At 45.4% G+C, this 57,671-nt stretch carries 45 protein-coding genes (1 of these 45 only partly in view); 21 read left to right on the forward strand and 24 right to left on the reverse strand.

The genetic code is table 11. The features are described from left to right. The 9 genes from C9I98_RS10115 to C9I98_RS10155 all read right to left on the reverse strand — a co-directional run. Positions 1 to 169 carry the start of an efflux transporter outer membrane subunit gene (locus tag C9I98_RS10115; RefSeq protein ID WP_036816214.1) on the reverse strand. 1,292 nt of this gene lie to the left of the window's left edge, so 169 of the gene's 1,461 nt are visible here — the first part of the coding sequence; its start codon is at positions 167 to 169; its stop codon lies off the left edge, out of view. Beyond that, entirely contained in the window at positions 156 to 3,245 is a 3,090-nt protein-coding gene (locus C9I98_RS10120) for an efflux RND transporter permease subunit (protein ID WP_036816213.1), read from the reverse strand. The genes C9I98_RS10115 and C9I98_RS10120 overlap by 14 nt, the downstream gene beginning before the upstream one ends. Further along, positions 3,242 to 4,360: an efflux RND transporter periplasmic adaptor subunit gene (locus C9I98_RS10125; protein ID WP_081878808.1), complete on the reverse strand. Its 1,119-nt coding sequence runs from the start codon at positions 4,358 to 4,360 to the stop codon at positions 3,242 to 3,244. Before C9I98_RS10125 ends, C9I98_RS10120 begins: the two co-directional genes overlap by 4 nt. Before the next feature lie 172 nt (positions 4,361 to 4,532). Continuing rightward, entirely contained in the window at positions 4,533 to 5,450 is a 918-nt protein-coding gene (locus C9I98_RS10130) for a LysR family transcriptional regulator (protein WP_338049182.1), read from the reverse strand. Between the two features lie 230 nt (positions 5,451 to 5,680). Further along, positions 5,681 to 6,175, reverse strand: a complete 495-nt coding sequence (locus C9I98_RS10135) for a copper chaperone PCu(A)C (protein WP_036816210.1) — start codon at positions 6,173 to 6,175, stop codon at positions 5,681 to 5,683. An 87-nt stretch (positions 6,176 to 6,262) separates the two neighbouring features. Further along, positions 6,263 to 6,709 carry a hypothetical protein gene (locus C9I98_RS10140; RefSeq protein ID WP_051901790.1) on the reverse strand — a complete coding sequence of 149 codons (447 nt, stop codon included), beginning with the start codon at positions 6,707 to 6,709 and terminating at the stop codon, positions 6,263 to 6,265. Between the two features lie 181 nt (positions 6,710 to 6,890). Next, complete coding sequence (locus C9I98_RS10145) at positions 6,891 to 7,676, reverse strand: hypothetical protein (protein ID WP_107271935.1); 786 nt, start codon at positions 7,674 to 7,676, stop codon at positions 6,891 to 6,893. A 188-nt stretch (positions 7,677 to 7,864) separates the two neighbouring features. Continuing rightward, a complete protein-coding gene (locus C9I98_RS10150) occupies positions 7,865 to 8,086 on the reverse strand; it encodes a hypothetical protein (protein WP_036817019.1) in 222 nt (73 codons plus the stop codon). 18 nt (positions 8,087 to 8,104) lie between these two features. Beyond that, on the reverse strand, positions 8,105 to 8,434 hold the full coding sequence (locus C9I98_RS10155) for a DMT family transporter (protein ID WP_036817020.1): 330 nt from the start codon (positions 8,432 to 8,434) through the stop codon (positions 8,105 to 8,107). A gap of 586 nt (positions 8,435 to 9,020) precedes the next feature. Between C9I98_RS10155 and C9I98_RS10160 the strand changes: the two genes are divergently transcribed. Together C9I98_RS10160 and C9I98_RS10165 are read left to right on the forward strand one after the other, a co-directional pair. After that, positions 9,021 to 9,947, forward strand: a complete 927-nt coding sequence (locus tag C9I98_RS10160) for a TAXI family TRAP transporter solute-binding subunit (RefSeq protein ID WP_036817022.1) — start codon at positions 9,021 to 9,023, stop codon at positions 9,945 to 9,947. 94 nt (positions 9,948 to 10,041) lie between these two features. Beyond that, positions 10,042 to 11,931, forward strand: a complete 1,890-nt coding sequence (locus C9I98_RS10165) for a TRAP transporter permease (protein ID WP_036817024.1) — start codon at positions 10,042 to 10,044, stop codon at positions 11,929 to 11,931. Between the two features lie 81 nt (positions 11,932 to 12,012). On the opposite strand, the gene C9I98_RS10170 is transcribed toward C9I98_RS10165, so the two are convergent. Further along, entirely contained in the window at positions 12,013 to 12,732 is a 720-nt protein-coding gene (locus C9I98_RS10170; RefSeq protein ID WP_036817026.1) for a response regulator, read from the reverse strand. After that, entirely contained in the window at positions 12,732 to 14,399 is a 1,668-nt protein-coding gene (locus C9I98_RS10175; protein ID WP_051901855.1) for an ATP-binding protein, read from the reverse strand. The genes C9I98_RS10170 and C9I98_RS10175 overlap by 1 nt, the downstream gene beginning before the upstream one ends. A gap of 286 nt (positions 14,400 to 14,685) precedes the next feature. Between C9I98_RS10175 and C9I98_RS10180 the strand changes: the two genes are divergently transcribed. From C9I98_RS10180 to C9I98_RS10210, 7 genes are all read left to right on the forward strand, one after another. Beyond that, positions 14,686 to 15,618, forward strand: a complete 933-nt coding sequence (locus C9I98_RS10180) for a tripartite tricarboxylate transporter substrate binding protein (RefSeq protein ID WP_420848066.1) — start codon at positions 14,686 to 14,688, stop codon at positions 15,616 to 15,618. A gap of 115 nt (positions 15,619 to 15,733) precedes the next feature. After that, on the forward strand, positions 15,734 to 16,207 hold the full coding sequence (locus tag C9I98_RS10185; RefSeq protein ID WP_036817031.1) for a tripartite tricarboxylate transporter TctB family protein: 474 nt from the start codon (positions 15,734 to 15,736) through the stop codon (positions 16,205 to 16,207). A 3-nt stretch (positions 16,208 to 16,210) separates the two neighbouring features. Then, positions 16,211 to 17,734 (forward strand): tripartite tricarboxylate transporter permease, encoded by a 1,524-nt coding sequence (locus C9I98_RS10190; protein ID WP_036817033.1) that lies wholly within the window; start codon positions 16,211 to 16,213, stop codon positions 17,732 to 17,734. 403 nt (positions 17,735 to 18,137) lie between these two features. Further along, positions 18,138 to 18,623: an ureidoglycolate lyase gene (locus C9I98_RS10195; protein WP_107271936.1), complete on the forward strand. Its 486-nt coding sequence runs from the start codon at positions 18,138 to 18,140 to the stop codon at positions 18,621 to 18,623. Between the two features lie 96 nt (positions 18,624 to 18,719). Then, on the forward strand, positions 18,720 to 20,459 hold the full coding sequence (gcl, locus tag C9I98_RS10200) for a glyoxylate carboligase (protein WP_036825123.1): 1,740 nt from the start codon (positions 18,720 to 18,722) through the stop codon (positions 20,457 to 20,459). Positions 20,460 to 20,506: 47 nt separating this feature from the next. Further along, the gene (gene hyi, locus C9I98_RS10205; protein ID WP_107271937.1) at positions 20,507 to 21,289 is read left to right on the forward strand and encodes a hydroxypyruvate isomerase; all 783 of its coding nucleotides are present in this window, start codon (positions 20,507 to 20,509) and stop codon (positions 21,287 to 21,289) included. A gap of 17 nt (positions 21,290 to 21,306) precedes the next feature. Continuing rightward, positions 21,307 to 22,194, forward strand: a complete 888-nt coding sequence (locus C9I98_RS10210; RefSeq protein ID WP_173424704.1) for a 2-hydroxy-3-oxopropionate reductase — start codon at positions 21,307 to 21,309, stop codon at positions 22,192 to 22,194. Between the two features lie 122 nt (positions 22,195 to 22,316). Here the strand turns inward: C9I98_RS10210 and C9I98_RS10215 are convergent, their stop codons facing one another. The 6 genes from C9I98_RS10215 to allC all read right to left on the reverse strand — a co-directional run bounded on the left by C9I98_RS10215 (position 22,317) and on the right by allC (position 31,779). Beyond that, positions 22,317 to 23,030, reverse strand: a complete 714-nt coding sequence (locus C9I98_RS10215; protein WP_146153875.1) for a hypothetical protein — start codon at positions 23,028 to 23,030, stop codon at positions 22,317 to 22,319. Further along, entirely contained in the window at positions 23,027 to 26,515 is a 3,489-nt protein-coding gene (locus C9I98_RS10220; protein WP_107271939.1) for a PAAR domain-containing protein, read from the reverse strand. Before C9I98_RS10220 ends, C9I98_RS10215 begins: the two co-directional genes overlap by 4 nt. A gap of 213 nt (positions 26,516 to 26,728) precedes the next feature. Next, positions 26,729 to 27,949, reverse strand: a complete 1,221-nt coding sequence (locus C9I98_RS10225; RefSeq protein WP_036825821.1) for a pyridoxal-phosphate-dependent aminotransferase family protein — start codon at positions 27,947 to 27,949, stop codon at positions 26,729 to 26,731. A gap of 468 nt (positions 27,950 to 28,417) precedes the next feature. After that, positions 28,418 to 29,206 carry a (S)-ureidoglycine aminohydrolase gene (gene allE / locus C9I98_RS10230; protein ID WP_036826983.1) on the reverse strand — a complete coding sequence of 263 codons (789 nt, stop codon included), beginning with the start codon at positions 29,204 to 29,206 and terminating at the stop codon, positions 28,418 to 28,420. A gap of 81 nt (positions 29,207 to 29,287) precedes the next feature. Further along, complete coding sequence (locus C9I98_RS10235; protein ID WP_107271940.1) at positions 29,288 to 30,538, reverse strand: MFS transporter; 1,251 nt, start codon at positions 30,536 to 30,538, stop codon at positions 29,288 to 29,290. Positions 30,539 to 30,549: 11 nt separating this feature from the next. Beyond that, positions 30,550 to 31,779 carry an allantoate deiminase gene (gene allC, locus C9I98_RS10240; protein ID WP_107271941.1) on the reverse strand — a complete coding sequence of 410 codons (1,230 nt, stop codon included), beginning with the start codon at positions 31,777 to 31,779 and terminating at the stop codon, positions 30,550 to 30,552. Positions 31,780 to 32,204: 425 nt separating this feature from the next. On the opposite strand from allC, the gene C9I98_RS10245 reads away from it, so the two are divergent. Next, a complete protein-coding gene (locus C9I98_RS10245) occupies positions 32,205 to 33,161 on the forward strand; it encodes a carbamate kinase (protein WP_051902306.1) in 957 nt (318 codons plus the stop codon). A 24-nt stretch (positions 33,162 to 33,185) separates the two neighbouring features. On the opposite strand, the gene allS is transcribed toward C9I98_RS10245, so the two are convergent. Further along, entirely contained in the window at positions 33,186 to 34,112 is a 927-nt protein-coding gene (allS, locus tag C9I98_RS10250) for an HTH-type transcriptional activator AllS (RefSeq protein ID WP_036824640.1), read from the reverse strand. A gap of 474 nt (positions 34,113 to 34,586) precedes the next feature. Between allS and fdrA the strand changes: the two genes are divergently transcribed. The 6 genes from fdrA to allB all read left to right on the forward strand — a co-directional run bounded on the left by fdrA (position 34,587) and on the right by allB (position 42,989). Further along, a complete protein-coding gene (gene fdrA / locus C9I98_RS10255) occupies positions 34,587 to 36,251 on the forward strand; it encodes an acyl-CoA synthetase FdrA (protein ID WP_036818862.1) in 1,665 nt (554 codons plus the stop codon). Positions 36,252 to 36,259: 8 nt separating this feature from the next. Beyond that, a complete protein-coding gene (locus C9I98_RS10260; protein ID WP_036818859.1) occupies positions 36,260 to 37,522 on the forward strand; it encodes a YlbE family protein in 1,263 nt (420 codons plus the stop codon). A 51-nt stretch (positions 37,523 to 37,573) separates the two neighbouring features. Continuing rightward, a complete protein-coding gene (locus C9I98_RS10265) occupies positions 37,574 to 38,428 on the forward strand; it encodes an oxamate carbamoyltransferase subunit AllH family protein (RefSeq protein ID WP_051902001.1) in 855 nt (284 codons plus the stop codon). A 237-nt stretch (positions 38,429 to 38,665) separates the two neighbouring features. Then, positions 38,666 to 39,715 (forward strand): ureidoglycolate dehydrogenase, encoded by a 1,050-nt coding sequence (gene allD, locus C9I98_RS10270; RefSeq protein WP_107271942.1) that lies wholly within the window; start codon positions 38,666 to 38,668, stop codon positions 39,713 to 39,715. Between the two features lie 366 nt (positions 39,716 to 40,081). Continuing rightward, positions 40,082 to 41,545 carry an allantoin transporter gene (locus C9I98_RS10275; protein ID WP_036826319.1) on the forward strand — a complete coding sequence of 488 codons (1,464 nt, stop codon included), beginning with the start codon at positions 40,082 to 40,084 and terminating at the stop codon, positions 41,543 to 41,545. A gap of 82 nt (positions 41,546 to 41,627) precedes the next feature. Continuing rightward, positions 41,628 to 42,989 (forward strand): allantoinase AllB, encoded by a 1,362-nt coding sequence (gene allB / locus C9I98_RS10280; protein WP_036832732.1) that lies wholly within the window; start codon positions 41,628 to 41,630, stop codon positions 42,987 to 42,989. Positions 42,990 to 43,062: 73 nt separating this feature from the next. Here the strand turns inward: allB and C9I98_RS10285 are convergent, their stop codons facing one another. Next, positions 43,063 to 43,740, reverse strand: a complete 678-nt coding sequence (locus C9I98_RS10285) for a DUF3047 domain-containing protein (RefSeq protein WP_036832730.1) — start codon at positions 43,738 to 43,740, stop codon at positions 43,063 to 43,065. 151 nt (positions 43,741 to 43,891) lie between these two features. Here C9I98_RS10285 and C9I98_RS10290 point away from each other — a divergent pair, with 151 nt between their 5' ends. Next, complete coding sequence (locus C9I98_RS10290; protein WP_036832728.1) at positions 43,892 to 44,830, forward strand: LysR family transcriptional regulator; 939 nt, start codon at positions 43,892 to 43,894, stop codon at positions 44,828 to 44,830. A gap of 307 nt (positions 44,831 to 45,137) precedes the next feature. Continuing rightward, on the forward strand, positions 45,138 to 46,343 hold the full coding sequence (locus C9I98_RS10295) for a NupC/NupG family nucleoside CNT transporter (protein WP_036832725.1): 1,206 nt from the start codon (positions 45,138 to 45,140) through the stop codon (positions 46,341 to 46,343). 73 nt (positions 46,344 to 46,416) lie between these two features. On the opposite strand, the gene C9I98_RS10300 is transcribed toward C9I98_RS10295, so the two are convergent. The 4 genes from C9I98_RS10300 to C9I98_RS10315 all read right to left on the reverse strand — a co-directional run bounded on the left by C9I98_RS10300 (position 46,417) and on the right by C9I98_RS10315 (position 51,829). Then, on the reverse strand, positions 46,417 to 47,748 hold the full coding sequence (locus tag C9I98_RS10300; RefSeq protein ID WP_036832722.1) for an FAD-dependent oxidoreductase: 1,332 nt from the start codon (positions 47,746 to 47,748) through the stop codon (positions 46,417 to 46,419). A 67-nt stretch (positions 47,749 to 47,815) separates the two neighbouring features. Then, positions 47,816 to 48,538 (reverse strand): siderophore ferric iron reductase, encoded by a 723-nt coding sequence (locus tag C9I98_RS10305; protein ID WP_051902757.1) that lies wholly within the window; start codon positions 48,536 to 48,538, stop codon positions 47,816 to 47,818. A gap of 59 nt (positions 48,539 to 48,597) precedes the next feature. Next, entirely contained in the window at positions 48,598 to 50,739 is a 2,142-nt protein-coding gene (locus tag C9I98_RS10310) for a TonB-dependent siderophore receptor (RefSeq protein ID WP_036832716.1), read from the reverse strand. Positions 50,740 to 50,908: 169 nt separating this feature from the next. Next, complete coding sequence (locus tag C9I98_RS10315) at positions 50,909 to 51,829, reverse strand: helix-turn-helix domain-containing protein (RefSeq protein WP_051902755.1); 921 nt, start codon at positions 51,827 to 51,829, stop codon at positions 50,909 to 50,911. Between the two features lie 156 nt (positions 51,830 to 51,985). On the opposite strand from C9I98_RS10315, the gene C9I98_RS10320 reads away from it, so the two are divergent. From C9I98_RS10320 to C9I98_RS10330, 3 genes are all read left to right on the forward strand, one after another. Continuing rightward, positions 51,986 to 52,513 (forward strand): NADPH-dependent FMN reductase, encoded by a 528-nt coding sequence (locus C9I98_RS10320; RefSeq protein ID WP_036832713.1) that lies wholly within the window; start codon positions 51,986 to 51,988, stop codon positions 52,511 to 52,513. Between the two features lie 416 nt (positions 52,514 to 52,929). Next, positions 52,930 to 53,151 carry a hypothetical protein gene (locus C9I98_RS10325; protein WP_036830784.1) on the forward strand — a complete coding sequence of 74 codons (222 nt, stop codon included), beginning with the start codon at positions 52,930 to 52,932 and terminating at the stop codon, positions 53,149 to 53,151. 20 nt (positions 53,152 to 53,171) lie between these two features. Further along, a complete protein-coding gene (locus C9I98_RS10330) occupies positions 53,172 to 54,602 on the forward strand; it encodes a hypothetical protein (RefSeq protein WP_036830782.1) in 1,431 nt (476 codons plus the stop codon). 156 nt (positions 54,603 to 54,758) lie between these two features. On the opposite strand, the gene C9I98_RS10335 is transcribed toward C9I98_RS10330, so the two are convergent. Continuing rightward, complete coding sequence (locus tag C9I98_RS10335) at positions 54,759 to 57,323, reverse strand: glycosyl hydrolase family 18 protein (protein WP_051902621.1); 2,565 nt, start codon at positions 57,321 to 57,323, stop codon at positions 54,759 to 54,761. Positions 57,324 to 57,671: the final 348 nt, after the last annotated feature.

Consider the following 57,671-nt stretch of genomic DNA (forward strand, 5'->3'; position numbering starts at 1 on the left):
CAGTCAGCATACCTGGCTGAATTGGGGGTGTTGATACTGAAGTCCCTGCCGCATCTTGGTTGAGGTAGTGGCTAACGAATACATCCTCTGGGGCTACATAGTCCGGGGCAGTAGCGCAACCGGTAAGTACGAGTACGAGGGCAATAGGACATAATTTAGCGAGTTTCATGTGTTAGCTCCTCAGTACGTTGTGGTGTTGCGATTTGGTTGCTATCTGGCTGACGACTGACATCAGCACGGTAGAACAGGCGGTACAGTGCTGGCATGACAAACAGAGATAGGAATGTTGCCGCAGCCAAGCCCCCAATAATGGTTGCGGCCATTTGATCAAATAGCTGGTCTGAGAGCAGCGGGATCATACCCAGTGCGGTCGTCAGCGCACCCATGGAGATTGCCATGGTGCGGTTAAAGGTGGCTTCTTGGATAGCGTCCTCCAGGGTGCGACCTTTTTCGCGCTCTAGTTCAATTTGATCCATCAGAACAATGCCATTTTTGATGATCATGCCAGACAGGGCGATGGCACCGATCAACGCCATAAAACCAAATGGTTTATCCATCAGTAGAAGGAACCAGCTCGCCCCCGTGGCGGCAAGCGGTACGGTCGTTAAGATAATCACAGGTTGCTTGAACCCATTGAACAGGCCAACCAGGATAACCACCATCACCAATAGCGCTTTTGGCATTTGCTTCAAGGTATCCACAATAGAGCGGTTTTCATCATAGTATTCGCCGCCCCACTCGAAGTGGTAGCCGTAGGGGAGTTCGATAGCTTCAATCTCTGTCGCGAATTGTTTGCGTACATCAGAAGCCGTCATGCCCGATACATCCGCTTGCACGGTGATGGCTGACAGGCGGTTTCGACGCCAGATCATGCTTTCTTCACCCTGTAATTCAAACTTCTCGACCACTTGACCAAGTGGCACCGAATGCATGCCCAGCATGGAGCGTACGGGGAGGGTGTCGAGAGAATTAATATCCGCCTCGGCACTGCGGATCTTGATTGGTATTAGCTCATCACCTTGGTGGAGTTGGCTTAACGTCACCCCATCTGTTGCTCGCTTCATGGCAAGGGCAACATCCGTTCGGTTGATGCCCGCTCTGCGTGCTTGTTCTTGGTTGAGCACGGGCACAATGACTTTGCTCTGTTGGCGCCAATCATCACGAATGTATTTGGTGTATGGGTTTTTGGCCATAATCGCCTGTGCTTGAGCAGACAGCTGGTGTAGTACCTCAGGATCCGGGCCGATAAATCTTGCTTCGATACTGAATTTATCTTTAGTGGCGAGTTTTAAAGCACGGAAACGGGGCTCTGCGTGAGGGAACTGTTCTTTAAGCCACTGATCACCACGTTTTACGAGCGTTTCAATTGCGTCGAAATCGCGCATGTTAATCAGTATCTGACCATAGCTTGGGTCAAGCGGCTCCGGCTCGACTGTGACAGAGAAGCGCGGGGCGCTGGCACCAACGAAGGTGGAGATATTGTCGACTTCGGGCTGTTCAAGTAACCATCGCTCGATTTGTGCCATGTCATCAGATGTTTGCTCGATTTGGGCACCGTTGGGTAACCAGTAATCAAGAAACAACATGGGGCGATCTGAGCTTGGCATGAAGTTAATCGCAATTTGCGGAATAACAAAAGCGGTGACAGCCAAGAGTGGTACCAACAGACTAAGGGTTTTGAGTGGGTGAGAAACAGTAAAAACGACGGCTTTCTTGTAGTTTGATGGCTTTGATTCAATGGCGTCGTCGACCAGCTTTGGTTTGATGAATAGCCAACACAGCATCGGCGTGACTGTCATCGCGACTAACCAAGAGAACAACAATGACGAGCACATCACCCAAAACAAAGATAAGGCGAACTCGGCAGAGTCAGTCTGGGAGAAAAGCACCGGACTTGCTCCCATAATCGCAATGATGGTTGCAGCTAATAACGGCTTGGCGGTTTCATCAATGGTTTCTTTGGCAGCCTTAAACTTATCCATGCCTTTGTTGAATTTGGTGATAAGCATATCGGTTACCACAATGGCATTATCAACCAACATACCCAAAGCCAGTATGAACGCCCCTAACGAGACTCGCTGCAAGTCAATAGACTGGGCTTGCATGAAGATTAGCGTGAGCAGAATAGTGAAGATCAAACTGCCACCAACAATTAACGCACTTTTCAATCCCATGAATAGGCAGAGGATCACCACAACAATCGCCACACTTTCTACCAAGTTGATGATGAAGTTGTTTATCGACTTTTGGACTTCTTCTGGCTGAAAAGCAACGGTGTTAATTTCAACGCCAAGCGGGAGCGATTGCTGATATTCAGCAATAACGTGATTTAGGCTATCGCCTAATGAAACCACATTTATCCCGCTATTAGGGCTAACAGCCAGAGTAATGGCATCCATACCGTTGAAGCGGCTTTGGGTGAGAGCAGGAGTCTGGTAGCCCATCGAAATATTTGCAATATCACCCAAGCGAATAAGCCCGGTGCTAAGCTCACCGATGCCACTTTTGATAGTAAGGTTACGGATGTCGTCCAAGCTATTCAGTTCGCTGCCTTGGTCGACACGAATACGCTCAATACCCGCTTTGAATTGCCCCGCATCGTATGTCATGTTTTGGCTGGCGAGTTGATTGATCACTTGGGCCGATGACAAGCCATATTCAGCCAGTCGTTCATCGGGCAGATCAACGTTAACCACTTGGTTTCTGACACCGTGTAGTTCGATTTTCTTGATGCCATCGACCGCTTTCAATCGGCGTTGAAGCTCTTTGGCGTACAAGCGCAACTCATGGGGTTCAATGCCGTCACCCGTGATGGCGAACAGCATGCCGTACACTTCAGAGAATTCATCTTGAATGATACTAATTTGCGCACTCGCAGGTAGTGTTAGCTTGACGTCGTTAACTTTGCGGCGCAGTAAATCCCACTCCTGAGGAAGCTGTTTAGAGTTTATCGATTCTTTTAGATCGACAAAGATCATCGAGCTTCCCGGGCGAGACAAGGAACGAAGCTTCCACAATGACTCCATTTCCTGAAGTCTGGTTTCTATTTTATCCGTGACTTGTTGTTCGACTTCTTGTGCTGATGCGCCGGGATAGAGGGTGACAATCACGGCGCTTTTTACGGTAAACGTCGGGTCTTCAAGCTTGCCAAGCTTGAAGTATGAAGTAAGGCCGGCGACGACGCACAATGCGCAAAAGAAAATCACAAAGGTGCGCTGTCGTATGGCAAATTCTGCAAGGTTCATAGCATGGTGCCTATTGTGTGTTTTTCTGCGAGTATGTCGACATTATCCAATTTGGTGTTTGGGGTGAGGTAATGGATACCTGCGCTAATAACCAAATCACCTGCCTTGAGGTTGCCTGCTACACAGACATCTTGCCCCTGAATGGCGGAAATAATCACGGGGTTAGGTATCGCCTTATCGTGATCAATCGTGAATACCGTTGGGGTACCACCTTGATTTAGCGAAATGGCGGAGTAGGGAATGCAGTAGAGCCCCGCTGGTTGCTTGAAGGTGACATTCACTTTGACGGCTTTCCCCGGCAGAACGAGTTGTTGACTTGCAGACAGTGCTTGCTCGTCAATACGATAGGAAAGGGTATAAGTTTGCTTAATGGGGTCGGGCTGGGTGCTGGTCTCCTTGAGTGTGGCAGGCACGTTTTGCTGCAAGCCATACCATGTTACCGATGCGACAGCATCAGTATCGAATTTTGCCATTAAGCTTTCTGGCACATCGATATCAGCTTGTAATAGCGCGGGCTGGTGGACAGTAAAGACTGGAATGCCAGGTACAGCTTGTTCGAAAGTTTCACTAAAGCGTTTTGCCACGATACCGTCAAATGGGGCGATTAAGGTGGTGTATTGCAGTGCATCTTTGGCTTTTTGTAGGTTTTGCTCAACAACCTTGACCATGGCTGCGCTTCGTTTGTAGCCTGTGCGGGCACGATCCAGATTCACACTGGCAATGGCGTTATCCTGTGTTGCTTGTTTGACGCGTTTTAGTTCGATGGCGGCAAGCGCATGGGCGGCTTTGGCTTCTTCAAGCCGGGCTTGTAATTCCAACACCGTCACTTGGTAATCATGTGGGTCTAACCGGGCAATGGGTTGGCCTTTCGTTACGGTATCGCCAGTTTTTACCAGAATTTCTTCAATGGTGCCGGGTACTTTAAACGCAAGGTTTGCGGTATTTTCTGCCGTTAATACGCCAGCAAACTGCTTAAACGTATATTGGTTTTGTTCATCCAGCTTGATCGCCCGAATCGGTCTTGATTGTTGGTTATCGAGTATTGGTGCTTGATCATCACAGCCAGCTAAAAGTAGCGCCGCAATGGGCATTAGCATAAATGGATTGGTTTTCATCATCGACTCCTACTGTCTTTGTAGGTGCCATTTTAGGGGGTGCTATTAGAAGGATAATCTAGCTTTTATGTGAAATGCTGTCATGAAAATCGAGACAATTAACAACTAAAGTGCTAATTGCCTGCAATTTGACCTGTTTTTGATGGCAATATTGAAATGTAAAACGCGACAATTAGAAGGCCTTCGGTAGTTTGTCCAAGATGTGTTCAATAAGTAGCCGGGTAGCTCTGCTCACACCTAACCTATTTGGGTAGACAAGCCAAACATCCTCGCTTTTTGATTGGTATTCGGGCAGCACGCGCACCAGCAGCCCTGAGTCCATGGCATTGATTGCCAGCATCAGAGGGAGGAAGCTAATGCCTTGGCCTGTAATCATAGACTGGCGGATATAGCCGGTACTGTTACTGCTTAGCTTTGGCTTAACTGATACTTGGGAATCGGTGAAGTACCAGGTGTTCTCAATACTACCGTCTGACCAGCGGTAGCAGATGCAGCGATGTTTGGTGAGCTCTTCGATAGCACTGGGTTCACCGTATCTGGCAAGGTAATCCGGGCTTGCCAGCAAAAAACGATGTACCTTGGCGACATGGCGTGCAATCAAACTAGAGTCTTGCAAAGCACCAATGTGAAAGGCGAGATCGAAGCCTTGATCATACAGCTCATGGTGGCCTTTACTGCTGAAACGGACATCCAACTCGATATCAGGATAGGTATCTTGAAAGCCCGCTAAAATAGGCTGAATTACTTCATCACTGTCAGGTAGGATACCGATCCTAACTTTGCCGACTGGTTTATCGTCCAACTGAGAAATGGCTTCGTTGGCTTTTTCGATCCCTTCAATGACTTTGAGTAATTCTTGATAGTAGATATCACCATGTTGGGTGAGGCGAAGTTTGCGGGTGGTACGAAAAAATAGCTGGGCATTAAGGTGTTTTTCCAGCTCGCCTATACGCCGACTGACATTGGCTCGTGGTAGGTCCAGGGCATTGGCAGCGGCTGTGAAACTGCCTAATTGCACAACGGTGGTAAAAAGTTTGAGATCGTTAAGGCGCATAGTGTGGTGTTGGTTCGTGGATATCTGTGTACCCAAAGATAGCGCCAACGAATGTTAGAAAACAATAGGAAAAGAAGATTCTATTGATTTCGCTACATCAGATAATGGCCAGGTAATGCCTATCTGGTTAAGCTCATTGAGCTAAGTATTACGCAGGAAAATGCTTGAGACGATAGCGATGTATTAAAAAAGCCAGCAGGTGGTCTGCTGGCTTTCGTTGGCTTTATTTAAATTCAGCTCAAATCAGTTTATTGAACTGAATTAAATTAATGATGCGAGTGATCCATTTCTTTATCTGAATGACCACCTTCCGGCATATAGGTCGCTTCTTCTACTTTAACGTCTACCTCAACCATACCAGCTTGTTTGAAGTTCAAAGTGACTGGGAAGCTGTCGCCTAGCTTAGGTACTTCGTTAAGGCCAAAGAACATGATGTGATAGCCCCCAGGTTTCAACATTTGCGTGCCATGGGCTGGGATCTCGATTTGCTCAACTTCCCGCATCTTCATCATGCCATTTTCATGAATATGGGCATGTAACTCTGTTTTTTCGGCAATAGGTGATGAGGCGCCAAGTAACACATCATCATTATCACCATGGTTCATCACACTAAAGAAAGCGGCGGCAACAGAAGAGGTGGGCGGCACCTGTTTTGACCATGGGTGATCAATATGAAGAGAATCTGTTTTGTATTCGTGGGCTGACGCAAATCCACTGATAGCCATGGCCGCAGTTAGAATGATGGTTTGAATTGTTTTCATTACTTTCTCCGTGACAGCATGATGCTGACTTTTTAATTTTTGTTTATTGATTTTATGGGTTTATGGATTAATAAGTTAATGGATAAATCAAACCATTGGCGGAGAATGTTTAGGGGCAAATAGATAATAGATTTGCTGTTGCACAGGAATAAAATCATGCCCTGTATTGCTAATGTGGTGGGTTAGATGAAAATCAGCGCCAACACTCGCAGTGGCCTCAAACGGCGTAACTTGCGTTAGCTTGAAGACAGGGCAATGGAAATTGTATTGATCAGAATGTTGCTTGTGATCTGTTTCTGCAGGCTTGCTTGATTGGCCATTGAGGTTGGTGACATCTACCCACTGTAGCCCAGCAGAAGTACAGATAAGGACTTTATCGCCAGTCAGCCAATGACTGTTTTGAGCTGTGTCTTGGTGTGGGTTAAGAACAACAATCGAAGCAATCAGGTTGGTCATTAGCAACGATACAATAATGGCGAAGCAAACCATTTGTGTGCGCTGCTGATGCAACCTATTGATCGGAGTGATTGTCATTCTAATTGTTATTCCTTTAATCAAGTGCTGGGCATACTAGCAATAAAGCTCCTTGTTGTAACAATAGTTGTTAATGTTTTGTTTGAAAACTGAGACTTAGATGCAGCAAAAAGAAAAAACGCCGCACCCCTATGAGCCTGAGAGGGTGCGGCGTTTTGTTAATTGGCTTTAGCTAAGCGGCTTAGCTCTTGGTGAAACGGTAGGTCTGAAGCTTCTCTTCTTGGCCGTTAACTTGGCCATAAGCATCAATCATAACGATATTTGTGCCAGCAAAGCCGAGCTCAAGGCGAACAGTTGATGAATCAATGTTCTTGAAGATCCCCGCTTGGGCATTGGTCGGGTAGAAGTTGTATCGGTTCATGCCTTGCTGGAACTCACCTGCGAATTCAACAGGGATATTGTTTGCATTGTTATTCAGTGACAGGGTGTAGCCCGCTTCAGGTGTGTAGGCAAAGTTTGCTGTTAGCTCAAGAGATTGTGATGCGCCTTCAACCTGCAGGTTGTTAATTTTCAAAGAAGCTTCTGTGGTTTTAGCCAAAGAACCTGTTGCATTGGCAGTACCTGTAACTGCTTCGCTTGTTACGCCACTCCAAATGCTAACATTCCAGTTGCCCGTAAAGTTATCTAGCTTATCCCAAGATTGCGGCTTGCTACTATCAGCGCTGCCGCTGTTATTACCGATTTGGGCCAGCGAGTCATTACGGCTGTCATGGCGAATATTGTTACGGTTATTTTCTATATCTACAGAGGCACCTGCCACACCACCCGCGACACCACCAGCAATGGCGCCTTGAGCTGCTAGCTCTGCATCACCCGTAAGAGCGCCTAAGGTTAAGCCTAGAAGGGCACCACCAACAGCACCTTGCTTGGTTGCTGCGTTTGCATCATCTTCACCTGGGTTTACGCAGCCGGTGAGTAAAGTGAGACCGATAACTGAAACGATTGAAGCCTTGCCGAATGAGTTCATATTGATTGCCTACTGCCTGTTAAATGAAAGCTAATAAAACGCTGTTGCTTATTATGGGTGCAATCTTAGTATTCAGTTCCTGAATCCATGCTGCACCAAATGAACGGTGTTTTATTTGTATCAAAACGTAACATTGTGCTTGTATTCACAATGTTACGTAGAGTGATGCATGGAATGGAATAGGAAGGTTAGCTATTGAGTTGGCGTGTTTGATTCAGTGTTCTTGAGCCGCTTGCGCCATAGCTATTGATATCAAAGCGGTTTTGATTCCGGGGTCTTTTTCTGTCTAACCGCGTTAGGTCAATGTGATGTTGCTGTTGAAGTAATTTAAGCACCGCGTTGATGTCTTTTTGCGGTGCGTTGTTATTAACGAGATAGTAGTAAAGATTAATCGCCCTTTGCTCTGTCATTGTTTACCTCCTACGAGATCAATGAGTATGTGAAGCGCCTGATAGGTTAATGATGGCGATACCAATGGCGACGATGATCATACCTAGCCAGACTTTGGCATCTAAATGTTGTTTATAAATGAGCGTCGACATTGCGGTGACAACCACAATGGCTAACCCCGTCCAGATTGTGTGGACCACGCCGACTGGTAGCGACTTCATCGCTTGGCCAAGAAAGAGAAAGGCAACCAAGTGGCCGAGAATAACAATGGTACTTGGCAGCCAATTGCTGAACCCGTTGGTTGCACGAAGGGCAACGTGTGATGTCGCTTCAGCCATTACACCGAGTAGTAAGAAAAGCCAGCCCATTAAATCCTCTCTTGGTTTGTTGTTCAGTCTGTCTGTTTTTAATGGCGGCAAGTATAACTATTTCTCATTTGTTGATAATCTGACTTGTATGCAAATTACTTTTGCTTGTTGGTAACAATCAAGGTGAAGAAGGGGCCTTGCGGCTAAGATTGCGGCTTATTATTGATAGTATTAACACTGCTGATATCTCATTTTCACAACTTTCACAAATTTAACATTTAAAAGCATTTTCTTTTGATGCAACATCAATATACCCAAGCTACTTCATGATGCAGGTTCAGCGAGAATTTATAAGCTTGTAGGCAAGGCGCTGTTTTGAAGATCTAGTGGTTCTAAATCGAAAAACAATAACGCAGTATACAAGCTTAGAAAACTCGCCCTTCGGGAGGGTGTCAGCCCATCCACTCCAGCGTTGAAGCTTTTTGAAAGGGAATCTTCCTGCAAACCTTCGCCTTGGATTGAATGGGCTGACATCCCTCTGAATCCTGCACCATGAAGTAACTTGGGTATATACCGACATGCCTAGATACCTATATGTCGAGTTAAATAATCATAACTAAGCATTATGAATGAGAAGGAGTACTCAATGCGTTCAATGATAAAAAAAGGGATAATTTCTCTGGCTTTAGCAGTATCGTTACCTGTTGCAGCAAATAACTACACCATCGGCACAGGAAGTCAGAGTGGTACGTATTATCCTTTGGGCGGCTTGCTAGCAAAAATTTGGAGTGAAAATATTGATGACTTCAATATGCGTGCAGAGGTGACAGCTGCATCGGTTGAGAATGTTATCAAGGTATCCACTAAGCAGCAGTTAGCGGGTATTGCAATGGGGAACGTGGTTCAACAAGCCTACCAAGGCACAGAGCCTTTCCCACGTAAAATGGATGTGTCTGTTCTGTTTGCCCTATACCCGAACGTTGTTCAGTTCATGGTGCCAGCGAACTCTGACATCAAATCGGTTGCTGATCTGAAAGGTAAGCGCGTTGCACTAGGTGCACCGGGCTCGGGTACTCGAGTGAGTGCGCTAAATATCCTGAAAACGCTGGGTATTGAAGAAGGTGACATGCGTGGTCAAGCGCTGAACTACACGGCAACCACTGAAGCTCTGGCAAATGGCCAGATCGACGCGGGTGTGATCGTGGGAAGCTTGGGTGTTGGTGCCATTACAGAATTGGCATTAACCCGTGATATTCGCATCCTATCTTTCTCTGAAGATGAGCTAGCGAAGATCAATGAAGCCAATGCGTCATACAGTGGCCTTGATGTTGAAGCAGATAGCTACCGTAATGTTCCTGCTTTCCAAGCGCCAGCTGTATGGAATGTGTTGGTTGTTAAAGGTGACCTAGATAAAGAGCTAGCGTACGAAATGACGAAAGTCGCCTTTGATAATATCGATCAAATCCGCCAGTCAATTGGTGTGACTAAATTTACTACCGTAGAAAACATGAACAAGCTAGCGGGTATTCCTCTACACCCGGGTTCACAGCAGTTCATGGATGAGAAGAAATAAAATCCGAAGTATTGCCTACCTTGATGGGTGGGTGAGCTAATACCCCCGAAGTGATTCGGGGGTATATCACATTGCAATTTACAAGGAGTACGCAATGACCAATTCTTCGGCGTTAAATCACAGGGTAACTGAACGTTTAATGCAATTCGCTGCGGTGGCAGCCTTCGCTTTATCAGTCTTTCAAATTTGGCAAGGTTTGACTGCCAACCTCTCCGCACCTGTATTTCGCCCCATACACCTTAGCTGGATCCTCGCACTGGTATTTTTGGTTAAGCCGCTCGTCAAGCTGGATAACCCGCTATATTTACCCGCACGTTTAGTTGACCTAACCATGATGTTGGCCACTTTGTGGGCGGCGCAGCATATCGTTAGATTTGATTACGATGATATTGGCTTTTTGCTTGATGGGTTAGGGCAAGCTGATGTGCTTGCTGGCTCCATATTAATAGTGACCTTACTTGAAGCAACTCGAAGAACCGTAGGCATGGTGATGGTTGCGATTGCTGGTTTGTTTTTGGCATACGCGATGTTTGGCGACATGCTACCTGCCAGCGTGGCAAGTAAGGGGTTCGCACTCAACGAAATTATTCGATTCCATGTTTATTCCACTAATGGTGTGTTTGGTGCGCCATTAGCAATTGCGGCGGGCGTGGTATTTATCTTTGTGCTGTTCGGTGCCTTCTTGCAGGTTACCGGGGCAGGGCAATTCTTTATTGATGCGGCGTTTGCGGTTGCGGGCAAATACCGAGGCGGTCCTGCGAAAGCCAGTGTGGTGGCTTCGGCGGCGCTAGGCTCCATTTCTGGTTCAGCGATTGCCAATACGGTTACAACCGGGGCGCTGACCATCCCTATGATGAAAAAGCTCGGCTATAAGCCGGAGCAAGCAGCGGGCATCGAGGCTGCGGCGTCTACCGGTGGGCAAATTATGCCACCAGTCATGGGGGCGGGGGCATTTGTTATGGCCCAGTTTACTGGTATTGCATATAGCGAGATCTTATTGGTCTCTATTGCGCCTGCGATTTTGTATTTCGGGTGTACGCTGCTGTATGTCCACTTGATGGCGTGTAAGCTTGGCCTGAAAGGCATGGATAAGGTGACCCAGCTTAAAGTGGTAATGCAGCAAGGTTGGCACTTTATTGTCCCGCTAGTATTAATCACCACTTTGTTATTAATGAGCTATTCGCCAGTGCTGGTCGGTATAGCCGGGTGCAGTGCCGTATTGGTTGCAGCCATGTGCCGTAAGCACAGCCGTATTAGCCTGCGCCTGTTTCTTGAAGGTATGAAGGAAGGGGCACTGCTGGCGCTGCCAATCTCTGTTGCCTGTGCCACTGCGGGTATTGTGGTTGGTGTTGTAGGTCAAACCGGTATTGGTTTGCAGTTCACCCAGTTCCTGATGGCATTGTCAGGAGGTTACTTGTGGTCTGTTATGGCGTTGATTGCTGTTGCGGCGGTGATCCTTGGCATGGGGCTGCCGGTGACGGCGGCATACATCGTGTTGTCTATTATGGCGGTACCAGCCTTGACTGAGCTTGGCCTCAGTATCCTTGCTGCTCACATGATTGTATTCTGGTTATCGCAAACCTCTAATGTGACTCCGCCTATCGCACTTGCCGCCTTTGCCGGGGCCGGTGTTGCCGGTGCGTCACCAATGCAATCAGCGGTTCAGGCATTCAAGTTGGCTCAGGGTTTCTTCTTGATCCCGTTGATGATGGCTTTTTCTCCGCTGATCTACGACGGTGAGAACCTGATGGGCTTTATGTTTGCCATTGTGACGACCATCGCGCTGATTGTTGCGTTTGCTGGTGCCATTGAAGGCAGGCTCATTAAACCGCTATCAATCCCAGAGCGTTTGATCTTGCTACTTGTTCCGTTTGCGCTGATTTTCAGTGGGTTTGTTATCCAGTTGGTTGCGATGGCGGTGGTAATTGCGATTACCTCTCTAAACGCTTTCAAGCAGAAAGAACAAAGTGTGAATCCAGCCTAACTATTTAATTCTAAAATGAAGGGGAGGCCATGCGGTCTCCCCTTTACTTTATGTCTTACTTTGCGCCGCCGATTTTATCGGTTATCGAGATAGCTGATAACGCCGCTCTGGCCGACCCACCGTGCCGTAGGAAACTTCAGCGATGAGCTCGTCGGTGCTGACCATAAACTCCAAATAACGGCGGGCTGTTGTTCGGCTTGCCCCGATTTCTTGTCCTACCTGTTCTGCGTTAAGGGAATTGTTGCTCTGTTTGCTCGATTGCTGGCTGAACACCGCCCTTATTTTGTCTAACGTGATACCGTCTATCCCTTTCGGTAGCCTGTTTGTTGAGCTTTGTGTCGGTTGCGACTGCCCACTGGCTGAGGGTGATTGGAACAGTTTGTCGACGTCACTTTGCAGCAATGAATCCATATCAGATAATTTGTTGAGGTGGTGGCGGTATTTCTCCAGTGAGGCTTGTAGTCGCTCGAACACGAGGGGTTTTAAAATGTAGTCGAAAATACCGCTGTGCATGGCTGTACGTAAGGTATCCACTTCCTTGGCCGCAGTGATTAAAATCACATCACTCGGGCAATTATCGGCACGCAGCTCGCGCAGTAAATCGAGCCCAGTCCCCGTCGGGAATTGGTTGTCGAGCAGGATCAGCTGTGGTTTGAGCACTTCGATCAGATCACGTGCTTCATCTAGCCCATGGGCAATCCCTACCACTTCGAACCCTTCGATACGCTCAACAAAACGGCGCTGGATCTCTGCAATTTGCTGATCATCTTCAGCAATGATAAGGGAGATAGAGTCTGACATTAGGCTTCCTCTGCTTGTGTCGTGATGCCTTGAGCGCTGTTAGCGGCAAGGCTATTTTTATTCTTCGGCAAATACAGTGTGAAGCGACTGCCGTATGGGCTGAGCGGGTCAACGGTGATCATGCCGCCAAGGTGTTCGGTGAGGTTCTTTACCAAGTCGAGGCCAATGCCTCGTCCTTCCTTCGCCTTGGTGCTGTAGCCTCGGGTGAATATGCGCTCGGCCTCATCATCACTGAGCCCACGTCCCTGATCTTCAATTTCAAAGATCAACTCTTTGCCATAGTCGGAAAGACTCAGACTAACCGTGCCTTCACGGCCATGATGGGACAGCGTGGCTTCCAATGCATTATCCAGTAAATTGCCAATGATGCTGACCAGCTGCTCACGCGGCAGTGAGTCGGGCAGGTCGTTCATCTGGCTGGCATCGTCGATTTGTAATTTGAGCCCTAATTCTTTAGCGCGGTTGTATTTACCCAGTAAACAGCCAGCCAGCACGCTGTCGTTTGTTACTTCCATTAGCTGTTGGATAAAGGCTTGATGGCTAGAAGTCTCTTGCCCTATGACGGCCAGTGCTTCGTCAATTGCATTTATCTGGATTAAGCCAGCAATGGTATGCAGCTTGTTATTGTATTCGTGGGACTGACTTCGCAGGCTTTCTGCATATTGCTTAATTCGCGTTAGCTTGCGACTGACAAGATCAACTTCGTTTTTGAGCCTAAAGCTCGATACAACGCCACTGACTTTGCCACCATGAATGAGCGGGATACGGTTAACAATCAATAGTTGGTTGTGGATCCACACTTCTTGGTCGTACTCTGGGTCACCCTTTCGCAGCACCGATAACAAGCCGCTATCTGGCAGCACATCTTGAATATGCTGGCCGATATAGTTGTCTGATTCTGGCAGTTGCAGCGTCTTGATCGCGGCATGGTTGAAGGTGGTGATCATCCCTTCGTCATTAATGGCAACGATGCCTTCGCGCACGGTTTCCAGGGTGGCATTTCGTTCTTGGAACATACGGCCAATTTCTTCGGGCTCAAGATTAAAAATGGCCTTTTTGAAATGGTGGGCAAACCAGATTGCGGTGAACACGCTAAAAGCAAAGGCGGCAGCAATGGCAATCAGCATCGAAGTTCGGTGGTTGCTGACCAGAATGTCGACGGTATCAAGCAGGTAGCCAACTGACACAATGCCAATAATATCGCCCTGCTGGTTGAAGATAGGGGCTTTACCGCGCACAGAGCGGCCAATGCTACCGTGCGCTTTAGAGATATACGGCTTCCCTTCAACCAGAGCAGGCTCGTTCATATCGTTATCGTCGTCGTGCATCGGCTTACCAAGCCGGGCTTTGCTGGGGTGGGCTAAACGGATCCCATCTTCGTCACCGAATACGACAAATTTCGCCTTGGCAGACTTTGCATATTTGTAACTCAGCGGTTGCAATATTGGGGTATCTTTAGCTTCGATGGCCCTGACAACATCGGGTGAAACGGAGATAGCCAGTGCTACGCGCATCGCTTGTTGGCCGATTTGCTCATCGAGCACATTATCCAGATAGCGAATAGCAAAATGGCCGAGAATGCCGGTTTGCAGAATGGCAATAAGCCCTAAAATCAACACCATGCGGGTGTTTAGGCGCAAAAAGCGTAATGACAAAAACGACGTCATATTGTGGCGATTCCTTTCACCGATTCCTTTATTACAAATACTTTACCTTTTTATGATGCCAGATGTCGTGAACATTATGAACAAAATCACCAATAAGGCGCTTATTCACAATAAATTTACAAACTTCATTTGTCGTTAGGGTTGGCATAAGTTTTAAGGCGTAGGAGCAACATAGCCGAGCAGCTTGAACATCATGAGCAAGTGGCTGGGCATAATAATTAAATAAGGACACATTATGCTGACTCGATTTTTATCTTGTAAACGTGTAACAGTACTGGCGACAGTGATGGCGGCTTCCATGAGTATGGGGACTGCACAGGCTAAAATGGACGAAGTTCACTTCTTGGTACCAGGTGGTGCTGGTGGTGGCTGGGATAGCACGGCTCGCGGTACTGGTGAGGCGCTGGCAAAGTCTGATCTTGTCGACAAGGTATCGTATGAAAATATGTCGGGTGGTGGCGGTGGTAAAGCAATTGCCTATCTCATTAAAACGGCTAAGCAGTCTGATGACACCCTAATGGTCAATTCCACACCGATTGTGATCCGCTCTCTTTCAAAAGTTTTCCCGCAATCATTTCGTGATTTAACCCCAGTTGCAGCCACAATTGGTGACTACGCCGCGTTTGTTGTTGCCAAAGACTCTAAATACCAGAGCTTTACCGAAGTGGTTGAGGACTATAAGAAGAATCCACGCTCAGTGTCTATTGCTGGCGGCTCGGCACGAGGCAGCATGGACCACCTAGTTGCGGCAATGGTATTTAAGGCCGCTGGTGGCGAACCTCGTAAACTAAAATACCTTGCCTATGATGCTGGTGGTAAAGCCATGGCTGGTCTGCTGTCGGGTGAAACCCAAGTGCTATCAACTGGTTTGAGTGAGGCATTGAGCCTAGCCGAAGCCGGTGAGGTAAGAATTCTGGCGATGACAGGTGAAGAGCGCTCTCAAGCGGCACCTAATGTGCCGACAGTGAAAGAGCTGGGCTATGACACAACGTTTGTTAACTGGCGCGGTTTCTTTGGTGCACCAGGCCTGAGTGATGAGAAAGTAGCCGAATTTACTGACGTACTGAAGCAAATGTATGAAACCGATGAGTGGGCTACCGTTCGTGATCGTTACGGTTGGACAGAAATCTACAAGCCAGCTGATGAGTTCGTTGCTTTCCTTGAAGAGCAAGAACAAGAAATGGGTAGCTTGATGAAAGAGTTAGGTTTCTTGAACTAATTGGCAAGTGAAAGCGTGGTCTGTTTGCAAAACCTGCACAGGCTGCGCTTTTTTTATTCCGCCGACTTCGCTCGGCAAGATAGTGCGCAAAAACGTTGTATGTGAAGGAGCACCCATGACGATAACCAAAGATCATATCGGTGGTTTGGTATTTCTCTGCTTTTCTGTGGCTTATGGCTATTACGCCAGCCAAATCCAGCTATTCCCAGGTGATGAATATGAACCGTTCCATGCCAAGTCGATGCCGCTAGCATTAGCCGCGCTTGGGGTGGTGTTCTCATTGCTGCAATTGATCACAGCAAGCAAAAAGGACGAAGATAAGTTGAGCCTGAAAGGGTATGACTTTGGTTTGATGGGAAAATTGCTTGTATTGATGGTGCTGTTTGCAATTTCGTTAGACTGGATGGGCTTTTTGGTTTCCACCGTGTTTTTCTTGGCTGGCGGATATTGGCTGCTGGGTGAACGTAGGCCAAAAATGTTGTTCTTGGCGTCGGTGCCGTTTGCTGTGGGCTTCTGGTACGTCCTCACTCAGTTATTAGATATTTACCTTGCACCAGGACAGGTGTGGGCGAACGTATTAGGGAGCTAAACCATGTTCGAAGGAATGATGTCTGGGCTATCAACCGCTGTGATGCCCTTTAACCTGTTGATGGTTATTGTCGGCTGTTTTGCCGGTACTTTCATTGGTATGTTACCGGGGCTTGGCCCAATTTCTGCCATCGCCCTGATGATCCCCATTACCTATGGGCTTGATCCATCATCGGGGATTATCTTGATGGCGGGCGTATACTACGGTGCCATTTTCGGTGGCTCTACTTCATCCATCTTGATTAATGCGCCGGGTTGCGCCAGTACGGTTGTGACTGCCTTTGATGGTTACCCTCTGGCACAGAAGAAGCAAGCGGGTAAAGCGTTGGCGCTGGCGGCATACTCGTCGTTCACTGGCGGTACAATTGGTGCCATTATCCTGCTGTTTGCCGCGCCGGCATTGGCAAAAGTGTCCTTAAGTTTCCAGTCGAGTGATTACTTTGCCTTAATGGTGCTGGGCTTGACCGCTGTAGCAGCGTTTTCGGGCAAAGGGCAGGTGCTTAAAGCGCTCATGATGACCGTATTCGGTTTGATGATTGCCATGGTCGGTAATGATGTCATGTCGGGGATCCCTCGCTTCACCTTCAACAATGTGAACTTGATTGATGGCATTAGTTTCTTGCTTCTGGCGATGGCAACGTTTGCACTTACCGAAGTGGTGATGACGGTGTTGCGTGGCGAGCACAAAGAAAAAGAGCCAGAAATGGACATGGACTCGCTGGGGAGCATGAAGCTTAACAAAGAAGAAGTTAAGCATGTTGCGCCAACGGTTGGCCGTTCATCGGTATTTGGTTTCTTGGTGGGTGTGTTGCCTGGGGCAGGGGCGACGATCGCTTCTTTCCTAAGCTATGGCATGGAACGTAACCTCGCTTCGAAAGAAGAGAAAGCGAAGTTTGGTAAAGGGGCGTTACGTGGATTGGCGGCACCTGAATCGGCTAACAATGCGGCATCGACTGGTTCGTTTGTTCCTTTGCTAACGCTAGGTATTCCAGGGTCGGGCACTACCGCGATTATGCTTGGTGCCTTGATCGCTTACGGTATTCAGCCTGGTCCACGTTTGTTTGTTGATAACCCGGATGTATTCTGGTCGGTGATTATTTCGATGTACTTTGGAAACTTGGTATTGTTGATCCTTAACCTACCGCTGATCCCGTATATCTCACGTTTGTTGGTTATCCCGCGTCCGATTTTGATCCCGTTGATCCTGTTCTTCTCGATCACTGGTGTGTACTTGGTTAGCTTCAATAGCTTTGATATTCAGATGATGGTGATCATTACCATTATTGCCACCTTCCTAAAGCTGCTGAGCTTCCCGATGGCACCCATGCTGCTTGGCTTTATCTTGGGTGATATTTTGGAGAAAAACCTTAGCCGCTCGTTAACCCTGTCGGACGGTAGTTATTCATTCCTATGGGAGCGCCCACTGACACTATCAATCATGATTTGTGCAGTACTCGCATTGATGCTGCCATTAGTAAGTGCGATACGCGATAAGCGCCAGGCGGCAAAAGCAGTGAGTTCGGCTTAACGGCTTTTTAGACGTAACCTAAACGAAGGTTACACCCAATAGCGATAGCGGCTTAGGTCTTACGACTTAAGCCGCTTTTTTGTGTTTGCTGAACGGGTGTTGAACATGAAAGGGGTGATTGTAATGATTCAATAAGAAATTTATCTAAAACCAAATTCATTATATGAAAAAAATCGCTTTAAAATAAAGTGTGCTATTCGTCATGTTTTACTAGCCATTATTTTGTGTATTATCCATTTCAACAGAGACGTGAACTAAATATGCAAATAACTAAAATATAAAAAAACGCATACTATTTTAAAAATAACTTTTATATTCCCATGTCTCACATAAATTAACCGAATTCAATTGGTAGATATCATCTGCTAAAAAATTATCTATAAATTAAATTAAGGTTTGTCACATGGAGACATTAAAAATAGAAGCGCTCACCAAGGAGGCATTCAAGCCCTTTGGTGATGTGATAGAGACGGAAAATTCTGACTTTTTCTTTATCAACGACAAAACAGGCAAACGCTTCCATCAGTTGACTGATGTTGCCGTTACTGATGAAACTAGCCCTTTTGTCAGTATCATTCGCGCCGAAGGCTTCAAGGAAAAGCTAACGTTTTCATTGTTGGAAAAGCACCCGTTAGGTAGCCAAGCATTCTACCCGCTTAAAGGTGAACAGTTTATTGTCATTGTTGCCGAAGGCGAGGATGAAATTGATGAGTCGACCCTAAGAGTGTTTGTGACCAATGGCAAGCAGGGTGTGAATTACCATAAAAACGTTTGGCATTATTTATTATTTGCATGGAATGAAGATACTGATTTTATAACAGTTGATAGAGCAGGTGATGACAATTGTATTGTTAATCATTTATCCAAAGAATATACCGTATTGTTGTGATTTAAATAATTGAATTAAATAAGCAAGAGTAGTGACGATGATCTCAGATTATTGTTACGGGTTGCTGACGAATTTAAAAAGTATTGGAGATGTAAGATGGCAAAGATCAGAGCGATTGAAGCTGCAATTCAAATTCTAAAAAAAGAAGGTATCGATACTGCGTTTGGTGTTCCTGGTGCTGCGATTAACCCAATGTACGCGGCGATGAAAAAGCTGGGTGGTATTGACCATGTGCTAGCGCGTCACGTTGAAGGCGCATCACATATGGCCGAAGGTTACACTCGCACAGCACCAGATAATATCGGTTTGTGTATTGGTACATCTGGCCCTGCTGGTACAGACATGATCACAGGCCTTTATTCGGCATCGGCTGATTCTATTCCAATTTTATGTATTACCGGTCAAGCACCGGTTGCCAAGCTGCATAAAGAAGACTTTCAGGCGGTGGATATCGAGGCGATTGCTAAGCCTGTGACCAAGATGGCGGTGACCATTCGTGAAGCAGGGCAACTTCCGGGCACCTTCCAGAAGGCATTCTTCGAAATGCGCTCTGGCCGTCCAGGCCCGGTACTGCTTGATTTGCCTTTCGATGTTCAGATGGCAGAAATTGAGTTTGACATTGACCTGTACGAGCCGTTAACCCCCCATAAGCCGCAAGCCACTATGGCACAGGCGAAACGGGCCATCGAAATGCTGAACAGTGCAGAGAAACCTTTGCTGGTTGCTGGTGGCGGTATCATCAATGCCGACGCGGCTGCGCTATTCAAAGAGTTTGCTGAGCTGGTGAACGTACCTGTTATTCAAACATTACGTGGTTGGGGGGCGATTTCTGATGAGCACCCACTGATGAGTGGCCGTATGGGCTGTCAGGCGAACCACCGTTGTGGCAACGCAACTTACCTTGAGTCTGATTTTGTTTTCGGTATTGGTAACCGCTGGGCAAACCGCCATACCGGCGCATTAGAAACTTACACCAAAGGCCGCAAGTTCATTCATGTCGATATCGAGCCGACCCAAATTGGCCGTGTGTTCGCACCGGATCTCGGCATTGTTTCTGACGCAGCTGCCGCACTAGAAGTGTTCATTGCGGCTGCAAAAGAAATGAAAGCCAACGGTGACCTGAAAGATCGCACCGAGTGGGTAGCGGAATGTGCCGAGCGTAAGCTCACCATGCTACGTCGTGATGATTTCGATTGCACGCCAATCAAACCGCAACGTATTTACCATGAAATGAACAAGGCATTCGGCCCTGAAACGCGATACGTCACCACTATCGGCCTAGCGCAGATTGCGGCTAACCAGTTCCTGCATGTGCATAAGCCTCGTCATTGGATTAATGCTTGTCAGGCGGGTCCACTAGGGTGGACGATGCCAGCAGCCCTAGGTGTAGTAAAAGCCGACCCTGTTAAGCCTGTTGTTGCTATCTCGGGTGACTACGACTTCCAGTTCATGATTGAAGAGCTGGCGGTAGGCGCACAGTTCAATCTGCCGTATATCCATGTACTGATTAACAATGCCTACCTAGGTTTGATTCGCCAAGCTCAGCGTGCTTTTGATATTGACCACTGTGTCCAGTTGTCGTTCGAAAACATCAATGCACCAGAAGTGAAAGAGTACGGTGTTGACCATAAGAGCGTGGTGGAAGGTTTGGGCTGTAAAGCGATTCGCGTATTTGACCCTGCACAAATTGGTCCGGCACTGCAGCAAGCGAAGAACTTGATGGAGCAGCACAAAGTTCCAGTGGTGGTTGAAGTCATGACTGAGCGAGTGACCAACATCGCGATGGGGCCAGACATCGATAAAGTGGCCGAATTCGAAGAGATTGTAGACCTTTAATTTTGTAGTTAGGGCGGTGAGAAGCCGCCCTATAGAAGGAGTTTATTATGCCTAAGTTAGCGGCAAACCTTTCAATGCTATTCACAGAATATGACTTTATGGACCGTTTCGGTGCTGCAGCGAAAGCTGGGTTTAAAGGCGTTGAATATCTGTTTCCTTATGATTTTCCAGCTGTAGATATTGCAGCAGAGCTTAAAAAGCACGGCCTGACCCAAGTGTTATTTAACCTACCTGCGGGTGATTGGGCAGCTGGCGAGCGCGGTATTGCTTGTTTACCGGATCGAATCGAAGAGTTCCGTTCTGGTGTTGATAAGGCCATTGAATATGCCGGTGCGCTTGGTTGTACCCAAGTGAATTGCTTAGCCGGTATTAAACCTGAGCAAGTAACAGAAGCCGATGCATACCAAGTGTTGGTTGATAACCTGAAATATGCGGTCGAGAAGCTAGAAGGTGCGGGTATTAAGTTGGTTGTTGAGGCCATTAACACGCGTGATATTCCAGGGTTCTTTGTGTCGTCAACCGCCATGGTCCAAGGGCTGATTGCCGATGTTGGTAGCGAAAACCTAGCTTACCAATACGACATTTACCATATGCAGATCATGGAAGGTGATCTGGCCGTCACAGTAACGAACAACCTGCCAATTATTGGACACGTGCAACTTGCTGATAACCCAGGCCGCCATGAACCGGGTACGGGTGAAATCAACTATGGCTTCATGTTTAAGCACCTTGATGAGGTGGGCTATGAAGGATGGATTGGTTGCGAATATGTACCAGCAAACGGTACGGAAGCAGGATTGGTTTGGTTAAAAGAATACAACGTCATTTAATGGTTGAGGACAAAATTATGTTGAATATCGGATTTATCGGCACTGGCATCATGGGTAAGCCAATGGCCAAGAACCTACAAAATGCAGGCTACACGGTTTACTTCTCTGAGCACTTTGAGCCTGTACCCGCTGATCTGTTGGGTGAGAAAGGCTTTGCGTGTCCTAATCCAGCTGCTGTTGCAGAAGCTGCAGATATCATCATCACAATGGTGCCAGACACACCGCATGTTGCTGATGTACTCTTCTCTGAGCAAGGCATTTTGAAAGGGCTAACAGCTGACAAAGTTGTGGTTGATATGAGTTCAATCTCACCAATCGAGACCAAAGTCTTTGCCGAAAAAGTTGAGGCCGTAGGGGCATGGTATGTTGATGCACCTGTTTCAGGTGGTGAAGTCGGCGCAGTGGCTGGCACACTGTCTATCATGGCTGGTGGACGAGATGAGATTTTTGAGCGAGTTAAGCCACTATTTGAAGTGATGGGGCAAAACATTACATTGGTTGGTGGAAATGGTGACGGCCAAACTTGTAAAGTGGCTAACCAGATTATTGTGGCGTTGAACATTGAAGCTGTTGGCGAAGCCTTACTGTTTGCTTCAAAAGCAGGGGCTGATCCTGCGAAGATCCGCCAGGCACTGATGGGTGGCTTTGCCTCATCGAAGATCCTTGAAGTACACGGAGAGCGTATGGTGAAAGGGACCTTCGATCCGGGCTTCCGCATTTCGCTACACCAAAAAGATTTGAACCTAGCACTAACCGGCGCGCGTGAACTACAGCTAAACCTGCCAAATACCGCCACAGCGCAGGAGCTATTTAATACTTGTGCGGCACTTGACGGAAGCAACTGGGATCACTCAGCAATGGTTAAAGCACTTGAGCATATGAGTAATCACAGCATTCGAGGTTAATCAGTAACAGTGACAAATTAAAGATACCTCCTTGGGAAATGTCACGGGAAGTTTGGCGGACACTATGTGTCCGCTTTTTTTATGGTGAAGGAATGGAAACAACCTAGTTTCAGATTTAATCATTACACATCTCGCAGTCGCTCAAATTCAATAACATTCACCTTGATGCCAAGTGCTCTGATTTGAGCGATGATTTCATCGATATCTTGTGGATTACTCCATGTTCGACGTCCATAGTATGAGAAGCAATTCAGCTCTAAACCTTCAGGGTTTCGAGGCCATATATTAACAGTGCCACTTTTGCGATGAATGCGAATATCGTAGGTGTGGTGCCAAAAGAAACTTTCATGAGCAATGGCCTTTTCAAAGCCTGTCATTTTGAAAGCCATTAAGGCGAAAGCACCACCACCGATAAAGATAAGCGGACCAGCAATTAGCCCTGCAACCAAACAGAGTACGATACCAAAGTAGGCGGATACCCGAACTGCCTTGTACATGAATTCGGGGATGTTTTCTTCCTCGGTGTAGCGTACCCCGAAAGCGGTGAGTTGGTATTTGTAGGTTTTGGGTTCGTAAACGGTGTGTCGAAAATATAGAGCTAAAGCAACTCCGAACAAAGAGAAAAAAGTAAAGGCAAGCATGCTATCTTTTTTATCATATATAATGAATAAACTACCAAATGTTATGAACAATAATACTGAAAATAAACAGATATACTCTTCAGCCCGCCTGCGTTTGGGCGTACACCCCCATTGGTATATAGCCATAGCATCACAAAGCTGTTGCTTTTTTTGTCTGACGAGTTGTGCATGTGTTGTATTTAATGTCACGCTCATAATGAGGCCTGTAATTCAATTAGATTCTGCTGGTTAGCTGGTACCGTTGAGGCAATGATGAACCCTCCTTGTTTACTAGCTGATAATGTATAGTTAAAAAAAGGAATATCGGTATATTGTAGTGAGATAGTGATGTTGGCGTAGGCACTGGTATAGCTGATATCTACTTCAAAATAGCGTTGCTCTTGGTGGGTAACCCAACGTCCATTTAGTATGGTATTGGTTGTTTGTCCGCTGATAGTGAGGGCAAAGTTCATGCTGCTATCAGGTAGTTGGATCTGAATCGTTTTGTGAATGGAGTAGAGGCCTGGGCTGTTATAAACTGGTTGGCGAATGCACTGACGATTACTTTTAATAATTTTAGCTTGAGGTTGATAGATGATTTTCTGATATTCGGAAAGTTCTTTCTCTATCGACCAGTTTCGGTTTTCATTACCCCATAAACATCTAACTAACCACTTCTCGATTGGTGACTTTTTAATTATTGATAGCAATAAGGATGCAATTAAAACTACTAAACCACCCCAAAATAAGGCTGTTACCATCCATGGTGCTATTATTGCTGCAATAGAATATTGGCTTGAAGTATTAAATATTGTTATACCAAAGACGAGTATGTTGGCTCCTAAACCGCTTCCTTTTATTAGAAGTAAGGAACGTTCACTTAGACTATCGGTGTTTTTCCAATGCTCGAAAATATTAACAACTTCCCAGCCAGCAGCAATGAATCCAGTTATCGCCATTGTGTACATACCCGCTCTAAACGAAGTAAGTAGCTGCTTTTGAATTTGAGTTGTAGTTTCCAGCTTAATTGCTTCTCTAATGCTGTATTTTAGTAATGATGAATGTTCACTTTGCAGCTTCTTAAATGTTTGGCTCCTAACCACATCTCCAATCGAAGATAGCGCCCACATAAAGCCAATGGCGGCTTGCTCCATTGCTTGGCGTTGTACTTTGCTGTCGCTGGGTAATTTTTCAATTTCACTCATTAGGCCAAGGAAGTTAATGCTGTTAAGTATTGCGACCATTGCCCCTGTACCGCCCAAGTTGCCGTAGTGGGTGGCTAGTGTTGTTTTGCCATGTATGGCTTGGGCGGCGAGAGCTTGGGTATTTGTTTTGATAGCGGCACGAGTTTGCTTACTCACCTCATTGTTTTTGACGGCCATGAAAGATGGGTAATCAGCGATAACATTGATTAAGCTTTGCTTTGCTCGTCTGGATTGATGGGCGTGACTGTATATCACTGTTGGGGAGGTTGGTGATGTATGAACAGTACTAGTGACATCAAAAATGGCTTGGCGAAGTTTGGTATTAAAATTTTGCTGGCTGTTGCGGTAGTTTTTATCAAATTCAATGTGCTGGTCGTGTAAGCGACTTTCGAGAAAGAGGGTGCGAATGTCACTCAATAGCCCGGGTACCAGCCCGTTTGGTCGTTGTAACGGAGTTATAGAAACGACAATGTTGTGCCAACTTTCACTGACGTTTTGACGTACTGCCTGGCGAAGGGCCAGTAGGGTATTCTGTACTGGTTCCGTAAGTGCTTTGAACCAACGGCTATCAGTAATTTCTTTATGTTCGAATAAGACTTCAAAATCGCTGATGCGATTAACCAAACTTGCCCAATCGCTAACGCCAGTAAAAATGCTGTTATCGACAGTGTCTTTATCGAGGGCTGATTTAAGGTGTTGGCTGCCTCCGAATGGGGCGAGGGCAAGCAGATTATCGTCTCGTTGAAGCAGGCGACTAAGCTTTGTTCGCTCATTTTCACTGTGCATAGCTTGAAGGAGGGAGGAGCAAATTTCACTCATCAAGTTAAGGTATAGGCTGATACCCATAGGTGTTTCGATATCTAGCCATAAGCGCATCGGATCGCCACCAAATTGGCTGACGGCTTGGGTTAATACATCGGCCCAAAGCTGAATTTTGGCCTCAGATTTTGCCATCTGGCTTTCGATTTTTGCACTGAACTGATTCAGTTCATCCCAACGGATTTCATCATTAAAACGCCTTTTTTGGCTCCATTGTGCTTCATGGGCCGATGAGGGGGTGAAATCCCATTTTTCTTTCAGTAAGGCTTTACTCTCAAGTAGCTTTTGCTTTTTTAAGTAATCCAAAGAAACACTGAAATGGCCGCTACCTTGTTGTAACAGGGCATTTTCATGTTCTTGCCATGCGATGAGGTAGTTATGGAGGTCTTGTTCGAACTCAATGTAGTTCTCTTCATCAATTTTAAATGACCATTCACTTTCAGGTACTTGTACTCGGGCGATATTTCTTACAAGGTGCGCTATTTGCCATTGGTGGGCAGATGTTTCGTCAGCAGTAATGGCATGCTGTTCCAGTTGGGGAGCCATTAGGCCTAGAGTTAGATCTTGTAGATCTGCTAGTGGATCATCCAGTGCAACCACTAAAGCGATATCACTTTCTATATCACGCTTCCAATCATCAGGGCTAGTTGCAGGCTTTGCTCGGATTAAATCTGACTCGGTATTATCAACAGTATTGGTGGATGTGTTTTCTGTGAGTGGTGTTGAGCTATTACTGAAATCATGGACAGGGTTACCTTGCATATCAGCAACAGTGGTTGCCAGAGTATCAAGATCGCCGCAATGCGTACTATTGTTGCCATCGCAACGGACATTACGCATCCACCGGGCGCGAAGGGAGCGATTAGTCGTGATGGATTGCTTGATACGGTCTGTCCATTGCTGAAAAGAATAGGCCAGTTTTATGTTGTTGCCCTTGGGGTAACTGAGGCAGCTTTTACCTCCAATATTGCTACCTTCAACTTGGTACTCCTCAATTCGTTTGGTTGTGCTGTTATAGATATATAGCCAGCCATCTCTAAGTTGCCTTAGTGTGTAGGGGATTTGAGTGTTGAAGGGCCCCTTGGAAAAATTCCCCGTAGTGCGAGGCGCGAGTAGTTCAGTATCGTAGGCATATCGAACCGGAATGATAGAAACAAGCTCATTTTCGGATGGGAGAGGATTGTCTTGCTGAGTGGGTTTAGAGCGAATCGGCTTTTTACTTGGCTGCGATGATTCAGACGACGTGCCTGTATCAGATGGTGACAAGCTATTCGATGAGTGGGTGCTGTTTTCACTGCTAGTAACTTTAGAGGGAGTATCCTTTTTTGAATGCTTGTCTTTTCCATTGGCTGCTAGAGCGTCAACCCCGCCAGAAGCACTTTGTCCTTTGTTGCCAATGAAGACATTACCGCTACCTGCCACAATTTTACCTTTGTGTGAAGAACCGTCGCCCATACGGGCAGCTGGCTTGCCGTTAATGAACACAGACGATGAGCCTTCAGTAATTGTGTCCATGGGGCCGACGCAAACTAGGTTGTCTCCCTTCTTGGCTGCAGGTAAGCCGTTGATGAAGACATTGGATGATCCGGAGATGGCAGGCCCACCTACATGGGGGACTTTTGAGGTTTTTCTTGGGCAAACATGATTATCACCAAGCCGTGCCGCAGGCTTTGCCATGACTCTGATCTCCTATTAGTGACTCGTCGCCATTCTAATCAGGGGATGTTTGGTTACAAAATGCACATTATTGAAAGGGTACGACAACTGCGAGTGATGTCGGATGTTCTTGCAACTTATTTGTATAGATTACTTTTTATCTTGGGCAAGCTAAAAAGCCTGCCACAATATATGACAGGCTTTGTTTATAGCAGACGGGTAACGGGGAACGGCTTAGCTGTAGTATTCCATGGCAGCAATGACAGCTTGCCCAGGCTGGATCGCAGCTTTATGGCGAAGCAGAACCGCTTCTAAAGCGGCGAGGGTGTGAAGGACCGCTTCTTGTCGCGCGTTATAGCCCATGGTGCCAATACGCCAGATTTTACCTTGTAGAGGCCCAAACGAAGTGCCAATTTCAATACCGAAGCGAAGTAGCAGCTCGCGGCGGATCTCTTCACCGTCAACGTTGTCAGGAATATAAACACCCACAACATTGTTCATTTTGTAAGCTTGGTTACCAAACAGTTGAAGCCCCATTGCTTTTAGGCCCGTTGCCAAAGCATCGCCAGCTTGTTTGTGGCGGGCGATAACATTCACGGCGCCTTCTTCAAGGTATAAACGGGCACATTCGCGTGCAGCGTACAGCATGGAGGTGGCTTCAGTGTGGTGATTAAGTCGCTCTTCTCCCCAATAATCCAAAATCATGGGTAGGTCGAAGTAGTTAGATTGGATCATTGGCTCGACACCGTCTTCATGGTGGTCGGCTCGAATGCCTTTTTCAACATGTTTACGTTTATTGATCTGCTTAACGAATTCGTCGCTTAAAGAAATGGGTGCACTTCCTGATGGGCCACCTAGGCATTTTTGTAGGCCAACAGAAACAGCATCAAGTTGCCATTCATCAATTTTTAGTTCATTACCCGCAACCGATGCTGTTGCATCACAGTAGAAGAGTACGCCGTGTCGCTTACAGATTTCGCCAATCTCTGCTAACGGTTGATTCATGGTGGTTGACGTGTCGCCTTGAACGGTGGCGAGAAGCTTAGGCTGAATGCGCTTAATTTCTTGCTCGATTAACGCTGGATCGCATACTTCACCCCACTCGACGTCGATGGTGTAGATCTCTGCGCCTGTACGATGGGCAATTTCGCAAAGTAAATGACCAAAACGGCCCATGACTGGTACAAGTACCTTATCACCCGGTTTGATGATAGAAACCAAAACGGCTTCGATGCCTGCACGGGCAGTACCATCAATGAGCAGTGTCGCTTCGTTATTGGTTTCAAATACTTGCTGATATAAACGTTGTGTTTGCTTCATATAACCCGTCATAACCGGGTCATATTGGCCGATAAGTTGGTTAGAGATCGCCTGAAGAACGCGAGGATAGGCGTTGATAGGGCCTGGTCCCATCAGCAGTCGCTGAGGTGGATTTAGAACTTCAAATAATTCCATGCTTGTTTGTCTCCTTGACGATGCAAATTGATCACAATGGTAAAGGTTCTGGCTGAACGGCAGTTGTCTTTATCATTGAAAATTTAATGAGGCTATATGCAATGTATGCTCTATAGGCGCTAAAATAGGTTGGCATTGCTATCGAGTGTAATTGAGAGAAAAAGAGAAATAAATAGATATATATGCAATTATTGACGGTGAACAATTTATAAAAATAGTTTTAATAAAGTCGGGGAGATCATTAAATTTGATGTGTTATTAAATAAATGGTTAGGCTATAACTGTCATTATTAGCATCGATTATTTATAGCCTTGCGTATTCGACAAAATATAAGCATTTATTGTCAATGATAAGTTAGGTGTGTTTATATGATGTTTGTTGATTATATTGAGGTGGTAAATAAAAAGCCAAACCATCGGTGGAGCGCGACGGCTTGGCTTTAGGGTATTTAGATTAACGTCTGAGGTTTAGATTTCGACGTCGCGGTTACAGTCTTTTGAATAGATATAGCTGAATGATTCATCACGGCCGACAGCGTAACAAGCTTGCGGTGAATAGGCTGCCATGAATAAGTAATCACCTTTCTTAACTGGGATCCAATTGTTATCAAAATTGTAGACCCCTTCGCCACTGAGTACATAGGCACCGTGCTCTTGAACATGAGTTTCGATGTAACCATGACACGCACCCGGCTTGAAGGTCAGGATGTGGAAGTTCATATCAAAGCCAAGGGTTTTTGGTAGCAAATCTTCTACGATAACGTCGGTCATTCCTTCATAATGTACCTTCTCAAGGTTGTCGATATGATTAACGACGACGTGTGCCTGATGGCCCGCCACAGGTTGGTATTTACGTTTATAAAGAAATGCTTGGCTGTCATTACCTTGGTTGTCATTTTCAAAGTAAAGCGTCACACCACTAGGGCAGTAGATATAGCCACCTGCCGTCAGGGTGTGTTTTTTCCCCTCGGCTTCGACAACAACTTGCCCTTTGGTAATGTACATAAAGCATTCAATTTCACCACCGCCAAAGCCAACGTTATTATTACCACCATTGTGTAGCGTCACTAGGTAGTCAACAAAACTTGCACCGAGTTTTGGCGATGCAAGAATAGTAACATCACACTGTTCAAAGCCAGGAATGACATTATTTACTAAGCCATCGTGAGGAATAATTGCAAAGTTATCTTTCTTAATCACAGCACGGGTTGAAAGCAGGTCATTCACGTAGCCTGTATTTTGGTTTAAGTACCCCATGTGGAGCTCCTATAAATTTGGTGTGAAGGCCCGTTAGATAGCGAGCCAAATAAAGAGAATATTAGAGTTAACTGACCTTAGTTAGGCTGTTTTAAGCTCAGGTGTTTTTTTTCTATTAATGGCAAAGAATACGCATGTACCAACAATGATGAAAAATGCTGATAGATAAAAGCTCATTACTTTTGAACCTGTCATATCGGAAATAAAACCCGTTAGATAAGGTGTAATGACCGCAGAGCTCATGCCAAAGAAATTAAAGAGACTAAATGTTGTTCCGTAACCACTTTTTGAAACGTTATCAGCTACAAACGAGATAATGATGGGCTCTACAGCAAGCTTACCGAGCAAGCCGTAAAGCATTAGGCTCACCATTAAGATAGTCGTGTTTGGTGCCAGTACGGTTAGGACCAAGGTCACGGCAGCTGCTAGCTCAAGCGAGATAATAAATTTCACTTTTTTGTCGCGATATTTATCGGACATGCGGCTGAAGTAGAGCGCACCGGGTATGGCGGCAATCGCCACAAGTGCAGAGGCAAAGCCAATTGCGAACCCTTCAAAGCCACGTTCTAGCTGTAAGTATGAAGGCAACCAGGTCACAATCATGTAGTAGCCATAGTTTGTAGCAAAGTACATGATGTAAGCCGATATCATTACCGGGCTAAACAGTACCGATCTTTGGTTCGTAGGTGTTTTAGCTTGTTGCGGTTCTTGCTTGGGTACAGGTTCTTTATTTTTTAGGATAAGTGCATACAAGCCAATAATGACAGCGAGCAATGCCACTATAAAGAACAACAGGTAATGCCATTCAACACCAACATTTTTGACTAGATAGCTTGAACCAATAAGACCAAATGCCATACCAAAGGCTGCGCCACTATTAATAATGGCGGTGGCAATGCCACGGTATTGCAAGGGCACGTGCTCTGACGAAAGTGAGTAGGCAGAGCTGAAAAACGACCCACACCCTAAGCCTGCAAACAGGGATCCGATGTAAATCATTGTTAGGCCATCAGCGTTACCCACCAGGAAGGCACCAACTAGAAAGCAACTAAACCCTGGTATCAATACCTTTCTTTGTCCAACCCTGTCGACCATGATGCCCGCTGGGATTTGGGCACAGGTATAGGCAAGGAAGTAAAGACTCGCAATTAAGCCGATTTCAGCATCAGACGCACCACCGAGTGAAGCCTGAATTTCAGGATAGATCGGCGTTAAAACGGTTCGATAAATCCAGATTGCTATCCAGCCAAGGGAAAGTACAACAACAATCTTTTTCCAGTATGGAATCGCCTCGGCTAAGGTGTCTGATTGGGGCGGTAAATCTTTTGACATACTGATGCCTCCTATTCGACGTATGCAAGACGATAAAGAACGTCAGCGAGTGCTTTCACACCAACAGTCAGATCTTCTGTTTTGGTCTTTTCTGCCGGGTTATGGCTAATGCCGTTGATACTTGGCGTAAAAATCATTGCTGTTGGTACATGAGGCGCAAACAATTGGGCGTCATGGCCCGCACCACTGTGCATTTTCTTAAAGTGCAGGTTACGTTCATCAAGCGTGGTACAAATCATATCTACCAACTCAGCATCCATTGGGATTGGGTCTTCGTCCATCCACAGGTCAATATTGGCTTCAATACCCATTTCTTGGCAGATACGATTTATGTCTTGTTCCAGTTCCTCGGTGAAATCGACTAGCTGTTTTCTATCGGTGTGGCGGCAGTCAATGGTAAATTCTGTCTCGCCAGGTACCACATTGACCGTGTTTGGTTTTGGTGTGACCTTACCGTAAGTTAGAACCAATGGATCGCCCACTTTTTGTGCTTTTTCAATCGACTCATGGCAGATCTTACTGAAGGCATACATGGTGTCTTTGCGGTAGCCCATCGGTGTAGTTCCTGCGTGATTGGCTTCGCCTTTAAGGGTTACCGTGTAACGACGCTGTCCAACAATACTACTCACCACGCCCAGCGGGTATTTTTCAATTTCTAACACCGCGCCTTGCTCTATATGAAGCTCAACGAATGCTTTGATGTCATTACGTCCTTGCTGCTTTGCTTTGAAATCAAAGTTGCACTGGCGCATGGCATCGACAAACTTGATGCCATCTTTATCAACAATGTCTGAAACAGCGTCGTTATCGGCAAGGCCAAGAATATTCTTGCTGCCCCAGAACACAGTAGGGAAGCGGCTGCCTTCTTCTTCAGCCAATGAAACAACTTCTAACGTGCGCAGTGGCTGACCGTAAGTATCCTGTAGGTATTTAATGGCTAGATAAGCAGCGACAATACCAAATTGGCCGTCAAGGTTGCCGCCGTTAACAACGCTATCAACGTGAGAGCCAGACATAATGACTTCATCAGGATAAAAACTCCCTTTCACTTGACCGAATACATTGCCGATTTCATCGGTGTAAGCACGCATTTGAGCTAGCTTAAATTTTTCTAGTAGTGCGTGTTGAGCTTCCAACCATTCATTAGAGTAAAGTAAACGGGTGATCCCACCTTCACAATCTGCACCAAACTTTGATAACCACTCGGAGGTGCTTTCGATTTCTTGATAAATTGTATCCACGATAAACTCCAAATTACTAATGGATAAAAATGATTGTGATATTTAACGGCGGGTGAAAGCCATTATTACTGCACTATTGGTATGCGAATAAATTATCACAATTAATTTGATGGCTTCATAGTAATCCAAATAAAATTCAGTTTTGTGATCTCACAAGTTAAAAAAATATTGTGTGAACTTATTTTATGTCTGCAAATCCATTGAATGAAATTTTTGAATAAATCATTAATAGCGACTTTAGATAAGAAATTATCGAAGAAATTAGCTAATTTAATAACCGTCAAGTGATTCAAGTCAATTTATTTAAGTAAATTAAATAATAACAATCCAATTTTAAAAATTCACATAATGGTCAAATGTTCCGCATTGATGCTGGAGTTTTAATTGTTTTGATATTGTTGCCATTAAGATAACAAGAGGTTTCAATGAAAAAGCGTATCGTATTAGCGTTAGGCGGTAATGCCTTATTAAAACGTGGTGAAGTCCTTTCTGTCGAGAATCAATATAAAAGCATTCACCTATTTGCTGAGCTTATTAATGATTTAGCAAAAGAATATAGTATTACCATTGTTCACGGTAATGGTCCCCAGGTGGGTTTGCTAGCCTTGCAGAATCTTGCATATAAAGAAGTACCTGCCTATCCATTGGATGTATTGGTGGCGGAAAGCCAAGGTATGATTGGCTATATGATTGCTCAGGCGCTAGAGCAGCAAGCAGGTATGAGCCCAGTAACGTGCCTAATGACACGTGTTTGTGTGGATGCGAACGACAGTGCCTTTGAGCAACCGAGTAAGTTTATCGGTCCAGTGTACCAAGTGGAGCAGATGAGCGAGCTGAAGGAGCAATATGGTTGGAATATGAAGGTGGATGGCGATTATATTCGTCGGGTTGTACCATCACCAAAACCTCAGCAAATTGTGGAGGCAAAAATCATTGATAGCTTGTTAACGAGTGACAGCGTGGTGATCTGCGCTGGTGGTGGTGGCGTGCCTGTGACCAGAAAAGAACATGGCTATCAGGGGGTTGAAGCTGTTATTGATAAGGATTCGGTATCTGCTTTGCTTGCCGAACAAATCGAAGCTGATCACTTATTGATCCTGACCGATGCAGATGCAGTGTATATCGACTGGGGAACAGAAAACCAACGTGCACTACGAGATGTAACCAGTGAAGAGTTGCAGCCATTTGCCCAACCTGATGGGGCAATGGGGCCAAAAGCAGAGGCTGTCATCAACTTTGTAGAAAGAACAAAAAATACGGCGTATATCGGGGCATTACAGGATGTAAAGGCAATATTGAAAGGGGAAAAAGGCACTTGTATTCGCCCTGTTGAAACCGCAGTGCCAGATAGCAAAACACTAAAAGAAAGCCTGGTTTATTAACCAGGCTTACTGAAACCCACTTGGCTAGTGAGTCATGTAGTCAAGGTGTTTACTGAAGCGTTGGATCGTCGGGTGGTTCTCTTCGAACAAGTCGATGATCCATTGCGTGACGTGCCCTTTAGAGTCGGTACGCCAGCCCAGTGAAAGCGGTGAGGGTGTTCGATTCCACTGCACTTGCCGTTCAACCAAAGCCCCTTGCTCTATATAGTCATGGCAGAGCTTTGTCGGTAAAAAACCAATACCGCTTCCGTTCATATGGCAAGCCACTTTCGTCATTAAATCAGGTACTTTTATCTCTTTTTGATCCCGCAATAACCAGCCTGTACGTTTATTGATTTTCTGCGAGGTATCTTCAATATTGATCGCAGGGTATTGGCGTAGCTGACTTTCTGATAACGTCCCTTCTTTTGAGGTAAGCGGGTGATCCGGCGAGGTGACAAACGACCAATTAATACTGCCAAGGTAATTCATAATCACTTGGTTATCGATGGTGTCTCTACCCGGTACGCCAATAGCAAAGTGATAGTCCTGATTTAGCAGCGCATCCCAGACTCCCATATAAACAGCCTGAGTAATGTTGATTTGGGTAAATGGGAATTTCTCATTAAGCAGCAAAATTAGCCCTGACACGGCTTCTTGGTCATAGACTAAGTTATTGATAACGATATTTACCTGACGCTCAATGCCGCTCTCGATCTGCTTGAGCTCTTTGGGCATGGTTTCAATCCAATCAAGCCACTTTTGGCATTGTTCCAGCAAATGCTCGCCAGCTGGGGTTAGGTGGACACTCCGTGTTGTACGGGTAAATAGGGGGGTGCCCATATCATCTTCTAACACTTTAATACGGTAGCTGATAGCCGCTGGCGTTTTGTGCAGCACTTCAGCAGCTTTAGAAAAGTTGCTGTACTTAGCCACTTTCATAAAAGAACGTATTGTTTCCCTGTCTAACATGTTTACCACCGTATTCGGTTTATTTTGTAAGTTTTTATTGGCAGCAATACAGTATATTGTAATGAATAAAAAAAAATTGATCTCAGATAATTTCTAAGGGTGTATGAAAATGTGGACTGTGAGCAATGTCTTAAAATAGATATATTCATTGTGATAGAGGAGTTTGGTTTTCCAACGTTCATGTTGGTTTTTTGCTGTATAAATAAATGTGATCATATTCACGTTTACCTCTATCAAATTTTATTTAAGAATTCCTATTTGATAGATGAAATGTCTGTGACAATAAATCCGGTGTGATTTGCTTCAACATTCTAATCGTCATAGTCATTAATATATATTCCAAAGTTATTTACCGCATATAACTCTTAAGTTCATAGCGATAAATATTTCGTATGGGAATGCTTATTTTATATTGATGTATTTTAGCGACTGGGCTGAGCGGAAGTATATTAGAGCTAATAAAGGTGGCAATTAATGATACAAGCATTTATTAAAAAAGGGAGCTTTCAAGACTCAGTCAGCTTAATGCTTATTTCACGGCAGTTAAGTGGCAGCGAGGGTGTTGATGAAGTTTCTGTGATGATGGGGACGCCAGCGAATAAGTCTATGCTAGATGCGACAGGGTTGTGGCATGACATGTTTGAACAAGCAACGCCAAATGATATCTGTGTTGCTATCCGCTGTAATGAGGATAACGACGCCATTTCAGCGCTGATTGCTGAGCAGCTGGATGAAGCATTGAATTCAATTGCGATGAACAAGTCGGGTGGTGAACGCTTGGTAACGGTTCGTCGCTGGCATACTGCACAGCAGAAACAACCCGATGCCAATCTCGCGCTGGTTTCTGTTGCCGGTGAATACGCGGCAGAGGTGGCTGAGCAAGCTTTAGACAGTGATGTTAACGTGATGATGTTTTCAGACAACGTTAGTGTTGAGCAAGAAGTGGCATTAAAGCAAAAAGCCCTGCAAAAAGGCTTAATCGTCATGGGCCCGGATTGCGGTACCGCCATGGTAAATGGTTCACCGTTGGCTTTCGCAAATAACTTACCTATAGGCAACATCGGTATTGTTGGGGCGTCAGGCACAGGTATTCAGGAGCTGGTGTCACAAATTGGATTGTTAGGCCAAGGTGTTAGCCATGCGCTGGGCTTAGGGGGACGTGACTTGTCAGAGGCAGTCGGTGGCGTGAGTGCGATTACTGCTCTGGAAATGCTTGCCAAAGACCCTGCCAGCGAAGTGATTGGTTTTGTTTCTAAGCCGCCAGCACCACAAGTTGCTGAAAAAGTCATTGCAACAATGAAGGCGCTAGGTAAGCCAGTTGTAGCACTGTTTTTGGGGCAGAAGCATGCCGAGCAGCGCGATGGCAATGTGTACTTTGCCAACAGCTTGGCAGAAGCTGGCCGTTTATCAGCTATGTTGGCAAAAGTACAACAGGCAGCAAAGGCGAGCAGTGTAGTACCGGGGCAGAAAATCCTTGGCTTGTATACCGGTGGTACCTTGGCTGCAGAAGCCGCGATGATCACGGCTGAACAGCTCGGGCTTGAGGTCGATGATGCTCACCACCAAGGCGTTATGCTTCACGCTGATGGTCACCAGATCATTGACTTGGGTGATGACCATTACACGCTTGGCCGACCACACCCAATGATTGATCCAACAACACGTACCATTGAAATTGAAAGCCGAGCAGCAGATTTGAACGTCGGTGTACTGCTGGTTGATGTGGTACTTGGATACGGCGCCACACAAGACCCAGCAGGGGCAGTGGTTGAAGCCGTTGACAAAGTGCGAAACCAACGTGGTGATTGCCCGTTGAATGTGATTGCGACAGTGACAGGAACTGAAACAGACCCGCAAGCACGTTCTGAGCAAATCGATGCGTTATTGGCGGCTAATATCCGAGTGATGGATAACCTTGAAGAAGCCGTATTACTTGCGGAGCAGCTCATTTCAGCTTCTGCGGAATCACAAGTTCAGCAAATGCCCGCTTTGTTAGAGGGACTAAAAGTTATCAATATTGGCTTACGTAGCTTTGCCGAAGATCTTCAATCAACCGACACTCCAGTTGTTCATTACCAATGGTCGCCTATTGCGGGTGGCAATAAGAAGCTGGCTAGCCTATTAAAACAAATGCAGTAGGGATTATTATGTATTCATCAATTAACGAAGCAAACAACGCCGTAATCGAAAAAATCAAACAAGCACGCCCACACTGGATCGATGTGACTTCAGCTGGTGATGTGATCCCTTGGCTAACCGAAGGGAAACACCTTATCCACGCTGGCCCTAAAATTGATTGGCAAGACATGACTGGCCCAATGAAAGGGGCGTGTATTAGTGCGTGCTTATATGAAGGTTGGGCTAAAACAGATGTTGAAGCATTGAACCTGCTTGAAACTGGTCAAGTGAAGTTCGATCCATGCCACCATCATAATGCTGTTGGACCAATGGGGGGAATCACCTCAGCAACGACACCTGTTATTGTGGTTGAAAATACCGTTGATGGTAACCGCGCTTACTGCAATATGAATGAAGGCATTGGTAAAGTGATGCGTTTTGGCGCTTACGGTGAGGATGTTCAAGCGCGTTTACGCTGGATGCGCGATGAGCTAACACCGACGCTAAAAGGTGCGCTAGCGGCAACAGATGGTGGCATCGATTTAATCACCATTATGGCGCAGGGCGTGACAATGGGCGATGAATTCCACCAGCGCAATATTGCTTCGTCGGCGCTGTTGTTGCGAACACTTGCACCTAAGATTGCAGTACTCGATATTGATAAAGAAGTGATGCAACGTGTTTATCATTTCTTGAGCATTACCGACCAGTTCTTCCTTAACCTTGCGATGGCATTTTGTAAGTGTGCAATGGATGCAGGGGCAACAATCAAAGCCGGTACCATTGTTACTGCGATGACGCGCAACGGAAAAGATTTTGGCATTCGCGTTAGTGGTATGGGTGATCAGTGGTTCACTGCACCTGTGAATACGCCGGAAGGACTTTACTTTACGGGTTATAACCAAGACCAAGCGAACGCAGACATTGGTGATAGTGCCATTACTGAAACCTACGGCATCGGTGGTGCGGCAATGATAGCTGCGCCAGGCGTAACTCGATTTGTCGGTGTGGGTGGTGTTGATGTAGCTGAAGAAATTTCAGAAGAAATGGCAGAAATTTACGCCGAGAAAAACACGGTTCTGCAAATTCCATCTTGGAATTTCCAAGGCGCATGCATTGGGTTAGACGTAAGAAGCGTGGTTGAAACGGGTATTACGCCAATTATTAATACGGGTATCGCCCATAAAGAGCCGGGTATTGGTCAAATCGGGGCGGGTACGGTACGTGCACCACTCGCATGTTTTGAACTTGCATTGGAAAAGCTTGCCGAATCTATGGATATTAAAGCGTAACTCAATAGCGACAGTCTTCATTCTCATTTACCTGTTTGAAAATGTTGGGCAATGATGACTGTCGCTGCTTTTATGCGAGGCCATATGAATATCAAACCAGTCATGATCAGCCAATCAGCCCCCGAACCGTTTGGAGAGTTGTCGGTTTTTGGTGCGTCTGAAAAAGCCATTAATCTGGTTAACACTGAAGGCAAACTGATCACCTTGCATTGTTATGGCCATGGTATCGGTCCTGCTGGTTGGTTATTGCGTGAAGATGAGTTTTACTACATTAAGTATTTTTTAGAGCAGGGGCACCCTGCGTATTTTAAACATGACGGCATTCATAATAGGCATTTTAATATTATCAATGACTGCCGTAGAGTGAACCTACAACTTAACGATACAGTCCACATCTCTCACACTCAACTCACAACAATCCTGTCTACGATGCAAGTTGAAACCGGCCTGTATGGTACGCTTGCTGACGTTACTTCCAATGACCTATCCGATGATCTTCAATATTTTATCGACCAGCTTCATACATGGGCTGAGGGTGGTGAAGCGGATTGGCGTTGCGCAATAGGTAAGGGACCGGGATTGACCCCCAGCCAGGATGATATGCTAATTGGTATCCTGTTTAGTGCGTTCAGCGATCCTCATTATGCCGAGAACGCGCAACAGTTATTGCGCAGTGATATTTACCTTGGTGAACTGACCACAGCGGTGAGTGCCAGCTATCTCGAACAAGCGAGAGCGGGTAATTTTTCAATGATTCTTAAAGAACTTAGTGTGGTAGGGAGCTGCCCTATTGATCTGGCGCTTGTGATGGAGAAGCTGTTACAGCACGGACATTACTCTGGTGCAGACACTTTGCTAGGAATTTGGCTGTTTAGTTGCTTTAAGAATGAGAGCTATTGTCATTAATTCTGTTGTTTAAATCAGTTTAATAATTATTGTTTAATATCTGCAAAATACTTTTGAATCTAAATAGCCTATTTTAGGTCACAGTAGTAATTATAAATTTAAATATAATGGTTATATTGATTGAGAATGAACAATCAACTTAATTAAATCGCATTAAATAGTATAAATACATACATTTAGAAAGATTAAGTAAATAGCGTTTTTGTAATTTTCCTTTTATGGAGTTTCATAAAAATTATGAAAGTAACCAAATCCGATTTACATCGACTAATTAAAAACAAAATAATGTTAGCCGGCTTGTCTGAAGAGCATGCTGACCAAACGGCTGATGTATTGGCATTTGCCGATGCAAGAGGTGTCCATTCTCATGGTGCGGTGCGGGTTGAATATTATGCAGAACGTATTTTAAAAGGCGGCACCAATGCCGACCCAGATTTCCGCTATGAGCAGACCGGACCATGTTCTGCCATTTTAGATGCCGATAATGGTTCAGGCCACGTTGCTGCCACTTATGGGATGGATAAGGCCATAGAAATTGCCAAAGAAAATGGTGTTGCTGTCGTCGGGGTTAAGCGGATGGGGCACAGTGGTGCACTGTCGTATTTTACCAAACGGGCTGCCCTTGAAGGTATGGTTGCACTGTCCGTATGCCAGTCTGACCCAATGGTGGTGCCATTTGGTGGTGCAGTGGTTTACTATGGCACTAACCCTATTGCGTTCTCTGCCCCGGGGGGAGAGGGGGAGCATATTACCTTTGATATGGCGACTACCGTGCAGGCGTGGGGGAAAATTCTCGATGCGCGTTCTCGAAATCAGCCTATCCCTGAGGATTGGGCAGTAGACAGTGAGGGGCACCCAACTTCTGATCCACATGCAGTTCAGGCGCTGTTGCCAATTGCAGGCCCTAAAGGGTATGGATTGATGATGATGGTTGATGTGCTGTCAGGTATTCTGCTTGGCTTGCCTTTTGGTAAAAATGTCAGCTCGATGTACGACGATCTGTCCAAAGGGCGGGAGCTCGGCCAATTACATATTGTGATTAATCCTACGTTCTTTACAACTTCAAGTTATTTTGAGCGAGCAATAAAAGAAACTATGGCTGAATTAAATAGCATGCAGCCAGCACCAGGTTTCGATAAAGTTTATTATCCTGGCCAGCCAAGTGATGAGATAGAAAAAGAGTCAGAAATAAGCGGTATTGAAATTGTTGATGAAATTTATGACTATTTAATTTCAGATGCTATATATACCAATTCTTATGACCATAAAAACCCATTTAATGGTTAACAATAAAATGTGCCTTAGCTTTAAGGCACATAATTAACTTCGCATCGAAACACTTAGTTACAAAGTAAATATTCAAAGCCGGTTATATCTATTCGCTTTGAGCGGTTGCGCACACTTTAAATAAAGTAGACCGTGGGGATTGTAAGAAAAAATTATCTAATAATGGTTTTAACGTACAAATAAATCATCCATTTATGTAATGTGCTCTTGGTCAAAGTAAGTTTTTACTCAATTTGTTTTTATATACAAAAGAGAAAAGCAAATATAAATAAAAACGCTCAGCTTATAAAAGGATGTAAGTAAATCATTATTAGTCAATTCAATTTTTAATAATGTGAAATTACTGCTACATAATAAGGATTAGAGATGAGTGATATATCTGATGCAAAATTGGAAGAGTATCGAAGCAGGGGTTATAGCGACGACCTATTACCAAAACAAGAGTCTGATAGAACTTGGGGGCAACTAAACTATTTTACCCTGTGGCAGGGTTCAGTACATAACGTACCAAACTATGTTGCGGTAGGTGGTTTCTTTGTACTGGGCTTAAGCACTGTAAGCATCATGGCAGCCATCATTATCAGTGGTTTGATAATCGCCGGTGCAATGGTGCTAAACGGCGCAGCTGGTTCGAAGTATGGTGTACCATTCTCAATGCTTTTGCGTGCTTCATACGGTGTTCGTGGTGCATTGTTACCCGGCGTGCTAAGGGGTGGGGTTGCTGCAATCATGTGGTTCGGCCTTCAGAATTACGCAGGCTCAATCGCATTGCTAATCATCATCGGTAAAATTTGGCCAGGGTTCCTTGCCATTGGTGGTGATACCGAGTTTTTGGGTATCAGCATGCCTGGCCTGATAGCCTTTATGATGTTTTGGGCCATCAATATGGTGATTGGTTTAGGTGGCGGTAAAATACTGAACAAATTCACTGCAGTTCTAAACCCATGTATTTACCTAGTTTTCGGTGGTATGGCTATTTGGGCAGTGTCACTGGCAGGATTCGAAAATATTATTAACTACGTTCCTGCTAAGATCCAAGATGGTGGCGGTAGCTTATTCCAGTTCTTTGTGGTGATTAACGCGATTGTTGCAGTATGGGCCGCACCAGCGGTGAGTGCATCAGACTTTACCCAGAATGCGAAAAGCTTTGGTGCCCAAGCAAGAGGTCAAACGTCTGGTCTGATCCTGGCTTACCTATTGTTTGCTATCTCTAGTGTGTGTGTGCTTGCAGGTGCAAGTATCCACTACGGTACAGACACTTGGAACGTGCTTGATATCATCAATAAATGGGATGGCATGTTCGTATCGATGTTCGCTGGCTTGGTTATCCTGATGACCACAATATCGACTAACGCGACAGGTAATATTATTCCTGCCGGTTATCAAGTAGCGGCTGTATTCCCGAAACTTAACTACCGCCAGGGTGTCATGATTGCAGGTTTTATCAGTGTCATTATTTGCCCATGGAAATTAATGGAAAACCAAGAAAGTATTTTCATGTTCCTTAATATCATTGGCGGCATCTTAGGTCCGGTTATCGGTGTAATGCTTGCTCACTACTTTGTCGCAATGCGCGGTAAAATTGACCTAGACACGCTTTATACGAAACCAGGTGATTATAAGTACTACAAGAACGGATTTAATATGTTGGCATTTGTTGTGACTATTATTTCGGTTATTGTTTCTATCGGTGGTGAGTTTATTCCTTTCCTATCGGTACTATCACAAGTTTCATGGTTTACTGGTGTAGCTCTGTCATTTACTTTGTACTCATTGGCTGTAACTTGGGACAAAGAAAGACACCCAGAGTTATATACTCATACGCAGTAAAATATAATCAAAATATAAACAGAAAAAATAGTTTTAAAGCCTAAGTAATAAATTTAAAATTCGATAAAATTGGAGCAAAAAAATGTCCTACGATCTAATAATTAAAAACGGTACTGTAATTCTAGAAAACGAAGCCCTAATTACAGATGTAGCAGTAAAAGATGGCGTGATTGCAGCAGTTGGCCAAGGCTTATCTGGTGCTGAAAAAGAAATTGATGCCAAAGGGATGATTGTTTCTCCGGGTATGGTTGATGCACACGTTCACCTAACTGATCCAGGCGGCCATCGTGCAGATTGGGAAGGTTACGAAACAGGTACGCGTGCAGCTGCGAAAGGTGGTACAACAACTTGTATTGAAATGCCGCTTAACCAAATGCCTGCAACTATCGACCGCGATACTCTTCATGTTAAATATGAAGCAGGCAAGGGCAAGCTAAGTGTTGACGTTGCTTCTTTGGGTGGCTTGGTTCCTCACAACATCGATCGCCTGCACGAGCTGGCTGAAGAAGGTGTGGTTGGTTACAAGTGTTTCCTATCAACATGTGGTTCGCCTGACCCAGATTCTGGCGACTTCTGTAACGTAAATGATTACCAGCTTTACATGGGCATGAAAGAGTTAGCGCGCTTAGGTAAGATCCTATGTATCCACGCTGAAAACGCCCTGATTTGTGATGAACTAGGTAACGACGCTGTACGTGCTGGTAAAGACTCTGCGAAAGACTACGTGGCAACACGCCCAGTATTCACCGAGGTTGAAGCGGTACGTCGTGCACTATTCTTGGCGAAAGAAACAGGTTGTAAACTTCACCTATGTCACCTAAGTAGCCCTGAAGCGGTTGAAGAAGTGACTAAAGCGCGTAAAGCAGGCCAAGATGTAACGTGTGAATCTTGTGGTCACTACTTCGCAATTGATGAGGATGAGTTTGAAGTCATTGGTGCTAAAGCGAAATGCTCACCACCAATTCGTGATAAAGACAACCAAAACCGCCTATGGGAAAAACTCATGGCTGGCGAAATTGACTGCATGACTTCAGATCACTCTCCATGTACGCCTGATCTGAAAGAAGGTGGTATCTTCAAAGCGTGGGGTGGTATCTCTGCACTACAGAGCAGCGTTGACATTATGTTTGACGAAGCAGTTCAGAAGCGCGGCATGCCATTGGTAGACTTCGCTAAGATGATGTCTTCTAACCCAGCTGATCGCTTTGGCCTAGAAACCAAAGGTCGTATCGCAGTAGGTAAAGATGCTGACTTCGTTATCATCAAGCCTGACTCAAACTACGTACTAACTTCAGAAGATCTTGAGTACCGCAACAAGTTCAGTGCTTACGAAGGTCGTGATATCGGCGCGCAAGTTGAGACGACTATCCTACGCGGCCAGGTCATCTACAAATTGGGTGAAGGCGTCTTCAACCCACACAAAGGTGAGTTCCTAACGGTTTAACTCTTCACTGACTTTGTGATTAACAAGCGGGCGTTAAGCCCGCTTTTGGGTTTTTAATTACTGTCATGTTTTTTTACTTCGCCGTAAAGAAAATATCCCCGTAATAGGCCGTGGCCGACTGTTGGCTATTGTCGGTATCGGTCATGATTGCCACAACGTCTATATATCGATACGCAGCTTCATTGCTTTTGCTGCTGCCCTTATCTCCAAACAATTGAATTAAGTCCTGATATACATTTCGCTTTTCTTGTTGCCAGGTTTTGATGGGGGATCCTTTACCTTGTACTGCCAGCATCTGTGCTCTTTTGCCGACATAAGCATTATTCCAGTTTGCGCCCATCGCTTGGTTGCTAGACCATACATAGTTAATCACCTTGGTGCTTGGTGAGGTCAAGTTCCTGCCCAGTACGAGATAAACCCTTGCCGCATAGTCATCCCCTTGCTTTGTTCGCTCGTTGAGGCCCAAAAGAGTGTTTTCTACCTTCCACGACCAGTTGATATAGGGGGTTTTGAGTAAGTCGATTCGATAAGGTTTGGCAATAATGGATGCAGTGCCATTGCTTTGGGCTTTTAGGACGCTTGAGTCATCTAATGAGACAATGGTGTACTGGGTGTTGCCTACAAAAGAGCGCTGTTGCCAGCGAGAGAGGTTTTCGCTGTTGAAAGTGGCGACAGGCGTTGTCGACCAAGCAAATGGGGCAAAGCCCGATAGGCTGATCAGTAACGCAGGAAGAAAAGTTGTCTTGCTCATATAGTCTTTGATTCATTTGTGTTTATTTTAATCATAGAAGCAGATCTAGCCTATGAGTAATCGGCAAAGAGGATTGTTTTACGTGACAATCTATATTTGATCCTTAGACTAGCTCGCCCTAAATGCTTCAGTGTTATAAAGGTTGAATACAGTGATACATGATCGTGCCAGTCAGATGGTGATTTTCTATACCTTAGCGAAGGCAGGTAGCTTTACTGCTGCGGCAAAGCAACTGGGTGTATCTACCTCTCATGTCAGTAAACAGCTCGGAATGCTTGAGGCAGAACTAAAGGTAAAGTTAGTGCAGCGTACAACCCGTTCATTAACCATAACCGAAGCAGGACAGCGTTTTGCAAGCTACTGCGAGCAGGTGTGTAATGCCGTAAATGAAGCGAATGCGAGCATGGATACTGAGCGTGATGAAGTGGCTGGCTTGTTGCGTTTGGGCCTATCCCAATCGTTCGGTACCATGCACATCATTCCCGCAATCGAGAGGTTACGAGAGGCATACCCTGAGCTACAAGTTGAAGTGAGCTTGTTCGATCATAAAGCCGATATGTTGGAAGATGGGTTGGATCTTTGGATCACAAATTATGAGGATCTACCAGAAGGGTATGTGGCGCAGCGTTTGGCCGACTCCCATTTTATTTTGGCGGCCTCGCCAAATTACCTCATCGACAAGCCAGTTCCGTATCACCCCAATGACTTGGTTGAACATAACTGTTTGACTTACCAGAGTCGCCAGCGCAATTACAGCCTATGGGCCTTCAATAAAGGCGATGAGTCACTCAACGTTAAAGTCGCTGGCAATTACCGAGTCGATTTGGCTGAAGCGGTAAGAGACGCGACCATTTCGGGGTGGGGGATTGCTTATTTGGCCAGTTACTTGCTCACCACGGAGTTTCAAGAGGGCAAGTTGATCCAGTTACTACCGGAATGGAAAGCAAGCCAAAAAATGCCGATTTACGCAGTATATCCAAGCCGGAAGCACTTGCCGATCAAGATCAAGGCGGCGGTGGACTTCTTCCGTGCCCACATTGGCGAAACCCCAAATTGGGATAAGGCGTTGGCAAAAAGCGTGGTTCTGTAACACTGCCTGTATACTGAAGTCGCTTGGGTATACTTGATTATCAACAATGAGCACAAAATTAACGCATGATTCTGTTGGTTATTTCATCATCGGGCGAGCAGAATTGTCCTTGCTGACATAAATATCTTTTCCATATGGCAATAATAGAAAAGCGATAGTTATTAACCCGCTAATTTTCAAGGGGTTAGTTTGTTATCGTTGCTTTGGGGAATTCTTGTGTTACAGCCTGTTAGCAACCTGATGTTGCACGCAAACCTTTGCTCTCTACAATGCACCGCATTATTCACGAGAGTTAAGGTTTTATCTCATGACATCCGTTATTGGCATCGTTGCCATTCTGCTTTTCGCTTATTTCTTATCGACAGATAAGCGAAACATTCCCCTAAGAACCGTATCGCTTGCCTTTGCGCTTCAAATTATTTTTGCGCTATTGGTGCTATACGTACCAGCGGGTAAAGATGCGTTAAATGCCGTGACTGGTGCGGTATCAGGCATTATTGATTACGGTCAGGAAGGCATTGCATTCCTGTTTGGGGGATTTGCAACGGGCAGTGTGGGCTTTGTGTTTGCCATTAATGTACTTGGCATAATTATCTTCTTCTCTGCATTAATATCTGCCCTTTATCACATTGGTTTAATGCCCAAAGTGATCAACGTGATTGGTGGTAGCTTGCAACGTTTACTTGGTACTGGTCGTGCCGAGTCTTTGTCGGCCACGGCGAATATCTTTGTGGGTATGGTTGAAGCGCCGTTGGTGGTTAAGCCTTACCTGAAAAACATGAGTGACTCGCAGTTCTTTGCCGTGATGACTTGTGGTTTGGCATCGGTTGCGGGTGGGACCTTGGTTGGCTATGCATCATTGGGCGTTGAGCTGCATTTTTTGATTGCAGCGGCATTCATGTCTGCACCAGCTGGCTTACTGATGGCCAAGATTATGGTGCCACCGAGTAACGATACAGTTGATAACGACGAGATCACCTCGGTCGAATTACCACGAGCAACCAATGTGGTGGAGGCTTTGGCTGATGGCGCAATGTCGGGGGTGCGTATTGCTGTCGCTGTTGGTGCAACCTTGCTGGCCTTTGTGAGTGTGATTGCCTTGTTGAATGGCCTATTAGGACAGGTTGGCGAAGTCGTAGGGATGGAGCTGAGTTTCGAATTGATTCTAGGCTACCTATTTGCGCCTGTGGCATTTGTACTTGGGATCCCTTGGAATGAAGCTGTATTGGCTGGCTCTCTAATTGGTAGCAAAATTGTGGTCAATGAGTTTGTTGCTTTCATTCAGTTGATGGAGATCCAAGATCAACTTAGCCCTGACTCTGCCGCTATCGTGACGTTTGCGCTGTGTGGCTTTGCCAATATTACCACTATGGCAATCTTGATTGGTGGGTTGGGCAGTTTAGTTCCTGAGCGTCGTAGTTATATCTCTCGCATGGGCTTTCGCGCCATTGCCGCAGGTGTACTAGCCAACTTAATGAGTGCTGCGATTGTTGGCGTGATTTTATCGCTGTAACAGTATTGCTCAACATCAGCGAAAGAAATAGAAAAGGGGCTGTCTAGCCCCTTTGTTATATCTATCGTTGTACCTATGTCTCAGCGGTAGCTTCTACCTTTACCTTGGCTGTGAGCAGGTGTTTGGATAAGCGTTTTGCCAAGCACAGAAGGGTGAATGTAGGCGGTAACCCCCAAGCTTCTGGGATCACGGAAGCATCACAGACATAAAGCCCTTTGATTTTTGTCTCAAGCTGGCTGTCGACAATATCACCGATCGCAGCGCTACCGCCCTGGTGGGCTGCAAAATGGTGGGTACGGTAGATATGTTTAGCCCCTGCTGCAGCCAAAATAGATTCGGCGATGTCAGCGCCTTGATTTAAGCGTTGTTTATCTTCGTTACTCAAGCTTTTGCTTGCCCAGTTGGGTGAGATTTTACCGGATAAACTGTCTTTCACTTTTACCATAATGGTCAGGGTATTATCGGCTGACATCATGCGATTAAAGCGTCCAACCTGTGCAGTGAACAAATGAAAGAAAGGCTTTGGCAAAGCAAGATCTGAAAGTACGATACCTTCCTCGGGCAGGTGCAAACCAGCTGCCATTGGCACTTCGCCGCCCTTAAACTTTTCATCGACAGCTCCCATTACCGCGACAACAGGATCGATAAAAAATTGTTGTCCGGCATTTTCGATACCGCTTTGCTGGAGTATTTGCGGTGAGCCAATGCCACCAGCGGCTAGGATGACTTGCTCAGCAAATGCTAAATGGACCCCATCATCATGTTGGTACTCAACCCCGACAGCTTGCTGGTGCGGTGGTTCTTTCTCAGATAATACCTTGGTGACTTTGGCTTTGGTGATGAGCTTCGCGCCGGCATCAATGGCCTCTTGTAAAAAATCGCGTGCTGTCCACTTGGCATTGTGTGGGCAACCGTAGCCACACAGGTGACACCCAGATTGGCAGCGCTCGGAGTCAATCAGTTTGTCGAGTTTATGCCACTTAACCCCGGCTTTGTCTGCGCCTTGCCAAATGCGTTTCGCTCGTGGGCCGATTAAATCATCAGGAAGAGGGGCGTATGGAATGGTTTGCTGTATTTCTTTAGCTTCATCGCGTAGGTCGATGCCATAACGATCAAACATTTCGAAGGGGGGCAACATGGCTGTCGCGTAATTGATGGCCGAACTGCCACCGGCTGTGATGCCACGGATCAGTAACGAAAGATCATTACCAACAAATGCTCCTTTACTTGGAATGGCGGCAATCCCCGCCATTTGCCAGAAAGAGCCCGTGAGAGGTTTATCTGAACCCCATTCAAGAATAAGGACATGTTTGCCTTGCTCAGATAAAGATTTGGCTAAGGTAGCCCCAGCAGGGCCGCTGCCGACAATGATGGCGTCATATCGAGCATTTTCTTGAATAGTCATAGTGCCAGCCTGAACGATTAAGGTTGGCTAACTATATGACATAAAAGGGTATATTCCTATAGTAAAATTAGCTTCGAGGGCAGTTATCACATAAACTACCGTCATCTCGGCGATAGTGCATACAGCAGCTAAGGCGTTTAAATTGCCATTCACCGGTTTCCGTGCTTTGCGATAGACCTTCAAGGTGGCGCATCGGTAAATCAAGGTGCGATAGCCATAGCTTGGCTTGGTAAACAAGATCATAGCTGGTGGATGCATCGGCTTGATTACCTGAAGGCATATTCAGCAATGCTTGGCGGTGGACGAGTGCTTGTAGAATTGCATCTGCGATTAAAGGCTTTGTTAACCCAGGGCGTAAGCGATTGTATTGGTTAAATTGACTTTGAAGCTGGTCAAGTAGCATCGCCAATTGGGTGCATGCGTATTTGATCATTTCTTCTTCAGTACCAGAGAACCAGTTTTCACCACTTAAATGGTAACCGGCAACTAACCCTTCTTTGTAGTCTTGGGCGATGTCATAAATCGGGGGGATACTGCGTATCGCATACACCCCAATAAAAGCAATATAGACGGGTTGCCATGCTAACATGGTCCAGCTGCGGGTAAGCCAGTATGGGTTGCCTGCTTCTGGGTGAGCCTCTTTCCAGTATTGATACAACGCATTGAGCAGCTCAGGGTTACCGTGAGCTGCTGAGATGTGTTGGTGGTCTGCAATGCCAATTCTGCCCTTTAAAGAAGGGGAGATCTGCTCGGCATATTGGAAAAGCTGTTTGTATTTTGCGATTGCCATACTCAACCTAGAACTGAAAGGCAGCAGGAAAGCCTGCTGCCTAATGTTGTCGCTAAACCTTAGAAGTTGAAGTTAACTTTTGCTTCAACGGTTTGCTCTGCGCCTACCCAACAGTTCATAGAATCCCAGCAGGAGTAGTACTCTTTATCAAACAGGTTAGTCGCTGTTAGGCTTGCACTAACACCTGCCATGCTTGGTGATACTTCACCCAGATCATATTTAACGGCTAGGTCAACTAGGGTGTAATCTGGCACCATGTCGGTGTTGGCGGCATCGACATGAGTTTCACCGATGTAGCGAACACCGGTACCAAACGTCATACCAGACAGCATGCCGTTGTAAACATGATAGTTAGCCCATGCAGACGCAGAGTGCTTAGGCGTACGAATTGGTGTTTTTCCTTCTAGACCGTCATTATTTTCGGTAATTTCCATATCTAGGAAAGTGTAGTTCACAGATAGATCTAGGCTATCTGTTGCAAACCACTGACCTTCAAACTCAATACCTTGTGAAGTAATTTCGCCTGCCTGAGTTAGATGCTCGATACTTTCAGGATCAGCTGTCAGTGCATTTTCTTTCACAAGGTGGAACGCAGAGATAGTTGCTGTTTTACTCATGTCCGCAGACATGTATTTCACACCAGCCTCAATCTGCTTAGCTTCAGAAGGTTTAAATGCATTCCCGTGGCGGTCAGACCCCGCTATTGGCTCAAAGCTTGTTGCATAGCTGAAGAATGGTGATAGCCCATTGTCAAACTCATATAAACCACCAAAACGGTATGAGAAGTTTGTTTGATCAATCTTATTGGCACCATCAACTACATCTACATGCTCTGATTTGTAAGAGTCAAAGCGGCCGCCACCAATTAGTACAAGTTGACCTAGACGCACTTGATCTTGGAAATAGATACCAGCTTGTTCTACTTTGATATCTTCATCATCACGAGATGGCTTATCCTCAACTAAATCTGATGGGTTGATTTGGTTGTTATCAGGATTGTTTACATTGATTGGATCAACGTTAAAGTAGTACTTAGCAAGAGAGCTTCCTGTTAGCCTTTGGTAATCAACACCAAATAGAACATTGTGTTCAACATTTGCAACATTAATGACACCTGATAGCTGGTTATCAATGATAAACCCTTGTGACTCTTCTTCTGTGCTATAGGCGTAGCGATGCAATAGTTCTGGATCATTCTCATCATATGCGGTGTGGACTACATTTTTCTGAGATAGGCTAGCGTTCATGTAGCGAGCATTTTGTAGGAATGTCCAGCTATCGTTGATGTTGTGGTTAATCTTGTATCCAGCTAAGAAAAACTCACGATCCATCTCATTCCAATTGTGATCCCCTAAGAATGTATTTGGTGAGAAGTTAACGCCTGTCGGGTTGTTGTACATAGTCCCAACGCCTGGAACTGCTGCATTCGAGCCTGCTTCTGGATCGCGCTGGTAATACAGGTTGAAGTTAACCAGTGTATCTTCTGATGCATACCAATCTAGTGATGGTGCAATTAGGTAGCGGGTTTCTTTAATGCCGCCTACTTGGCTGTCGCGCTCGCTAGCTTTTGCGATAATACGGTAAGCGAAATCGCTGTCACCCACTTGGCCTGTGGTATCAATGCTGGCTTCTTTAAGGTTATGAGAACCAGTTGATACTGCTACGTCTGTGCTGCGCTCTTTTTGAGGTGCTTTGGCAATGATGTTAACCATACCGCCTGGTGACATTGCACCATAAAGCACCGATGTTGGGCCTTTGAAAACCTCGATTTGCTCGATGGCAATTGGATCGATTTGAGGCTGTACGTTCCAGCCAGTTAAGCCTTGAAGTGCTAAACCATCATAGTAGCTTTTTTCTACGTCAAAGCCACGAATGTTGAAAGTATCGTAAAGTTTTACGGCCCCACCACGAAGCTCAGTGTTTACCCCCGGTACGTAGCGTAGTGCTTCGTTCACTGAGTTAACACCACGCATTTCTAGTGTTTCATTATCAATGGTGGTGATTGACTGCGGCGTCTCTTCTGGCATCAGTGCCGTTTTTGTTGCGGTATTACGGTAGGCTTGACCCAGAACCGTAATGGTATCCATGGTTGATACGTCGTCGGATTGTGCTGCTTCGGTGTTAGCCATCGCAGTCGCAGGTACTGCAAGGGCAGCGGCGATAGAAAGTGCAATGACAGAGCGTGAATGTAGCTGCTGCATGGATACCTCGAAAATAGTTAAAAACTTGTTACTAAATAGGAATTATTCTCAGTCGCATTCTAATGGAGTGTGAGAAGGCAAAATTAACAATTTGGGGCATCATGGCGCTTAATAAGAAAAAAACGCATTTACACAGAGGTGAAATGCGCTTGATTTAGCAGGAATTTGATTATTTTCCGGCAGGCTGTATAGGAATCCAGTATTCCATTGTGGCTTCCTCGCTATTGATATCAAACGTTGGTTGATAGATTTCAAGCTCGAAACCTTCAATACCTCGGTAGTTTGATTGTGGTAGCCATGCGGAGAGGAACCATTCTAAGGTGCGATCAAGGTTTGTAATGGCCCCTGTGTAGGGTATGACTGCATACTCTTGAGCAGGAACGTGCAAGATATGCGCTGGGTTTAGATTCGCCGCTGCTTGCTCTGTCACTTCAAAGCCTGCCCAGTAGGGCGCTGGCTTGCCTTCGTCTATGTCATGGGTATCAATAACACCATAAGCTGGCACGTCGAATGGGGCTTTTTTACCTGTGAGTTGGTTTAATTGCTGCCAGATGCTTGGCACAACATCGGTATAGTTTGGCTCGTTAGCATACAAACCTTGGATCTCACCACTTGCGCCATGCAGGTAAAAGTCACTCCGACGTTCAACGCGTATCTGTAAAAGGCGTTTTTTGATTTCATGGGCTTCATGCACAGGCATGGTTGCCTGCAGGGGCGTTTTAAGGCCAATACGCTGACCGCGCTTGCGATAAGCACTTGGTGAGCAGGTAAAGAGTTGCTTAAAGGCACGGGTAAAGCTGACTTCCGAGTTGAAGCCACAATTTAGTGCAATATCCACAATGCGCTCTTTACTGGTAAGAAGCTGTTCTGCTGCCAAACTCAGCTTTAATTCACGTACATAATGAGCAACTGTTTGATTGGTTTCGCTCAGAAACACACGTTGCAACTGCCAGCGTGACCAGCAACTTTTTTCTGCCAACAACTCTACTGATAGCGGTTGATCGATATGGGTGTGGATATAGTCCAACACTCGCTCGATCCGAGTCAGCTGGTGGTTGTCAGTATCATGTTGGTGGTGGCTATTGCTCATTGTTTTCACTGTCTTTTTAGGCACTGGTCTAAATAAGACCATTGACTTTGGTTGATATGGATAGGATAGCATTGAATAACTGCAAATTATTGTTCTATTTTTATAGGGTAATAATGCACCGCGCATTGTTAGGACTGATAATGTAAGGAAACAGATATGAAAGTGATTGCCTTTGCCGCAAGTAGCAGTAGTACCTCAATCAACAAACAACTTGTCACTTACGCCGGATCCTTGGTAAAAGGGGCGGATCTGGAAGTGCTTGATCTTAACGATTATGAGTTGCCACTCTTTAGCCAAGATAAAGAGAATGAAATTGGTCAGCCTGAAATGGCAAAAGCCTTTTTGGCAAAGTTAAATAGTGCAGAGGCCATTGTTATTTCATTTGCCGAGCATAACGGCTCATACACTGCCGCCTATAAGAACCTTTTTGATTGGTGTTCACGCATTCAACAGAAGGTGTACCAAGATAAGAAACTGGTGCTGCTCTCGACATCCCCTGGGCCGGGTGGGGCAAAGAATGTACTCGCTGCTGCAAGTGGTTCTGCACCTTTCTTCGGGGCTGAAGTTAAAGCAACGGTGTCCATTCCAAGCTTTTACGAGAACTTTGATGTTGAAAACCAGCGTATTAGCAATCGTGAATTGAACGATAAAGTCATGACCGCGATTAGTGCACTATCAAGTTAGACCCGAGATTAAATTCGACATTTAATTAGCCACTCTATTTCAACATTTATAGTTATTAGGGTGGCATTTTATAAATTAATGTCATGGTTTGTGGAAATAGAGGCTGCCTCTTTAGTGGTATTCTTTTCATTTAATTGCAGTGAACAAGCCATCAATAATGAAATTTATGATTATTAATTTATTAATAATATATTTACAATACATCTATTGTTGATTGTAAGTTTATGAATTATGAGTGGTAATCTTTATATGGTCACGTATTCTATATAATGATTATTATTAAAACGATCTTAGCTAAAATGCCCAACCTTGAACCTGAATGTAAGCTGAACGTATAATGGCTGCGAATAATGAAATACCATTCAATTAGGACCCAGAGCTAACTCTGTGGTTTCCTGAACAAGGTTAATAATAATATGAAATACAACAGTTTTATTGCGCTCGCGATAGCAAGTAGTTTGCTTGCTGGTTGTGGCGGGGAGTCTTCGTCTGAGACAAAGGTACCAACAACGAGTTCTCTTCAATCTTATCAAACTCAACTGAATGTAGATTCAGATGACTTGGCATCGTTAAAACAAATTAAATATGCCTCGAATGAGGGGGCAGGTATTAACACACCCAAGAATTTTGAAAAGTAAACTTGAGAAGTAGAGCTAAAATGAAGAAAAAAATATTAGGATCATTAATCCTACTTGCCGTATCACAGGTAAATGCAAGCCCCAGTGTTCAGGGTTATTATCAGTCAAAGGCATTAATCAATTATGCCACTAATAAGGTTCAGCAGAATAAGGCTGAATATTTCATGCTGGATTACGCCTTAACCTTGCCGGCACAGTCACAGGCTCAGTTTGTCTCATACAATAGTGCGTTGGGCTATTTTCAAGCTAATAACCCTAGTGTCAGTGAAAGCGAATTTCAGCAAATTGTACGGAAAGTTAATGCGTCTGCGCTTGAAGACCAATATATCTGCCGAGTTGATAGTGCTGGTATGAAGCTGACTTATGCTGCGAAACGCGGTCAAAACTGCACGGCTCATTACGACGAAGAGCCTAGGGCGATGAGCCAGAAGGGCACGAAGGTCTCTTTCTTTCGTCGCTGGGATTTTGACCCAACCCAAGCGCATTTCGATATCCAAAGTTATGATACCGATACAGCAACGGGCGATGAAGTTATTACTCAAGACTACTTGCTGAAGTTCGAGGGGCGTTGGATTGGTAGCAGTGTGCGTGTCATTACATCAGAGGTTGAGTTAGTTTCTGGTGGCAGCGCAACGGCCTATGACGTCGCAAGTTATAATTTCTCGGGCCCTCGAAGCGGTATCATTTCTGGTGGCGAAGGCCTGCTGTACAGTGAGCACCCCTATTTTATAACTGATGATGAAAATCAGCAATCGGCTGATGGCGTGACAAAGCATATCACTAAGACAACTTTTAATACGTTTAGTTTGATCGATGGCAATTATAAAGGCCGTAATCTTGAGACGAACGGCCCATTTTACTTAGTGAACCGCGACTACGTGAAAGCCTATACACTTGAAGATAACAGTACGGCTTATTTTGTATCCGACCCACAAATTTTTGCGATTGTAGAGTCGATGAGTGGGCCTTCTGATAGCTGGGTTTGGCAGGATGAAACGCAATGGGATCCTGAAAAAGGAACCGATCAAGCAAGTGGGGGAGATTGGGTTGCTCATGCCTTTAATAATACGCATAACTTAGTGAGCCTAAGCCCGACTTATTGCATGATTGAAGACATAGCAGAAGGTCGACCTGTGACTGAATATCAATCTGAGGATGGTACTAGCTTGTGGAATCCATCAATGCATGATTGTCAGGCAAAAGAGCCAGGTACGGTGCCGAAAGTGTATACCCACTTTATTAATAGCTATGGTGAAGATATCGCTTTCAGTTCATTGCGCCAGAGTGCGAAAGATATGATTCATGTACGTGAACAGCATCCGCAGGGTAATGAAACCTTATTGAGTTTAGGTGATGTTAAAGCAATGAAAGCATCATCTCGCTACAATGAGATCAAAGCCGAATTGAGCCAGCGTTATAGTTGGTCTAAGCCATATGATATTTTGAAGTAGCGATATTTCATCACTTCATCACTTCATCACTTTGCGAGAGGCGAGCGAGTAAATAAAAATATCATAGAATAGAAAAAGCGGCTTACCTGGTAAGCCGCTTTTGTATTTTCTACTCTCGGTGTCTTATGACGCTAGCGTAGTTGTCTCGCTTGGGTGCTATTGGCAACTTGCTTCACCGATGTTTTCCCACACTGCTGCTGTGCCAGGTTCATCACCGCGAGTCCAGTAAGCTGCTTTCCAGCGATTTCCATTGTGATTGACCTCATCACCACCGTTGTAAGCTACGCCAGCATTCCAACTGACTTCAACATCGCTAAGCAGTTTCCATTGATCTGCCGTGACAGATGGCTCGTTGTTTTGCGTCCAGTACTTGGCCTCCCATACGAGCTGATCATGACTGACCTTATCACCGCCGACATAGGTTGCCCCTGCAGACCAGGCTGGGTGGTTAGCTGCATCTGGATCTGTCATTGAACACTCACCACCACCGGTATCAACAGGGTTAACTGTCATACTGGTTTGGGCGGTTGCATCTAATGCACCGTCAGAAACCAAAACAGAAATAACAGCTTGGGAAACTTCAGTGACTGCTGGCGCTTTGACATTAATGGAAGCCGTACCTGAACCAGAAAGAACAGTAAAGTTATTAGGTACAGTCCAAGTGTAAGTTAACGGGTCGCCATCTGGGTCTTGCGCTTGGGCATTAAGATTAAACGTGGATTCTGAATCAACGTTTAATGCTGCTGGCAGCGAAACACTTGGGGGCTGGTTTACGGCCTCTGCTTGGTTGGTAATAGTAACTTGGTCGCTATCTGTAAGCCCTTCATCATCTGTCACCGTTAGTGATAGTACATAACTAACATTGGTGTCAGTAACAGGTACATCAACGCTTGCATGAGCTTGGTCACTGCTATTGATGGTAACTGCTGGACCAGAAACTTGAGTCCATGAATAGGTCATTGCTTGCTGCTCTGGATCGTAAGAGCTTGAGCCATCAAGTTGAACTTCTACCGGGCCTGTTACAGTTTGGTCGTCGCCCGCATTCGCGACTGGTGGTTTATTCACTGGTGGCTCACCCGTGTCATCACCATGGCCTAAACCTTCGTGCATTGCATTAAGTACATCACCGTTATCGGCATCAATTTCCCAGGAGAAAAGCCCCGCTAAGCCATGTTGTTGAACGTAATTACCTTTCGCTTTCACAGCGCGAGCGTTATCGTAAGAAATAAGCTCCTTGGTTGTCGGGTTCCACTTGTATGACGCTTCTGCCTGTTCATCGTAGCGATCTTCCCAGCCGTTCCCTGAGTGGTTATCAGCAATATCGCGATAATCTAGTACACCGGCTTCCCAAGTGCCGTCAATACCGCCTGTTGCTTGCCCCGTCATAGGGTTATCGCCAGTGTAATTGTGGACACCTTTCCAACCTCGTCCGTATTTAGGCACACCGATTACAAGTTTCTTTGGATCAAGGCCTTGCGCGAGTAGGTCGGTAACACCTCGGTCTGTGGTAAAGGTTACCGCGGGGTTATGGCTAGCATCATATAGGCCAGATTGATGGCCTAGATTGTTAAGATCAAAGGCACCAAACATGTCATAGCTCATCAAGAAGATGTAGTCCATGTACTGCTGTGCACGGTTGTAATCAACCACTTCAATCTTTTTGACATCAACCCCGATGGCTGAAGTGAGTTCGTAGGTGCGACCTGTTTCCGTTGATAGTTCATCGAGCATTTCACGCAATTCTTTCATGAGCGTGACGTATAACTCGCCATCTCTTTCCTTATCGCCAAGGGTTGGGTGGGCACCATTACCACCAGGGTATTCCCAGTCAATATCGACACCATCAAAGAACTTCCACGTTTGGAGGAATTCTTTTACTGAGCTGACAAAGGTACGGCGTTTAGCCTCATCATGCATGAAATAGAATGGATCAGACAATGTCCATCCACCGATTGATGGGAGGATTTTCAGATCGGGGTAGGCTTGTTTCAACGCCATCATTTGCCCGAAATTACCGCGATAAGGGTCTGACCATTCGCTGACCCCTTGTTGGCCTTTTTGCAGTGCTGCCCAAGGGTCATGAATAGCGACTTTAAAGTCTTCTCGTCCGGCACATGCTTTTTGAAGTGCTTCAAAGCTACCTGAAATTTGTTTCAAGCTGTCGTTAATTCCGTCACCACCACAAATTGGGGTAAAACCGTAAATAATATGGGTGAGGTTTTGTGCAGGAATCTTGTCGACTGGGAAGCCGCGATCGTAGACACTCCATTCTACAAAATAGCTACCAACAACTTTGCCGGATTTATTGGTGTAGGGTTTATTGTTCTCTTGTAAGGTAGGAACCAGTGGTGCCAGGTGGCTGCCGTCAGTGTCGGCGATGGTCAGTTCGACACTGCCGCTTTCACTACAGCCATCAGCATTACAGAGTTCAACCGTCATATCATAGATGCCCCCCTTGCTGACATTGAAAGTCGCACTTGAGGCACCGCCATCACCCGTCCAAACGGTGTCACCATTAAGTTTTACATTGGCGGTTTCTGCAGCGTCGCCACTCCATGTCTGCCACGAAACTGATACTGCCACTGAATCGTGGATAGCTACAACAATGTCATTGTAACTTCCGGCATCTCGGTTTAATTCGACTAGTGCATAGGTGTGTTCTCCCCAGTCAATCGTGGGGGCTCCAGGGGCTGCAGAATAGGCCACGGATGATGCCAGCATACTGCTTATAAGTAGGGTGAGGTTAGTTTTTTTCACGTGGAACTCCATTTTTACTACAAAGTAATTAAATGGGAAGTACAACGATAATAAACAGGCACAGCAAAGCGGAAATAAAATGGCAATAAGTGATATTTTATTTCAAAGCTTAAAATTATTATGATGCTGCTTTTAGTAGCCTGATTTAATATAACTTCCTTGTAATGGTTTGATTTTTTAAAAAACAAGTCTTTAAATTTTAAAATCATTGGTTTGTATGGTTTTAAATAAACCTAGCCAACTATGAAATTTATTAATAAAAAACTTCATCATAAAAAGAAATAGCAAACACAATTATTTTAGTCAAAAAAA

The organism is Photobacterium sanctipauli, assembly GCF_003026495.1.
Classification (GTDB): domain Bacteria; phylum Pseudomonadota; class Gammaproteobacteria; order Enterobacterales; family Vibrionaceae; genus Photobacterium; species Photobacterium sanctipauli.

Bases quoted from the DNA above. Each gene is read 5' to 3' on its own strand.
- C9I98_RS10120 (WP_036816213.1), bottom strand. From the start codon at position 3,245: ATGAACCTTGCAGAATTTGCCATACGACAGCGCACCTTTGTGATTTTC.
- C9I98_RS10125 (WP_081878808.1), bottom strand. From the start codon at position 4,360: ATGAAAACCAATCCATTTATGCTAATGCCCATTGCGGCGCTACTTTTA.
- C9I98_RS10135 (WP_036816210.1), bottom strand. From the start codon at position 6,175: ATGAAAACAATTCAAACCATCATTCTAACTGCGGCCATGGCTATCAGT.
- C9I98_RS10140 (WP_051901790.1), bottom strand. From the start codon at position 6,709: ATGACAATCACTCCGATCAATAGGTTGCATCAGCAGCGCACACAAATG.
- C9I98_RS10145 (WP_107271935.1), bottom strand. From the start codon at position 7,676: ATGAACTCATTCGGCAAGGCTTCAATCGTTTCAGTTATCGGTCTCACT.
- C9I98_RS10150 (WP_036817019.1), bottom strand. From the start codon at position 8,086: ATGACAGAGCAAAGGGCGATTAATCTTTACTACTATCTCGTTAATAAC.
- C9I98_RS10155 (WP_036817020.1), bottom strand. From the start codon at position 8,434: ATGGGCTGGCTTTTCTTACTACTCGGTGTAATGGCTGAAGCGACATCA.
- C9I98_RS10160 (WP_036817022.1), top strand. From the start codon at position 9,021: ATGCGTTCAATGATAAAAAAAGGGATAATTTCTCTGGCTTTAGCAGTA.
- C9I98_RS10165 (WP_036817024.1), top strand. From the start codon at position 10,042: ATGACCAATTCTTCGGCGTTAAATCACAGGGTAACTGAACGTTTAATG.
- C9I98_RS10170 (WP_036817026.1), bottom strand. From the start codon at position 12,732: ATGTCAGACTCTATCTCCCTTATCATTGCTGAAGATGATCAGCAAATT.
- C9I98_RS10175 (WP_051901855.1), bottom strand. From the start codon at position 14,399: ATGACGTCGTTTTTGTCATTACGCTTTTTGCGCCTAAACACCCGCATG.
- C9I98_RS10180 (WP_420848066.1), top strand. From the start codon at position 14,686: ATGGCGGCTTCCATGAGTATGGGGACTGCACAGGCTAAAATGGACGAA.
- C9I98_RS10185 (WP_036817031.1), top strand. From the start codon at position 15,734: ATGACGATAACCAAAGATCATATCGGTGGTTTGGTATTTCTCTGCTTT.
- C9I98_RS10190 (WP_036817033.1), top strand. From the start codon at position 16,211: ATGTTCGAAGGAATGATGTCTGGGCTATCAACCGCTGTGATGCCCTTT.
- C9I98_RS10195 (WP_107271936.1), top strand. From the start codon at position 18,138: ATGGAGACATTAAAAATAGAAGCGCTCACCAAGGAGGCATTCAAGCCC.
- gcl (WP_036825123.1), top strand. From the start codon at position 18,720: ATGGCAAAGATCAGAGCGATTGAAGCTGCAATTCAAATTCTAAAAAAA.
- hyi (WP_107271937.1), top strand. From the start codon at position 20,507: ATGCCTAAGTTAGCGGCAAACCTTTCAATGCTATTCACAGAATATGAC.
- C9I98_RS10210 (WP_173424704.1), top strand. From the start codon at position 21,307: ATGTTGAATATCGGATTTATCGGCACTGGCATCATGGGTAAGCCAATG.
- C9I98_RS10215 (WP_146153875.1), bottom strand. From the start codon at position 23,030: ATGAGCGTGACATTAAATACAACACATGCACAACTCGTCAGACAAAAA.
- C9I98_RS10220 (WP_107271939.1), bottom strand. From the start codon at position 26,515: ATGGCAAAGCCTGCGGCACGGCTTGGTGATAATCATGTTTGCCCAAGA.
- C9I98_RS10225 (WP_036825821.1), bottom strand. From the start codon at position 27,949: ATGGAATTATTTGAAGTTCTAAATCCACCTCAGCGACTGCTGATGGGA.
- allE (WP_036826983.1), bottom strand. From the start codon at position 29,206: ATGGGGTACTTAAACCAAAATACAGGCTACGTGAATGACCTGCTTTCA.
- C9I98_RS10235 (WP_107271940.1), bottom strand. From the start codon at position 30,538: ATGTCAAAAGATTTACCGCCCCAATCAGACACCTTAGCCGAGGCGATT.
- C9I98_RS10245 (WP_051902306.1), top strand. From the start codon at position 32,205: ATGAAAAAGCGTATCGTATTAGCGTTAGGCGGTAATGCCTTATTAAAA.
- allS (WP_036824640.1), bottom strand. From the start codon at position 34,112: ATGTTAGACAGGGAAACAATACGTTCTTTTATGAAAGTGGCTAAGTAC.
- fdrA (WP_036818862.1), top strand. From the start codon at position 34,587: ATGATACAAGCATTTATTAAAAAAGGGAGCTTTCAAGACTCAGTCAGC.
- C9I98_RS10260 (WP_036818859.1), top strand. From the start codon at position 36,260: ATGTATTCATCAATTAACGAAGCAAACAACGCCGTAATCGAAAAAATC.
- C9I98_RS10265 (WP_051902001.1), top strand. From the start codon at position 37,574: ATGATGACTGTCGCTGCTTTTATGCGAGGCCATATGAATATCAAACCA.
- allD (WP_107271942.1), top strand. From the start codon at position 38,666: ATGAAAGTAACCAAATCCGATTTACATCGACTAATTAAAAACAAAATA.
- C9I98_RS10275 (WP_036826319.1), top strand. From the start codon at position 40,082: ATGAGTGATATATCTGATGCAAAATTGGAAGAGTATCGAAGCAGGGGT.
- allB (WP_036832732.1), top strand. From the start codon at position 41,628: ATGTCCTACGATCTAATAATTAAAAACGGTACTGTAATTCTAGAAAAC.
- C9I98_RS10285 (WP_036832730.1), bottom strand. From the start codon at position 43,740: ATGAGCAAGACAACTTTTCTTCCTGCGTTACTGATCAGCCTATCGGGC.
- C9I98_RS10295 (WP_036832725.1), top strand. From the start codon at position 45,138: ATGACATCCGTTATTGGCATCGTTGCCATTCTGCTTTTCGCTTATTTC.
- C9I98_RS10300 (WP_036832722.1), bottom strand. From the start codon at position 47,748: ATGACTATTCAAGAAAATGCTCGATATGACGCCATCATTGTCGGCAGC.
- C9I98_RS10305 (WP_051902757.1), bottom strand. From the start codon at position 48,538: ATGGCAATCGCAAAATACAAACAGCTTTTCCAATATGCCGAGCAGATC.
- C9I98_RS10310 (WP_036832716.1), bottom strand. From the start codon at position 50,739: ATGCAGCAGCTACATTCACGCTCTGTCATTGCACTTTCTATCGCCGCT.
- C9I98_RS10315 (WP_051902755.1), bottom strand. From the start codon at position 51,829: ATGAGCAATAGCCACCACCAACATGATACTGACAACCACCAGCTGACT.
- C9I98_RS10320 (WP_036832713.1), top strand. From the start codon at position 51,986: ATGAAAGTGATTGCCTTTGCCGCAAGTAGCAGTAGTACCTCAATCAAC.
- C9I98_RS10325 (WP_036830784.1), top strand. From the start codon at position 52,930: ATGAAATACAACAGTTTTATTGCGCTCGCGATAGCAAGTAGTTTGCTT.
- C9I98_RS10330 (WP_036830782.1), top strand. From the start codon at position 53,172: ATGAAGAAAAAAATATTAGGATCATTAATCCTACTTGCCGTATCACAG.
- C9I98_RS10335 (WP_051902621.1), bottom strand. From the start codon at position 57,323: ATGCTGGCATCATCCGTGGCCTATTCTGCAGCCCCTGGAGCCCCCACG.